Here is a 57534-nt window from a genome sequence, read left to right on the forward strand (position 1 = left end):
CGCGGTGAACATCATCGAGTGCTAGGGGGACGGGCCCTGGCCGGCGCGTGCGTTTCCCTCCCGGCCACAGCCGGTCCCGCAGTACCTGTGTGACCTGCGGCGGCCTGTCCACCAGGCCCCGCAGGTCACAGGCATCGGCACGCACCGCAGCTGTCCCGCCGGTTAGGATGCTTTTGTGCTGTTTTCTCCCCGTACGACTCGTTCTGGGGCCGCAGGGGGCAAGGCACTTCTCACGTGAAGATGCCCGGGGCGGCGCGGGCCGCGACGCCGGCGGCCGTCCCGGATCAGTGCACGAGCGCGTACCTGGCGTGATCCGTGGCCGTTGGGCGGCGCAGCGGCACGCGAGTGCCGCCACGGTTCACCGTTGGCTCGATCCGTGCAGGTGGCCGCTGGTGCGTACCCGTGCTCCGCAGTGAGCGGAAGGGTGAACGCACATGCATACGACAAGGTCGACTCGCCGTCGGACGCGGACACGGACGCGGGTGCAGGTGCTGGGCGCGCTGGCAGCGGCCGCGGCCCTGGTCGCCGTTGGCAGCGGAGCCGACGCCACGGCAGCCGCGCGGGGGGCGAACACCGCCGACGGGGGGCACGGCACCGTACAGGTGCTGTACTGCGGTTCGCTCCAGAACTTCATGGAGCATGATCTCGGCCCGAAGTTCAGCGCTGCCACGGGCTACCAGTACCGGGGAGTCGGCGGGGGCTCCACCGAACTCGCCCACCAGATCAAGAGCAAGGTGCGCCAGGCCGATGTCTTCGTCAGCGCCGACCCCAAGGTCAACAACTCCCTGGAGGGCACGGCAGGCGGTGACTGGGTGTCGTGGTACGCCACGTTCGGCAGTGCACCGGTGAAGATCGCCTACAACCCGCACAGCGCGTTCGCCGACGCGCTGAAGACGAAACCCTGGTACCAGGTGATCACCGAGCCGGGCTTCCGGCTGGGCCGGACCGATCCCAAGCTCGACCCCAAGGGAGAGCTGTCCGTACAGGCCCTCCAGCAGGCGTCCCGTATCCACAAGGAGCCCGGCCTGGTCTCCTCGGTCGAGAAGTCCTCCCAGGTCTTCCCGGAACAGGAACTCGACGGGCGGCTGCAATCGGGACAGCTGGACGCCGCCTTCTACTACAGCAACGAAGCGACCGAGCAGCACCTGCCCACCGTCGACCTCGGCGCGGTGAAGGTCGCCGCCCACTTCACGGTCACGGTCCTCAACCGCGCGGCCAACCCGGCGGGAGCCACCGCCTTCGTGCACTACCTGCTGGGTGACCAGGGCAGGGCCGGTCTCACCGCGCACAGCGTGACCCTCTCCGCGCCCACCGTCTCCGGCAACGCCGCGGCCGTCCCCGCGGAACTGCGTTCCGACCTGCCGGCGAAGACGGCCGGCTGACGGCGAACGCCCGAGGAAGCCCGAGGAAGCCCGAGGAAGCCCGAGGAAGCCCGAGGAAGGAGGAGCCGACCACGAACGGCTGAGGCGCCCGAGGAAGGAGACGGGGTGAGTCCGCGACCGGTGGAGCAGGGTCGCGGTCGTGTCCGCTTCCTGGGCACGCCGCTGCCCTGGCTCGCCGCTCTCCTCCTGCTGTATCTGCTGGCCCCGCTGGGCGCCTTCGTCACGTGGGCGGCGGGCGCTCCGCGTGGTGCGCTGACCGCGCCCGGTGTCGGGGACGCGTTGATCGTCTCCTTGGAGACGGCGACGATCGCCACCGCGGTCATCACCGTCCTCGGTGTGCCCCTGGCCTATCTCCTCGCCCAGGCCCACGGCCGTACCGCCGCCCTGCTGGGGATGGCGGTGCAGCTCCCCTTGGCCCTGCCACCGCTGATGAGCGGCATCCTGATGCTGTACATCGTCGGTCCGTACGCCCCGCTCGGACGGCTGTTCGGCGGTCGGCTCACCGATCACGCGGCGGGGATCGTGCTGGCCCAGGTCTTCGTGGCGGCCCCCTTCCTCATCATCGCCGCCCGTTCGGCCTTCGCCGCCCTCGACCCCGATCTGGCCGACGTCTCCGCCACCCTGGGCCACGGACGGCTGTCCCGCTTCGTCCGCGTCGCCCTGCCCGGTGCCGCCCCCGGCATCCAGGCCGGCCTGCTCCTGGCATGGCTGCGTGCCTTCGGCGAGTTCGGCGCCACCGTCGTCCTCGCGTACCACCCCTACTCGCTGCCGGTCTACACCTACGTCCAGTTCGGCAGTACCGGGCTGGCCGCCACGTTGCTGCCCGTCGCCGTGAGCCTCGCCGCCGCCGTGGCCGTCCTCGCCGTCAATCACTGCACCGCACACCTGCGGCTGCCCCACCGCCGCCGCACCGCACCACCCGCGCCCCGCGCCCCGCGCGCCCGGACCAGCCCCCGCCTCGCCTTCGACCTGCGCGCCCGGTCGGGCAGCTTCCACCTGCGGGTCGCCCACACGGCCCGCGGGCGCCACCTGGCCATCCTCGGTCCCTCCGGCGCCGGCAAGTCGCTGACCCTGCGTCTGGTGGCCGGTCTCATCCGCCCCGACGAGGGATACGTCCGACTCGACGACGACGACCTCACCGCACTGCCTCCGGAGCACCGGGGCGTCGGCTACGTCCCCCAGGACGTCAGCCTCATCCCGCACCTCGCGGTCTGGCAGCAGATCACCTTCGGTGTCGACACCGACCCCGCCCTGGCCGCCTACTGGCTGCGCAGGCTCGACCTCGACGGTCTCCAGCACCGCCTGCCCCACCAGCTCTCCGGGGGCCAGCGCCGACGCGTCGCCCTGGCCCGCGCCCTCGCCCGCGACCCCCGCCTTCTCCTGCTCGACGAGCCGTTCACCGGCCTGGACACCCTCGTCCGCGACGAACTGCGCTGGGAACTGCGCCGCCTCCAGCAAGGCATCGCCCCCACCACCGTGATCATCACCCACGACCCCCAGGACGCGGCCCTCCTCGCCGAGGACATACTCATCCTCGCCCACGGCCGGCTCCTCCAGGCCGGAGACCAGCGCGAGGTCTTCGCCCACCCCGCCACCCCGGAGGCCGCACGCCTGCTCGGTATCCGCAACCTCCACACGGGCCGCCTCACCGGCCCTCACACCCTCGAAATCGACGGCGCCCACCTCACCGTGCCCGCCACCGGCCTCCCCGCCGGCACGCCCGTCGCCTGGTGCATCCGCCCCGAGGACATCCAACTCACCGACACCGGCGGCCACCCCGCGACCATCATCGACACCGTGCACCTGGGCCCCGTCACCGAGATCCGCGCCCTGCTGGCCGACGGACACGAAATGAGCATCACCGTCACTCCACAGGACAACTCCGCGACCACCGACGGCTGCCGGATCCACCTGCCCCCCGAGGCCATCACCGTCTGGCCCGCGCCCGCCGACTCCGTCCAGCACCCACTCGCCTCCCGCACCGGCCGGCGACAGCCGGCCGAAGGCGCCACCGGCACGGCCCCGCGGTGCGGTCCGGGCAGCCCACCCTGAGCGCGCTGAGCCCGCTGATCCGTCGGCAACGGGGCTGACTCAGCGCGGCCGACGGACGGACCGGTGACTCGGACGAGCCGCGACAGGCGGCCCCGGTCGCCGAAGGCCCGGTCCCGAGGTTCAAGTCCCTCAAGCTGAAGTCGCCGCGGCCGGGGCGGTGTTCCGGGCCCCGATCCGGGGCGGTGTTCCGGGCCCCGATCCGGGGCGGTGTTCCGGGCCCCGATCCGGGGCGGTGTTCCGGGCCGCTGCCCTCGCCGAACCGCGCGGAAGCCGCAGCGCGGTCACCGCGGTTCACGGATACGGAGAGAGAGAGGGGACAGTGCCGGGCGGCCGTCGGTGAACATCGTCGAATGCCGACGGGACCGGCCTGATCGGCCGGTCCCGTCGAGTCGCGACGTGCGGCCCCGCTGACGGAGCCGCACATCGCACTATGTGTGTGTCCGGTGTCTGCGTCCGGTCAGCGTCCGCCACCACCGTGGCCGCCACCACCGTGGCCGCCGCCGCCATGACCGCCACCACCGTGGCCTCCGCCACCGTGACCGCCACCACCGTGACCGCCACCACCGTGGCCTCCGCCACCGTGACCGCCGCCGCCACCGTGACCGCCGCCGCCGCCACCGCCGTGGTCACCGAATCCGCTCAGCGAGTGCGAGTATCCGGAACCGACGTGTGACGGGGCCGCCGAGGCGGTGCCCGCCGCGCCGAACGCGGCGCCACCGGCCATCAGAACACCGGCAGCGGAGACCGCGAGGAGACGCCTCGCGCGTTGTGCTCGCATGGGAATGCCTTTCTCTCCATCGTCTCGCCCTCCCGTGCGGGGGGGCGAGTGGATGGCCGCCACCGCAGAACGAAGAACGTACGGGGCGGTCTCTGGCTTCACCGCATTGAATGTGACAAAGCACGTCTCAGAACCGACGCCGCCAGGTCGGGCCACTCGGTTGCACATGGCCCGGGTCTACGGCCGGAATTCCTCGTCATGGGAACTTCAACGGCCCGGGGCGTGCCCTGTTTTGCGGCTCGCTCCCCAGCCTAGCCCGGCCCTGCGGGACCGGCACCTCGGGCGGCTCTGCGGGCCGCGCACGGCCGGCCTCCGCCGCCGGGTGCCGCGCCGATCGCCCGAGGTCGGACGGCTCGCCGACCGGCCGGAAGGTCCGCGTGCGACGGCGCCGGCCCGGTCCCCGTAGGGTGGCTGCGTCGGGCGGGCAGAGCGGGAGGTGCACGGTGGTGTCGACGGCTTCGGCGCAGGAAGGGGAACCCGTCGGCGGCGAAGGGGACGGCCGGCCGCGGCAGTGGCTGACGCTGGTCTACCGGGTGCCGAGCGAGCCGACCCGGCTGCGGGCCGCGGTGTGGCGCCGCATCAAGGGCCTGGGCGCCATCTACCTGCAGAACTCGGTGGCGACCTTCCCCCGGACCGTCGCCGCCGAGCGTGCGCTGCGCGTGCTGCGCAAGGAGATCATCGACATGGGGGGCACGGCCCAGTTGTTCGCGACGGAGGCGCTCGCCGGGGAGAGCGACGTGGTCACCGCGTTCAACGCCGCCCGGGACGACGAGTACGAGGAGATCGTCGACCGGTGCCAGGACTTCCTGCAACAGGTCGAGAAGGAGTACCGGGCCGACCACTTCACCTATGCCGAGCTTGAGGAGAACGACGAGGACCTCACCAAGCTCAGGAACTGGTTCGCCAAGGTACGCAAGCGTGACCTGCTGTCGGCGTCCGGCCGTGCGGAGGTGGAGGCGGCGCTGAAGCGGTGCGAGCAGGTGCTGGAGGACTACGCGGCCCGGGTCTATCTGGAGGAGGGCGAGACCCGCTGACCGCCGCGGCGGGCCGACCGAGCCCGCCTGCCGCCCCGCTCCGGCCGGCCGCTACGCGCGGCGGGCCGCCCGCCGCAGCGACACGCCCAGCAGCGCCACCACCGCGACGGGGACCAGCCACCAGGCGGGGACGTGGCCGGTGACCAGCAGCGCGGTGACGGCGAGCGCCAGGACCACGCCGATCGCGACGGTCCAGTCGTCGCCGACCACGAAGTCGTACCAGAAGCGCAGGAATCGCATGATCGGGTTCATGAGGCCACCCCGGCGTGCTCCGAGCGGGCCGCGGCGCCGGTACGGCGCAGCAGGGCGACGTAGGCGAGGGACACGGCGAGGATGCCGGGCACGAGGACCAGCAACGCCGCGTCGGCGCCCGGCCATTCGGCGCCCGCGCCCTCCACGCCCCAGAAGGTGCCGAAGGCGGTCAGCAGCACCCCCACCGCGAACTTCATGGTGTTCTCGGGCACCCTGGCCAGCGGCGCCCTGACCAGCAGGCCGACCGCGACCACCAGCACCACGGCCGCCGCCGCCCCGAGCGAGGCCAGGCCGATCCGGCCCTGCACGGAGCCGAAGGTGACCACGATGAACGCGACCTCCAGGCCCTCCAGGAGCACGCCCTTGAAGGCCAGGGTGAAGCCGTACCAGTCGGTGACGAAGGCCCGGCTCTCCTGGGAGGCGGTCGCGGCGGCCGTGACCTGCTCCCGGTAGATCCTGTCCTCGTCGTGGAGCGCCTTGAATCCCGACGCCCGCAGGATCGCCTTGCGCAGCCATTGCAGCCCGAAGACGAGCAGCAGCGCGCCGATCACCAACTGCATCGCGCCGAGCGGGATCCGCCCGACGGCCGGCCCGAGCAGCGCCACCACGGCGGCCAGGGCGAGCACCGCCGCACCCACACCCAGCAGGGGCGAGCGCCAGCCGCGGGTGACGCCCGCGGCCAGGACGACGGTGAGCGCCTCGACGGCTTCCACCGCGCAGGCCAGGAAGACGGCGAGGAACAGCGCGGTGCCGCTCATGGGGTCTCGCCGCCGCCGGCCGCCGTCGGCCTGTCGGCCCTGGTCACCGCCGGGCACCCGCGCCGCGCCTTCAGCACCATCAGCACCTCAGACACCTCCGACACCTTCCATTCATAACCATGAGGACTTCACGAATCTAACGATGGTTATGAATACATGGTAACCGAGGATCCGCCGGATCAGTCGGACGCCTCACACGTGCATCCGGGCCGGGCCGCGGGCAGGCCCAGGGCCACCGCCATGGCCAGATCGGACTTGTGCGTGATCGACACCCGGATCTCGGCGACGCCCAGCTCCCGCGCCCGCGCCGCCGCCGTCCCGGTGAGATGGACCTCCGGCGCGCCCAGCGGTGTCCGCAGGATCGCGACCTGCCGGGGTTTCACGCCGGAGGTGAAACCCGTGCCGAGCACCTTCAGCACCGATTCCTTTCCGGCGAAGCGCCCGACCAGGTACTCGCGGGCGCGTTCGGGTCCGAATTCCTCCGCCTGCGCCAACTCGGCCGGGTCGTAGGTGAATTCACGGAACCAGCGCCGACCGAGCAACCGGTCGAGCTCGCCCGCCCGCAGGAGGTCCACCCCGATCCACACGGGTCAGCGCCCCCCGTCCGCGGCGGGCTCCGGCGCGAGCCCGGTGGTGAACACCGCGTGATGGCTGCGGCCCGTGCGGGGATCCGTGTCGCTGAGCACGATCCGCCCGTACCGCTCCCGCCAGTCCACCCAGTTCTCGGCCAGTTCCAGCCAGACACCGGTGCAGTAGCTGCCGGGTGCCGCCCGGTGCACGGCCACGTCCTTCGGCGGGTCCTGGGTCACCCAGGAGCCCAGTACCACGAGCGTGTCCGTGGTGCCCGACGGCCCGGGGTGTCCCGGCCCGGCGGTCAGCAGCGTGTCCAGCGGGACGCCCGCCGCCACCCCGGCCAGCGCCGGGCCGGCCGGACCGGCTCCGTCCGCCGGTCCGGCGCCGAGCACCAGCGCCGCCGCCGAGTCCGCCAGCGGCACGTCCTCCACCAGCGGGAACGACGTCGGCAACGTGGTCTGCTCCAGGATCGCCAGCACCACCTCGCGCACCCGTCCGGCACGTCGGTACGCCGAGGCGATCCGCAGCGCGGTGAACGGCGCGGCCAGACCCTGCTGCCCGATGGCGAAGCAGGTGGCCTCGCCGCCCAGCCGTGACGTGAGGTAGGGCGCGACCGCGGTGAACGGTACGACGTCCGGCAGGGCGTGGGCGACGACGAGCAGCTGCGGGCGGCTCTCGCGTACACCGTCCGCCTCGGCCAGCAGATCGGCCAGGTCCTGGTGGTGGACCTGGGCGCCGCGCTGGAGCAGTTCCTTGTCCGGCTCGGCCCCGAAGGGCCTGAGCAGGTCCTGGAAGTAGCCCAGCACGGCCGGGTCGTCGGCGGGCTCGCGCCCCTTCGGTGCGCGGACCGCCGCGGCGGCCTGGACGACAAGGCCCGTCATGCGTCTGCCTCCCCCCTGTTCAGCAGGGATTCCACGTAGTCGGCGAAGGAGCGCACCGTACGCAGGTGGTCGATGTCGAGATCCTCGGGATCGACGGCGATCTCGGTGGAGTCCTCGACCAGCAGGAGCAGTTCGAGGACGGAGGAGGAGTCGAGGCGCAGGTCGTCGAAGAGCCGGGTGTCCTCGGTCAGTTCGGCGATCTCCCGTTCCAGCACCTCGCCCAGGGCCTTCTCGATGGCCCGTACGACTACCTGACGGTCCGTCATGCAGTCGCCCTCTTCCGGTGGGTGATCACCATGGCCCCGAAGGTGGCCCCGAGACCGACCGAGACCATGACGTAGTGCGCGCCGTCGACCAACCGGTCCTCGTCGCGCAGCGTCGTGTAGTTGACGAAGACGTCCGAGGCGAAGGTGTGGCTGTAGCGGGGCACGTTGTCCAGGAAGACCTTCTCGCGCGGGACGTCGAGCACCTTGATGGTCTGCCGCCACGCCAGCATGTTGACGTTGTGCGGGATGACCAGCTCGATGTCCGCGAACGTCAGACCCGCCTGGTCCACGGCCTCGTGGATGACCTCGGCGATCCGGGCCCCGTAGCGCTCGCCGAACTCGGTGTTCTGCTCCGGCGTGAGCTCCAGCCACTTCGCGTACTCGCCCAGGGTGCGCGTGACGAAGGAACGCACCCGGTCGCCCGCGCCGTCCAGGGTGACGAGACAGGCCGCCGCCGCGTCGGCCATGATCGCGGTGTTGGGCACGTGCTGGACGATCGGCGAGTACGCGCGCTCACCGGTGACCATCAGGGCGTACGCGCCTTCCTCGGCCTCCGCGCGCAGCAGCTCGCCGACCACGTCGATCCCGCCCAGGCTGCTCACACACGCCTGGTGGCTGAGGCCGAACGCCTCCGTGTCCGGCAGCCCGAGGTCGTCCCGGACCACCTGGGCCACGTCCACGTCGGCGGGCGCCACCGCCTGCGTGGTGTGGGCGTAGACCAGGTACGCCACCCGGGCGCCCTCGGGCAGTGCCGAGAGCGCCCGGCGGGCGGCCGACCGCAGCAGGTCGAACAGGTGGGTGTCCGGGTCGAAGCGCAGCGTGTCAAGGCCGTAGAACTTGCGGAAGACCCCCAGCTCCGCGCGGCGCAGCCCCAGGTGGTCGCCCAGTTCCTCGATGCGGATGCTGCGCTCCGGCAGGTACGACTCGATGCGTTCCAGCGTGGTGTGTCCGCCCATCAGCCGGCGACCTCGGCCTGGATCAGCCAGAGGCGGTTGGCCCCCCGCCGGTTCCTCGGCTGGACCTCGTACGGCCAGCGGCCCTCGCCCACGCCCGGCTGGCCGGGTTCCTTGAGGTCCGTGACCTTCCAGCCGTGGGCCTGGACGAACTCCTCCGGCTCGTCGCTGCCGAAGATCCACGGCGTGCCGTCGGCGGCCAGCTTGTCCAGGAACGGCTTCGAGAAGGGGCTGCGCAGCAGGGCCCGGCCGAGGATGTCGAAGGCGAGCCTGCTGCCGGGCGCCGAGGCGGAGGCCAGCAGCCGGAGCAGTGCGGCCGTCTGCTCCTCGGTGAGGAAGAAGGTCAGCGCCTCGGCGATCCACAGGGTGGGCCGCGTGCGGTCGAACCCGGCCCGCTCCAGGTCGGGCAGCCACTCCCCGGTGAGGTCCGCGGAGACCTCGCGCCGGTCGGCTCCCGACCGGGCGCCGAGCCGGTCGAGGCGGCGGCGCTTCTCCTCGATCAGCGGCCCGTGGTCCACCTCGAAGACCGCGGTGTCCTCGGGCCAGTCGAGGCGGAAGGCACGGGTGTCCATTCCCGCGGCGATCAGCACCACCTGCCGGACCTCGGTGTCGGCGAGCACGGAGGTGATGGCGTCGTCCAGGAATCTGGTGCGGATCGAGATGAACGGCAGCAGGCCGCCGCCCTCGTAGCGGTCGATCAGTTCGAAGCCCTTGGGGGCCGCCAGTTCGCGGGCGAGCGGGTCGATGTAGAGCGCGTCCTCCCGCTCGGACTCCAGGGCGCGGGCGGCGGCCATCCACTGGGCCGTGTACGAGACTGCGTGCATGGTTCGGGCCTCTCTCGGCGTCAGGCGAAGAACGCCTTCTCGATGGTCGCCAGCGACTGGAAGTCCTCGATGTCGATGTTGTCGAAGTCGATCTCGGCGCCGCTGGCGTCCTCGATCACATAGACGAGTTCGACGAAGGACAGCGAGTCGACCAGCCGGTTCTCGATGATGTTGACGTCGGCCGCGAGTTCGGTGCGGTCGGCGTGGCGTCCGAGGATCCAGTCCCGGACCTTGTCGATTCCTGTGGAACTCATGGGATTCCCTTCAGGGGTGGCGTGGTGCCTGGGCTGGGTCCGGCAGGCCGGCGACCGCCGCGGCGGCCACGGCGACGGCGAAGCCCCCGCTGTGGCTGATGCTCACGTCGATCGGACCGAGTCCGACCCGCTCGGCGAGCTCGGCGGCCCGGCCGCTGAGCCTGAGGTCCGGACGGCCGCCCGGACCGGGCAGGATCTCGATGCCGAGCCAGGGCAGGGTCTGGCCGGCGGCGGAGAACACCTTGAACACGGCCTCCTTGGCGGCGAGCCGGCCGGCGATGCTCTCCGGGTCGGCCGCGCCGTCCGGAGTGCGGGAGGCCGCCAGCTCGCCGGGCGAGAGCATCCGGTGCAGGGCCGGTCCGGTGTCCGGGTTCAGCAGTTCCGCGACGCGCGCGAGCGGTACGAGGTCGATACCGATCCGGGGCGTCACGGCGCCGCTCGGCAGGGTCATGCCGCGGCTCTCCCGGCCGCGGCGCGGACGGCCGCGAGCGCGGCCACCGGGTCGTCCTCGTAGCGCTCGCTCAGCACGGCGAGCCAGCGCTCCAGGCCGAAGGCGACACAGGAGGTGAAGGCGTGCTCGCCGCTCGCGAGACGGATCCCGCAGCGCTCGCCGAAGAAGTTGCGGTGGGTGTTGACCGAGGCGATGGCCAGGTCGCCCCGTTGGAACTCGTACTTGACCGGGCTGAGCTTCTGCATGAGCGCGCGGGCACCGTCGTTCTGGAAGAACGGGTCGGACGCCGCGGTCTTGTCCAGTCCGAGGTCGAGCGCGTCGGCGAAGACCAGGATGCGGTCGGTGAAGCGGGCGAGCACGTCCTGGGTGTGCTCGTAGGAGCCGAGGGCGACGATCTCACGCATCTGGAAGCTGGCCAGCCGGCGCAGCCCGCCGTAGTGGTCCTCGTTGCGGAAGCAGCGGTTGACCAGGGTGACGAGGGTGTCGTCCGGGACCTGGTCGCCCTCGTGGTACAGGTAGGCGCCGTAGCAGGTGGCGTGCGGCAGGCCGTAGCGGGCCCCGGTGACGTCGGACGGGCCGAACGCGCCGTCCTGTGGTTTGATCTGACCGCCGCTCAGGTCGAGGTTGCCGGCGACCCAGGCGAGGTGCGGGAAGTTCGTGTAGACGTCGAACTTCTCCAGGTCGCTCACCGGGAACAGCGGCGGCGGGCTGATCTCGTCGGCGCCCGCCGCCTGTCCCCAGCCGGCGAAGACGGCGTCGAGTTCCCTGATCAGTCGGGTCTCGTCCGGGCCGAGGATGGCCAGCGCCCGAGCGCCCGCGCTTCCCGTGAGGCGGGTCATCGCAGGAGCCCTACCTTCTTGAGGTACTTGCTGGTCTTGCGGAACGTGCGCTCCTCCGCCAGCGCCCTGGCCGGGGAGTCCAGCAGGGTCCGGCGTATCTCGTGCGGGCGCTCGAAGCCGGCGTCGCGGTACACCTGGGGGTGGTAGAGGGACTCGAAGCTGTGCGTCATGTAGCGGCGCAGGTAGGCGGAGATCTCCGCCAGTTCCTCCTCCGACGCCGTGCGCTTCACGTCCTCGAAGAGGAGGTGCACCAGTTCGCGGCCGAAGGCGATGTGCCGGGACTCGTCCTGGTGGTGGATGCGGTTGATCCCCCGGATCGTCTCGTGCAGCCGCTCGTCCACCGCCATGGTCGAGTTGTAGTGGTCGACCAGCTCCTCGAAGATCATGATGCGGGCGAAGACCAGCAGGCTCTCCACCCTGGAGGAGGGCACGGTCGCACCGGCACCGGCCGGCTGGCGGTAGATCTTCTTCCCGTACCGCAGGCAGAATTCCGCGAAGAACCACATGTGTTCGTTCTCCTCACCGATGAAGTGGTGGAAGAACTCCGAGGGCGCTTCGAAACCCGCGGTGTGAATGCGGCCCACGACCTCGATGAGAAGCTCTCGAATGCCGTGCACATTGAGGCTGTAGAAGTTGACGCTCTCGTACCGGGAGAGCGTGTACAACTGCTCGGGCGGGAGACTCGCGGCCAGTTCGGTGCCGTGGGTGGTGGTGAGTTCGGGGCTCATCCACCACATCTCGTCCGGCAGCCGGTCCGGCCATTCGAAGATCCGGTACGGGTTGTAGTAGTCGTCGATCGACTTGGCGCTGAGGCGTTCAAGTATTCCCTGGAAACGTGCGTCGCGTTCGATTACGTCGCTGACCATGGGATCTCGACCTCCTTTCACCGCGAGGTTCGGTCGATCCAGACGGTAGGCTGGGATCGGAAAGAGCCTCAATGCCCGAAAGCGGCCTGGCCGCGACCGGTCAGTGCGGGAAGTCCGACGGAACGGCCACGCGGCCGGCTGCCCGACGGGGCGGTGGGGCGTGGTTCACAAACGTCCGTGGCTCGGGGAGAGTTCAAGTGAACCACGCCCGCGAAACCCGCCCGACACCGTGCACGTCACCGAAGATGGGGCCCCCACCCTTGGACAGCAACGCAGCGGACAGCGAACCCACGGATCGCGGATCCGACACCGGCCCGGCAGCACTGGGCCAGCGCATACGGTCGTTTCGCAAACGCGCCCACCTGAGCCAGCAGGAGCTCTCAGGAAAGACCGGTATGAGCACCCGCGCGCTGCGCGACATAGAACGGGGCCGGGTCCAGCGGCCCCAGTTACGCACCGTCCAACGGCTCGTCGCGGCGCTGGAACTCTCCGATGCCGAGGCCGGTGAGCTGCACGACGCCGCCCGGGACGCCGCGCCCAGGACCAGCGGCCGGCTCCGCTTCCTGGTCCTCGGACCGCTCGCCGTGCACCGCGGTGACACCCCGGTCCCGGTCACCCGGCCCATGCTCCGCCACCTGCTCGGACTGCTCGTCCTCAAGTGCCCCGCGCCCGCCACCCATCAGGAGATCGTCGAGGCGCTGTGGCCGGCCGGACCGCCCGGTTCGTACCAGAGCCTGATCCACACCTATGTGAGCCAGGTGCGCCGCCTCCTGGAACCCGAGCCGCCGCAGGCGTCCGGCGCGGCGGCCACGGTGGAACGCGTCCCCAGCGGCTACCGGCTCCGGGTGGACGCCGGCCAGACCGACATCGGGCGCTTCGACGAACTCGTGTCCCGCGCGAGGCGTGCGCACGGCACCGGCCACGAGTCGCTGGCCTTCGAGTCGCTGACCGCCGCGCTGGAGTGCTGGCGCGGCCCCCTCCTCGCCGACCTGGACTCGGCGCTGCGGCAGCACCCGATGGCCGTCGCCGGCGGTGAGCGCCGAAGCGAAGCCGCGCTGCTGCACGCCGATCTGGCCCTGCGGATGCGACGGCCCGAGCAGTCGCTGCGCGTCCTGTGGGACCTCGCCCACGAGGACCCGCTGCACGAGGGCATCCACGCGCGCCTCATGCTCGCCCTGGCCGGCTGCGGTGAGCAGGCGGCCGCCCTGAACGTCTTCACCACCCTCCGCGAACGCCTCGACGAGCAGTTGGGCATCGCGCCGAGCGAAGAGATCCGGCACGCCCACATGCGCGTCCTGCGGCAGCAGATCCCGCGGACCGAACGCTCGGGCTTCGACGCGGCCCGCTCCGCCGCACCCATGACGGGCAGACCCGCGCAGCTGCCCGCCGACACCCCCACCTACGTGGGGCGCGAGACGGAGCTGCTGGAGCTGGACCGGCTGCTGTCCTGCGAGGGCGCCGGCGCGGCCCCGGTGGTCACGGTCATCGGCCCGCCGGGGGTGGGGAAGACCGCTCTCGCACTGCGCTGGGCGCACACCCACCGGTCCCGGTTCGCCGACGGGCAGCTGTTCGTGAACCTCCAGGGACACTCGGCGCTGCCGGCGCTGCGCCCCGAGGACGTCCTCGCCCGTTTCCTGCGTGCGCTCGGGGTGCCGCCGGACCAGGTGGCGCCGAGCCGGGAGGAGGCGGCGGCGACGTACCGCACGCTGCTGGCCGACAAGCGCATGCTGATCGTCCTGGACAACGCCGCCGACGTGGACCAGGTGCGGCCCCTCATCCCGGGCGAGGGCAACTGCCGGGTCGTCATCACCAGTCGCGGCAAGCTGGCCGGTCTGGTCGCCACCGAGGGCGCCCACGTCCTCGGGCTCGACGTGCTCAGCCGGCAGGAGGCGTGGTCGCTGCTGGGACGGGTCCTCGGCGACGACCGGGTCCGCGCCGAACCCGAGGCCGTGGCGGAGCTGGCCCGGCTCTGCGGGTGGCTGCCGCTGGCCCTCAGGATCGCCGCGGCCAATCTGATCGCGAACCGGAACACCACCATCGCCGAGTACTGCGCGAAGCTGCGCGGCGGGAACCTGCTCAGCGGCCTCCAGGTGGACGGGGACGAACGCGCCACGATCCGCGTCGCGTTCGACCTCTCCTACCTGGCGCTGCCCGAACCGGCCCGGCGTACGTTCCGGCTGCTCGGCCTGCTGCCCGGCCCGGACACCACCCCGCACGGGGCCGCCGCGCTCACCGGGACCGGCGCGGACGAGGCCGGCCGGGTGCTGCGCCATCTCGCCGACGCCCACCTGGTGCAGGAACCGGTGCCCGGCCGCTTCGCCACGCACGACCTGCTGCGCGCCTACGCCCGGGACCTGGCCGGCGGCGGCGAACTGGACGCGGCGCGTGACAGGCTGCTCGACTGGTACCTGGTCAACGCGGAGACCGCGGCCCGGATGCTGTATCCGGAGGAACTGTCGGGGCAGGACGCGGACGCGCAGACGGATCCCGGGGACCAGCGGGTGGTGGTCGGCGACCACCGCCGGGCCCTGGACTGGCTGGAGAGCGAGCGGGAGAGCCTGGTCGGTGCGGTGCTGGCCGCGGCGGACGCCGGCTGTCACCGGGTCGCCTGGCGGCTCGCCGAGGTGCTGCACGGATTCCTGTCGCTGCGGGCGTACACGGCGGACTGTCTGTCGGTGGCCACCGCGGGTCTGTCCGCGGCGACCGCCGACGGCAATCTGCGGGCCCGGTCCGCCGCGCAGTTGCGGCGCGGCGACTGCTACTGGGTCAAGGGGGACAATCTCCAGGCCCAGGAGCTGTTCAAGGGCGCGCTGGCGCTGGCCAGGGCGGCGGGCTGGCTCAACGGGCAGGCCATGGCGCTGCGCCGGATCGGTGCTGCGCACCAGGAGAACGGCGCCACGCGGCAGGCCGCGCAGTTCCTCTCGCAGGCCTGGGACCTCACCAAGCAGTCCCAGGGCACGGTCGCCCCCGACGACGTGACGAACCTGGGTCTGATCTGCTGGAAGCTGGGCCGGCTCACGGAGGCCGCCGACCACCACGCGCACGCCGCCCGGCTGTTCCGACGCATGGGCTCGGCCAGCGGTGAGGCCATCTCGCAGACCAACCTCGGCATCACCTACCGGGCCCTGGGGCGGCCCCAGGACGTCATCCGGGTGATCGGCGAGGCGTTGCGGGTGCACGAGCAGAACGGCAACAAGACCAGCGTCACGGTGGCGCTGAGCTGTCTGTCGGCCGCGCACTCCGATCTCGGCGACCACACCGAGGGGATGGCCGTCGCCCGGCTCGCCCTGGAGTCGGCGCAGTCCATGCGCAACAGGAGGCTGGAGGCGAACGCGTTCTTCTCCATGGGGGCCGCGTACGAGAGCGCAGGAAGCCTGGGGGAGGCGGCGGAGTGCTACCGGCGTGCGCTGCATCTCGCCGAGTCGATGGACGACCGCTACCCGCAGGTCTACGCGCTCATCAATCTGGCCGCGACGCGGCTGCGCCAGGACCGGCCGGACGAGGCGCTCGCCACGGTGGAACAGGCCATCGGCATGGCCCGGCAGGCGGAGTTCCGGATGCTGGAGGGCAACGCGCTGAACGTGCTCGCCGGGGTCCGGCTGTGTCTGAAGGAGGGCGAGGAGGCGATGCGTACCGCGCGGCAGGCGCTCGCCCTGCACCACGAGACCGGGCACCGCCCCGGGGAGGCGCGCAGCCATCTGGTGCTCGGGAGCGCGTCGGCGATGCTGGGCGAGGACACTCGTGCCTTCGGTCACCGGCGTACGTCGCTGCTGCTGTTCCAGGGGATGGGCATGCCCGGCTTCGGCGCCGTCCGCCCGCGGCCCGGCCGGGCCGGCTGACCGGCCGGGCGCGCGGGCCGGCCGGGCGCGCGGGCCGACCGGGCGCGCGCGGCCGGCCCCGGGTCTGTGGCGACCTGCCGGGGAAAGGTTTGCGATTTCTGCCGCGTCCGGCGGGCCCTGCCGGGACGTGCCGTGACACCGCAGGTCAGCCCGGTGGCGTCGGGGGCGCCCCGCTGACCGGGCGGCAGCCGTCCCTATGGCCCGGCTGTAGTTCCGCGGAGATGCCCCTTCCGTACAGTGATCGCAGAGAGGTACAGACCAAAGGGGTCGGCACCTCAGGTACCCGGAGTTCCAGCCTGCACGCCTCTTTGGAGGAGCGGTGGAGATCACTTGTGCCACACGTCCCGGCGACACCCTGAACGAGGACTTCGTCGCCGCGGCGGGACACTTCGCCGTGGTGCTCGACGGGGCGACGGCCGAGCCGGGGGTGGACAACGGATGCCGGCACGGCGTGCGGTGGCTGGTCACCCAGCTCGGCAGCCGGCTGGTGGCCGGTCTCATCGAGACCCCGACGGCCGCGCTGCCCCAGGTGGCCGCCGAGGCCATCGCCGACGTCATGGCCCGGCACGGCACGGGGTGCGACCTGGCGAACCCCAGAAGCCCGTCCGCCACCGTCGCCGTCCTCAGGCAGCGCGAGGACCAGGTGGACCACCTGGTCCTCGGGGACTCCGCCGTGGTGGCCCGGTTCACCGACGGCGCGGTCGACTGCGTCGTCGACAACCGCATCCACGGATTCCCCGACCGGTCCTGGGCGGACCTCAGGCACCTGCGCAACAGGGAGGGCGGCTTCTGGGTCGCCGGGAACCGCCCCGAGGCCGCCGCGCACGCGCTGACCGGTACGTGGCCCGCCGAACGCGTCGACCGTGTCTGTCTGCTGACCGACGGCGCCTACCGGCTGGTCGAGCGGTACGAGTGGAGCTGGCAGGACCTGCTGGACTGTGTGAGCCGCGAGGGGGCCCACCGGCTCATCGCGCGGACGCGAGCCGCCGAGGCACGCACCCCGGCCGGGGCATTTCCCGGAAAGCACCACGACGACGCGTCCGTCGCCCTGTGTCTGATGGGCGGCGCGACCGGCACGGTCTGAGCCGGACACGTCCCCTGGGCGGACCCGGCGTGCCCCACGGCACACCGGAGGCCGCCCGCCCGGCGCCGTCACTCCGTGCTCCATCCCCGAACCCGCACCCCGGGCCGCAGGACCGGCCCGGCTCCTTCATGAGGTGACCCGTTGCCGCAACTCACAGTGCCCTTCGCCGGCCAGTCGCACCGCTCAGGGCCGCTCTCCTTCGGGCACGCCAACATCGTGCGCTCGATATCCGTCGACGAGGACCCGACCCGCCTCAACCTGGCCATGGTCTTCGACGCCCCGGCGGACGGCGGTCTGGACCGGATCGCGGACCAGCTGCGGACACTGGTCGAGCGTCACGAAGCGCTGCGCACGACCTACCGGCTCGGTCCGCCCGCCACCCAGGTGGTCGCCGCCGAGGGCGAGTTGGCCGTGGCCGTGATCGAGGCCGCGGACGACCCGCTCGCGGTCGCCGAGCGGACCGCCCGCCGGCTGCGTTCCCAGGTGTTCGACCTGGAGCACGACCTGCCGGTCCGGGTGGCCGTGGTGACGGCCGGCGGCGCTCCGCGCCATCTGGTCTGGGTGGTCACCCATGCCGCCATGGACGTCGCCGCCTGCGAGGTGCTGCACACCGAGTGGGCCGCCCTGTGCGCCGACCGCCCGCTGCCGGCCCCGGCCGCCCTGGAGCCCGTCGACGTCGTGGAGCTGGAGCGGTCCGCGACCATCCGGCGGCTCGGCGAGAGCGCGCTGCGCTACTGGGAGTCCCAGCTGCGCCGGGTGCCGCAGGCGATGTTCACGCCCTCGGCCCGTACGACCCCGGCCAAGACCGACTGGCTGCACGCCGGTCTGAACATCCGCTCCACGACCGTACCGGCCCGGCTGGAGTCGATCGCGGAACGGACCGGCGCCAGCCCCTCGGCCGTCGTACTCGCCGCGCTGGCCGTCCTCGTGGGGCACCGGACGGGGCACTCCACGGTGGTGACGACCTCGCTGTCGGACAACCGGGTGGTCCGCAAACTCCGCGGATTCTTCGGTTCGTTGGCCCAGGACGCGCTGCTGCCCGTCGACCTCTCCGACGTCGCGGGCTTCGACGACGCCGTGCGCAAGGTGCGCTCCGCGGGGCTGCCGGCCTACCGGCACGCCTGGTTCGACCCCACCGCCCTGTGGCAGCAGGTCATCAACGAGGTGAGCGGCGAGCGCGGCATCTCGTTCGCCCGTGACCTCGTCTTCAACGACATGAGCACGCTCGCCACCACGGCCGGCTCCCCCGACCAGTCCGCCCTGAGCCGGCTGCCCTCCGTGTGGATACCCGGGCACCAGCCGGCGCCCGACGAGGACCCCGGGATCGGCGGCAGCGTCTCCTGGCTGCCGAAGGAGGACATCCCCTGCCGCTTCTTCGTCTGCCTGTACCGGCTGGACGAGGAGTTCGAACTGACCCTGTGGGTCGACCCGCAGATCCTCCCCAAGGACGAGGCCGAGGAGTTCGGCCGGGCGCTGCTGCGCCTGCTGCGCGCCGCGGGCGACGCCGATCTGCCGCTCGGCGAGCTGAAGTCGCTGACCACGCTGGAACCGGTGGCGCGCGGCGAGGGCTGGTACGTCAGCGACCGCTCGCAGGTCGAACTCGACGCCGTACGGGAGCTGCTGGCCGACGTCCTGGGCGAGGTGCCGCATCTGGTGACGGCCGTGCCGGACGAGGAGCTGGGCCACCGGATCGTCTGCCACCTGGCCGGCCCGGACTCCCCCGCGACGGTGCACGAGCGGACGCTCGCCGCGCTGCCCGGCCGCGTCACCGCCATCGCCCCGCACCACTACGTCGTGCACGACGACGCGCCCGCGGGCCCGGCCGCCGCCGAGGCGGACGCCTGGGCCGCGCTGCCGGTCCGTGCGCAGGCCGACGGCCGCGACGGGGGTGTGCGGGCATGAGCCAGGACGCCGGTCTCCGTACGGACACGCCGTCCGCCGAGGAGCCGACCGCGCGGCCGTCCCTGTGGACGGCCAACTTCCGCCTGTACTTCGGCGCCCGCACCGGCTCCCTGCTCGGGGACGCCATGCTGCCCGTCGCCCTCACGGTCGGTGTCCTCGACGCCGGATACGGCACCTCGGGCGTCGGGTACGCCCTCGGTGCCTGGATGGCCGCGCTCGCCCTGTGCATGCTGTTCGGCGGGGTGCTCGCCGACCGGTTCACGCCGCGGCGCATGATGGTGCTGGCCGACCTGCTGCGGCTGGTGCTGCAAGGCGGCCTCGCGGTCGCCTTCGCGCTCGGCACGCCGCCCCTGTGGATGATCGTGGCGTTGCAGTTCTTCAGCGGTGTCGCCACCGCCCTGTTCCAGCCGGGGGTGGCCAGCATGGTGCCCCAGGTCTCCGCCGACGTGCAGCGGGCCAACGGCGTGCTGCGGGTCTCCGAGTCGGTGGCCGGTGTGCTCGGTCCGGCCCTGGCCGGTGTGCTGATCAGCGTGTCCGGACCGGCCACCGTCTTCGCCATCTACGCGGCCACGTACGCGCTCAGCGCCGGCTGCCTGTTCGGACTGCGGTTGCGGCAGACGAAGAAGGTCGGCGAGACGGAGTCCTTCTGGCAGCAACTGACCGAAGGCTGGCAGGAGTTCCGGTCCCGTACCTGGCTGTGGGGGGTGATCTCCTGCTTCCTGGTCTACGGCTGCTTCGTCGCGGGTCTGTCCCTGCCGGTCGGCGCGGACCTGGTCACCACCCAGCACGGCTCGACGGCGCTGGGCATCGCGCTGGGCGCCTTCGGCGCGGGTGGCGTGATCGGCGGCGCCCTGGCCATCCGGATCCGGCCGAGCCGTCCGCTCGCCACCGGCTCGATCGGCTGGGCGCTGTACGCGCTGTACCCGCTGGTCCCGGCCCTGCGGCCGGGCGTCGTCCCGCTCTGCGCCGGCTGGGCCGTCGCCGGTGCCGGCCTCGCCTTCTGGGCGGTGATCTGGGCGACCACCGTACAGACGCAGATCCCGGCCGACCTGCTCAACCGGGTCTACGCCTACGACGTGACCGGGTCGCTGCTGTCCATGGCCCTGGGCCGGTCCCTGGCCGGACCGCTCGCCTCCGTGGCCGGGGCACGCCCCCTGATGATCGCGGCGACCCTGCTCGGACTGTGTTGCAGTGGTGTGCTGCTGGCCGTGCCCGGAATCCGGCGGCTGCGCGCGGTGACCCCGGACGCCGAAGCGCTCGGGACCTGAACGGAGGAGCTGACATGAAGATCGCGACCTCGACCGGGACGTCGGAGCTGCCTCGCTCCGGGGAGGTGGACGAGTTCGTCGTCCGCGTCTACGAACGCGTGCTCGCCGGCCGTCGCGCCACTGCGTCCGTGATCGCCGCGGGGCTCGGCGTCTCCCTGCGGCAGGTCGTGGAAGCGGTACGGGTGCTGCGGGAGCTGCGGCTGGTCAAGGACGCCGCCCGGAGCCAGGGCGAGCTGGTCGCCGTGAGCCCCGAGGAGGCCCAGATGGAACTCCTGGTGCCGCTGGAGCGGGCCATCTACTCCGAGCGCCGCCGGCTGAACGACGTCAAGGGGCAACTGCTGTCCTTCGAGGACGCGTTCAACAAGACCCAGCAGCCCCAGCGCCGGCCCGAGACCGTGGTGGTGACCAGCGACCCGGCCGAGATCGAGCTGCGTCTGATGGAGGCCGTGCAGCGCTGCACCTCGGAGATCCTGGTGATGCAGCCCTGTGTGGCCCAGCAGACACCGGAGTTGCACCATGCGCGGCCGCTCGTCCTGGAGGCCCTCCAACGGGGCGTCCGCGCCCTGGTGCTGTACCCGCACACCGCCCGCGGCGACGCCGGCACCCGCTCCCACGTGCGCGACCTGACGCGGGCCGACGGGCAGGTCCGGACGTCCCGGGAGATCCACGGACGGTTCATCGTCATCGACCGCCGGGTCGCCTTCGTACCGGCCGACGACAGCGACGACGGACAGCGGCTGGCCGTGGTCTACGACGCGTCCGTCGCCGCGTTCCTGGGCGGCATCCACGACCGGATGTGGGAGTCGGCGCTGGACTACGAGTCCGGTACCTCGGGCTACTCCGCGGCCATGGACGACCTGCGGGCGACCATCCTGGAACTGCTCGCCTCCGGCATCAAGGACGAGGTGATCGCCCGTCGGCTCGGGATGTCCGAACGGTCCTTCCGCCGCCACGTCGCCGCCATCATGCAGGACCTCACGGCCGGCAGCCGCTTCCAGGCCGGGGTGCTGGCCGCGCGGACCGGGCTGCTCGGGTCCGCCGCCGGCCGTCCGCACAGCGCGAGGAGTTCCGCATGAGCCGTTACGCGCGTCTCGCCTACACGCAGAACGTCCGTCAGGTCCAGTACGAGATGGGCAGCGGGGACGCCGCGGCGCGGCGGCTGGCGGCGCCGGCCGACGCGGCCGAACGCCTCACCCCCGTCGAGGCCGCGTTCATCCACGGTCTGGACGGTTTCCTGATGGCCACGGTCGGCGAAACCGGCTGGCCCTACATCCAGTTCCGCGGCGGGCCGCCCGGGTTCCTGCACGTGCTCGACGAGCAGACCCTGGCCTTCGCCGACGTCCGGGGCAACCGGCAGTACATCACCACCGGCAATCTGCGGGGCGACGACCGGGTCGCGCTGTTCCTCCTGGATCACGCGCGGCAGGCGCGGCTGAAGCTGTACGGCCACGCCACGGCGACGCCCGCGCCGGACGATCCCCCGCTCGCCGAGCGGTTGGCCGAGCCCCGGACCGACGGGCGGGTGGAGCGGCTGATCACGGTGCGCGTCGAGGCGTTCGACTGGAACTGCGCCAAGCACATCACGCCGCGCTTCAGCGAGGGCGAACTCGCGGGGGCGCTCGCCCCGATCCGTGACCGTCTCACGCTGCTGGAGCAGGAGAACGCCCGGCTGCGCGCCGAGTTGGAGGCGCTGCGCGGCGGCTGAGCGGGCCGCGTCCGGGAAACGCCAGGGGCCCGCCGAAGCCGGCGGGCCCCTGGCGTCGCTGTCGTCGCCGTCGTACCTGGCGTCCCCCGTCGCCGGTCCGTCTCAGCTGCCGCGGCGCTGCTCCAGGAGCCAGGTGTAGACGTCGGGGTTGTCGTAGGTCTGGGTCCAGGAGTCGTGTCCCACGCCCGGGTAGCGGGTGAACCTGGCGTGGCTGCCCAGGTCCTTGAGCGCCTCGACGACCTGCTCGGTGTGCTTGATGAGGATGTTGAAGTCGTCCTCCCCGTGGAAGGTCCACACCGGCAGGTCGGCGATCCGGGGGGCGGCCTCGGGCATCCAGGCCCCGCAGATGGGCACGATGGCCGCGAACCGTTCCGGGAACCGCGCCGCCAACGCCCAGGTGCCCGCCCCGCCCATGCTGAGACCGGTGCAGTACACCCGGTCCGCGTCGATTCGGTGGCGTGCCTGGATCTCGTCGAGCAGCGCGTACAGACCGTCGAGTTCGCACGCCCAGGTGCTGTAGCCCGGACACTGCGGGGCCACCATCACGAAGGGCAGGTCCGCGCCCAGTGCGGCCTGCTTCACCGGCCCGTGCGCGGTGAGCATCGTCGGGTCGTCCCCGCGCTCGGAGGCGCCGTGCAGAAAGAGCAGCAGGGGCCACCTCTCCGATTCGTCGAGGTGATAGCCGCTCGGCACGTGGAGAGCGTACGGGAGACTATTTCCGGTGTCATCGACGGCGAACGTGTCGAATTGCAGAGATGAGGTCACCGATACCCGCCTCGACTAGAGAATTTACCAATTTTGGAAGCACAGGATCTCGCCGAGATCCGTTCGTGTCAACGCACCCCCGTCGGGCCGGAGGCACCCCGGAAACGGAACTTCCTCAGAACAATTGCAGGAACTGCCGCTCACGGTGGACAGCAGTCGCGCAGGCCGCCGTATCCGCACCTCAACCGCCTTCCGTGGGGGCAGTTCCCATTAACAGAACGCTCAAGCAAGCTCCAGTTTTTTTATGGCGGAATACCAGTGCACAGTCGCTAGTATTTCTTCGCAGCGATTCGAAGGCCGAGCCTGCTGAGGAGCGGTGACGGAATATGGGGAGAACGGACTCGGCACCGACCGGAATCAGTAGCACAAGGCCGAGGATCAGCGGTGCCGTCATGAGTCATCCGCGGCGCAGCCGGACGGCGCAGAACCTCATCGCAAAGGCACCGGAAGGTTTTCTGCGGCTGGTGCTCGACCCCGAGCCCGACGGCCCGCCCACCGCGCTGCGGACCGCGCTGAGCGCCTGGTCCGCCGCCGACCCGGAGGCCACGCACCACCTCGTGCTCCAGGACGACGCGCTGCCCGGCCCGGACTTCTTCGACCGCGTCCACGACGCCGTGCGCGCCGCGCCCGACGCGGCCATCGCCTTCTTCACCTCCTGGAACTCCCGCAACGGTGCCGCGGTCCGGATGGCGGCGCTGCGCGGCGCGCGGTGGGCCGTGGCGGCGCAGGAGTACACGCCGACGGTGGCGCTGGTGCTGCCCACGCCCGTCGCGCTCGGTTTCGCCGACTTCGCCCGGCGGCACGGTGACGGCTGGCCGGACGACGTGATCATGCAGCGCTACCTCCGCGCGCACCGCGTCCCGTCGTATCTCACCGTGCCGAACCTCGTCGAGCACGACGACTTCCCCAGCGTGGCGCGCAACGACCACCACGGACTGCGGCGCGCGGCCTGCCACGGGGCGGTGCCGCCGGGTGCCGACTGGGATCTGGGGGCGGGCCTGTCCGAGGCCGGCGTCATCCCGTTCTTCAAGCACGGGGTGGCCCAGTGCGCGATCCGGCGGGGTGCGGACGGGCCGTGGACGACCGTCGACAGCGAGCGGTACTGCGGCCGGCTCGGGTTTCCCCTGGAGTGGTTCCGCAAGCAGCTGACCGCGGCGGCCATGGAGTCCGCGCCGTTGCTGGACGCCCTCGCCCCGGTCCGCCCCAGGGCGCTGGAGGCACTGTGGATCACGGCGGGGCTGACCGGTTTCCTCAGCCGCCGGGCCGGCGCCGACCTCGGGCCGCGGGACGCGCCGGACGTCACCGGGGGGCTCCGCGGCCCGGCCGTCGCCACCATGGGGCCCGGCGGGCTGTGCGGGGAGATCGGCGCGCGGCGCCTCACCGCCCTCCATGACGACCTCGCCGAACTGGCCCGCAGAGCGGTCGAGTTGGGCGCCGCGGCGGACGACGAGCAGACCGCCGTGGCCCGGCTCGGCCATGCCGGACCGGCCGCGGGCAAGGGCCGGGTCGCGGTCATCGGCGCCTCCCGCGGGCTGGGCCGCTTCATCGGCGACGACCTCGAACACCAGGGCTACGACGCGGTCCTGCTCGGCGACGCGGTCACCGCATCCGCCGTCCACGACCTGGCGGGTACCGACGCGGTCGTGCACGTCGGCCCCCACCGCCGGGCGCGGCCGGTGGTCGCCGCGGCGGAGCGCGCGGGGATCGCCCAGGTGGTGTCGGTCACCACCGAAGGGGCGGCGGCGGAGGATCCGGCGCCGGCTCCCGTGCGGGGCGGCACCGTGCTGACCGTGCTGCGCATCGGCACGCCGTACGGGCCGGGTGTCGTGCCGGACGGCTCGCCGCTGCCGGGCTTCGTCGAGAAGTCGCTGCTGCGCCGGCCCATCAGGCTCACGGAGCCGTTGCCCGGACCCCGCCAGTACGTCCACGCCACCGATGTCTGCCGCGCCGTCGAACGGGCCCTGCTGCTACGGCGTCCCGGCGTGTTCGAGATCTGCAACGACGAGCACGTGAGCGCGCCCGACCTGGCGGACGCGGTCTGCGCCGCCGTACGCCCCGTGCCCGTCGACCGCCCGGACGGGGGCGCGGCGAGGCGGCCCGCGCCGCCGGACGGACACCCGCCGATGACCACCGAGCGGGCCGCCGCCGAACTCGGCTGGCGCCCCACCGTCCCCTTCGCCGAGGGCCTGCGCTCCTTCGCGCAGTGGCTCGCCTACGAGGCGGAACCCCGACGCCCCTGAGAACGCACTCCGCACAGAACGGACCACCGACCACGAGCCCGTGACAGCCCGGCCGCTCCGGAAGGACCGTGCCGGTCCCCCCGCAGAAGGCGAGAAACCGAGCATGGGATCCGCTTCGGACCTGGGTCGACGCGACCTGATCAAGCGCACCGTCGCCGCCGCGCTGGCCGCCTCGCCCGCATCCGCCCTCCTCACCGGCTGTGCCACGGCAGGAGGCAGGCAGAACACCGTCGGAAAGGGAAAGATGAGCGAGAAGAACCCGTTCGGCGCCGATGAGTCGGCGGCCCTGGAGGTCGTCGTCTTCGACGGCGGACTCGGGGTCGAGTACGTGACGGACGCCGAAGCCGTCTACGAGAGGGCCTTCCCGAAGACGAAGGTCGAGCACACCACCACCCAGGACATCCGGACCCTGCTCCAGCCCCGCTTCCTCGGCGGCGACCCGCCCGACCTGGTGGACAACACGGGTGCGGACTCCCTGCCCACCGCCACCCTGGCGGACAACGGCCAGCTCACCGACCTGCGGACCCTGCTGAAGGCCCCGTCCTACGACATCCCGGGCAAGACCGTCGAGGAGACGCTGATACCCGGCGTCGTGTCGAAGGGGCAGTACGGCGGCGCGGAGGTCTGGGCGCTGAACTACGCCTACACGGCCTTCGGGGTGTGGTACTCCAAGTCCCTGCTGGAGAAGTACGGCTGGACCTACCCGCGGACCTGGGACGAGATGCTCACGCTCTGCGCGGCGGCGCGCAAGGAGGGCATCGCGGGCTGGACCTACGCCGGCAAGTTCCCCTACTACCTCCAGTGGACGCTCTACCCGTTCATCGCCAAGATCGGCGGCTGGGACGTCCTGAAGTCGATCGACAACCTGGAGCCGAACGCCTGGAAGCACCCCGCGGTCCGGCAGGCGTTCGAGGCGTACCACGAACTCGTCGCCAAGGGCTACGTCCTCAAGGGCACGCCGGGCCTGGACCACACGCAGTCGCAGGCCGAGTGGATCAAGGGCAAGGCGCTGTTCGTCCCGAACGGCACCTGGGTGGAGAACGAGACCGAGGACATCACACCGGCCGGTTTCGAGATGACCGTCTCGCCGCCGTCGGGTCTGGACTCCTCGGACGTGATGCCCTTCGAGACCATCTGGGCGCAGGCGGGCGAGGCGTTCGTCGTCCCCAAGGACGCCCGGAACCCGCAGGGCGGTCTCGAACTGCTGCGCATCATGCTCGGCAGGAAGTCGGCGCAGAACTTCTCCCGGCTCACCTCGTCGCTGAGCTGTGTGCGGGGCGCCGTTGCGGGGATGGACCTGCCCTCGGGGCTGGCGTCCGCGAGCCGCCTGGTCAGCGAGGCCGGGTCGCACATCATCTCGCCCCGCACGGACTGGTACCAGACGCTGAACCGGGAGGAGATCGCCGGTCTGATCGGCGAGATGATGGCCGACCGGCTCCAGCCCGCCGAGGCGATCGACCGGATCCAGAAGGCGTCCGACGCCGTGGCCAAGGACGACTCGGTCAAGAAGTACAAGCACCCCTGAGCCCCGTCCGCCGACGCGGCGCGGTGGCAGAAGACGGAGCAGGCGGGATGACGGACTACACGGCGGTGCCCGTGGACGGGTCGCGGACGGGCCGTCCGCACGGGAAGGGCGCGGCACCGCGCGAACGCGCGGGTCTCAGGACGTCCAGGCTCTACCAGCGGTACCGCAAGTACCGGGTGATCGTGGGCTTCCTCGCCCCGCCGGTGGCGCTCTACGCGGTCTTCGTCGTCTCGCCTTTCCTCCAGGCGTTCTTCTACTCGGTCACGGATTGGACGGGGGTCAGTCCGGAGACCGAGTTCATCGGAATGCGCAACTACGAACGCCTGGCACGGGATCCGGTCTTCTGGACCGCGCTGCGGCACAACCTGATCGTGCTGCTCACGCTGCCGGTCCTGGTGCTCGGCCTGAGTCTGTTCCTCACCTATCTGCTCGACTTCGCCGGTGGCCGCGGACCGGGCGGCGCGATCGCCCCGGTGCGCGGAGCGCGGTTCTACCGGCTCGTCTTCTTCTTTCCCCAGGTGCTGTCCGTCGCGGCGATCGCGGTGCTGTGGGAGTACGTCTTCGCACCGCGCGGGGGCCTGCTCAACGGTGTCCTGGGCGCGGTCGGCCCGGCCTCCTGGGAGCAGAACTGGCTCGGTGACCCGGATCTCGCCCTGATGTGCGTGATCGCCGTGATGGCCTGGACGAACGTGGGCTTCTTCGTGATCGTCCTCTCCTCGGCGACGGCGTCCATACCGGGCGACATCCTGGCCGCCGCGCAGTTGGACGGGGCCGGTCCGGCACGCACCTTCGTCAAGGTCGTCCTGCCGCTGCTGTGGGACACCGTGCGGACCGGTTGGATCTACCTGGGCATCCTGGCGCTGGACGGTTCGTTCACCGTGGTCAACATCATGACGGTGAACCAGGGCGGCCCGGACCACTCCACCCTGGTCCTGCCCGTCTACCTGTACAACAAGGCGTTCCGGGACGCACAGGCCGGCTACGCCTCGGGGGCCGGGGTCGCCCTGCTGATCGTCACCCTGCTGTTCGCCGCGGTCGTCCTGCGGCTGGGACGGCGTGAGCGGCTGGAGTTCTGAGACCATGACCGCGAGTGCGACGCACCGAACGGGAGAGGACCGCGGCGCCACCGGCACGCGGTCGACGGACCCGGCGCAGGCCGGTCCGGCGGGCACGGGAACGGGGGGTCCGCCGGACCGGTCTGCGCCGGGTCGCCGCCCCGGCCGGGGCAGGCGTACGGACCGAGGCAGGGGCACGGACCGGGGCAGGCGTACCGGCTTCAGCGCGTTCTCGCACGGCTTCCTGATCCTGTGGGCGGTGATGGCGGCGGGCCCGCTGCTGTGGGCCGTGATGACGTCGTTCAAGCCCTCGGGGCAGATCCTGGAGAGCCCCTGGTCGCTGCCGGCTTCGCCGCACTGGCGGAACTTCGCCGACGCCTGGACGACGGCGGACCTGGGCCGGGACCTCCTCAACACGGTGCTGGTCGTGGGGTGTTCGGTCGTCGGGTCGACGGTGCTGGCGTCCATGGCCGCGTACGTGCTCGCCCGGTTCGTCTTCCCGGGCAGCCTGTTCATCCAACTGCTGTTCATGTCCGGGATGAGCGCGCCGGTGGTCCTGGCCCTGGTCCCGCTGTTCTTCGTCCTCAAGGGCATGGCCCTGCTGAACACGTTCCCGGGCCTGGTGCTGGTCTACATCGCGTACTCGCTGCCGTTCTCGGTGTTCTTCCTGACCTCCTTCTTCCGGTCGCTGCCCGCGTCCGCGGCGGAGGCGGCGCTGCTCGACGGGGCGTCACACCTGCGGATCCTCTTCCAGGTGATGGTGCCGATGGCCCGGCCCGGCCTCGTGAGCGTCGCGATGTTCAACCTGCTCGGCCTGTGGAACCAGTACCTGATCCCGCAGATGATCAACCCCGACCCGGACCGGTTCGTCCTGACCCAGGGCCTCGCGTCCCTCGCCGTCCACCAGGGCTACAAGGGCGACTGGGGCGCGCTGTTCGCCGGCCTGACCCTCGCGTCGCTGCCCCAACTCGCGTTCTACGTCCTGTTCCGCAGGCACGTGGAGTCGGGGCTGCTGGCCGGCGCGGTGAAGTGACACCGCACAGGTCAAGATGAGGTGAGGTCTCACAGGTCAAGGGGTCAGGCACGCCCGGATGGGGCATACACCGGTCAAACTTCTGTCACCCCACTGACACTTGAGGGGGTCCCCGTGCTGCACGGCATCGATGTGAGCGCGTACCAGTCCTCGTCCTACGACACGGACGGCTCGTCCTTCGTCTTCATCAAGGCCACGGAGGGGCGTTCGTACGTCAACCCGAAACTCGGCGCCCAGACCGGGCGGGCCCGGGACGCCGGGCTCGTCGTCGGCTTCTACCACTTCCTGTGGCCCGGCAACGTCGGCGCCCAGGCCGAGTACTTCGTCCGGCACGCCCCCGAGCAGGGGGGCGACATCCTCGCCGTCGACTGGGAGACCACGAGCGAGGGGACGCACGCGAGCAACGCCGACAAGGACCTGTTCATCCGGAAGGTGAAGGACCTGCGGCCGCGCCACCAGGTGATGCTGTACACGAACCGCGACTACTGGCTGAACGTCGACACCACCTCGTACGCGGGCGACGGCCTGTGGATCGCCGACTACGTCTCCGCGGGCAAGCCCCGCATCCAGGCGAAGTGGCGCTTCCACCAGTACACCAGCGAACCGCACGACAAGAACGTGGCGGACTTCGCGGACACAGCCGCCCTGCGCGCCTGGGCGCAGGACGGCTGACCGGCACGGGCGCACGGGCCGCCGCGGCGCGGCGCTACGCGCGGAACTCCGCCGGCCGCTCGGGCGACGCCTCGGCCAGCGCCGCGCGCACGCCCTCGACGCCCGCCCGCAGCCCGTACACCGGGGTGGCCGGCTGCTGCCGCCAGGATTCGTCGATGCCGCCGGCGTCGACCGTGTCGAAGCCGAGCTGCTCGATCAGGTCGCGCACGGTCCGCTTGGCGGCCGGGTCGTCACCGGCCACCGGGAGCGCCAGCCGGTCGGGGGCGCCGGCCGGGCGCGGGCGGTCCAGGATGTCCTGGGCGTAGGTGCCGTTGAACGCCTTGATCACGGGGTGCCCGATCTGCTGTTCGGTCCAGCGGCTCTCGGTGCGGCCCTCGTCCTCGATGCCCGCGATCCGGCCGTCGCGCTGGGGGTAGTAGTTCCCGGTGTCGATCACGGCGACGTCCTCGGCCGCCCCGTCGAGCAGTCCGGACGGCAGGTCCGGGACCGCCTTCAGCTGGACGGTGACGACGACGACCTGGGCGCCGCGGGCCGCCTCCGCGGCCGGGACCGGGGTGGCCCCCGTCTCCTTCGCCAGGTCCGTGAGGGTCTGCGGACCGCGGGAATTGGCGACGGACACGTCGTGGCCGAGGGCGGTGAGCCGCCGGGCCAGGTTGCCGCCGATGTTGCCCGCCCCGATGATGCCGATCTTCATACCGAACCTCCGGAAAGATGCACGCGCATACAGTGCAGGGTTCAACCCCGGGGCCCCGGGGACTATTCCGGCCCGTACGGCAACCGGGTGACGCGGGGAACACGGCCGGAGACGCGGCCGGCGACCTGGCCGGCCTCCCCGCCGGTGGAGGGGGCGGAGGCGGCCGGCCTCCCCGCCGGTGGAGGGGGCGGAGGCGGCCGGCCTCCCCGCCGGTGGAGGCGGGTCGGCGGAGGGGGCGAAGGGCCGCCCGTCCGATAACGGCGAGCGCACCGGTACCGTCGATGGGGTGATCCTCGCACCGAACCGCCACACCCACGGAGCCGACCCCATGACCGGCTCCGACGACCTCGACAGCTTCCCCGGTACCCGCCAGGACGCGATCAGCAGGGGCCCGCGCACCCTGCGGACCGGCGCGGACCGCACCGCCGAGCACACCGGCGCCGGGCACCGCACGGCCCGGGGCGCGGGAGAGGCGCCCCCGGCTCCCGCCGCCGTGGTGCCCGCCGTGCCCACCGTGGCCGCCGTACTCGCGGCGCCGTCCCCGGCGGACCGGGCGGTGCGCCGATGATCGTCCTGAGCGCGGCGGACGTGCAGGTCGTGCGCGACGGCAGGCCGATCCTCCAGGAGGTCTCGCTGACCGTGCGGGCGGGCGAGCACTGGGCACTGCTCGGCGCCAACGGAGCGGGGAAGTCCACCCTGCTCAGCCTGCTCGGCGCGCTGACCCACCCCACGCGGGGCACGGTCGAGGTGCTCGGCCGCCGCCTCGGCCGGGTCGACCTGCGGGAGCTGAGGTCGTACGTCGGACATGTCGATCCGCGTCATCCGCTCACCCAGCCGCTGACCGTCCGGACCGTGGTGCTGACCGGGCTGACCAACTCGGTGGCCCCGCTGCCCCGCTGGCGGCCGACGCCCGAGCAGGAGGCGCGGGCCGACCGGCTCATCGAGACGCTCGGCCTCGCCGACCGCCGCGAGGCCCGCTGGCCCACGCTCTCCCAGGGACAGCGCGGCCGGACCCTGATCGCACGGGCGCTGATGCCCGAGCCCCGGCTGCTGCTCCTGGACGAACCGGCCACCGGCCTCGACCTGCCGGGCCGGGAGCAGCTGCTGGGTGCCCTGGACGCGCTGCGCCGGGAGCATCCGCACCTGGCGACGGTGCTGGTCACCCACCACCTGGAGGAGCTGCCGGCCGGCACCACGCACGCCCTGCTGCTGCGCGACGGCCGCAGCCTGGCCCAGGGGCCGGCGGCGGACGTGCTCACCGGTGACCAGGTCGGCAAGTGCTTCGACCTGCCGCTGGTGCTCGAACGCCACGGCGGGCGCTGGAGCGTACGCGTCGACCACCCGGCGTGAAGAACGGGGGCGCCCGCCGGGCGCCCCCGTTCCACCACTCAGCTCACTTGTCCAGGTAGGCCCAGAACTCGTCGAACGACAGCACCTTGTCGCCGTTGAGGTCACGGGTCCTGATGACGGCCTCGGCCACCGCCTCGGTGACGTTCCAGTCGCCCCCCTGGGCCAGGGCGGACTTGAACTCGGCGGCGGTGATGAACCCGTCGCCGTCCGCGTCTATCCGCTCGAAGTCCTTGCGTGCCTCGTCGATGTCCGCCACCGATCCGCCCCTCTTGCTCGTGTCTCTCGTACCGTGTCGGCGTAGTGCCGCAGGTCAGATTAACGGCCCGCACGAACCCGGAGGGCCGCGGCCACCCGGGCGGAGTCCTGCGCGTACGCGGCGCGGAGCTGCCGCGCCGCTCCGTCGCCGTCCGCCGCGCCGACTGGTACATCAGGGTCGTCTCCTGCGCGCTCGAACCGCGTCGCGCCACGGTCGACAGCACCGCGCGGTTCATCGTCAGCGACCTGATCCGGGCGTCGAGGGCCACCACGTGCCCGGCCGCGACCTCCGCCATCGTCCGCTCGCCGGACAGCACCTCGCGCACCTGGGCCAGGCCGAGGCCCAGCTCGCGCAGGGTGCGGATCAGTTCGAGGCGGGCCACGGACCCCGCGTCGTAGAGCCGGTAGCCGCCGGTGGAGCGGCCCGCCGGGGGCAGCACGCCCTCGTCGGACCAGAAGCGGATGGTGCGCACGGTCAGTCCGGTGGACCGGGCCAGCTCGCCGATGGTGAAAAGGCCGGTGCCGTCGTCGGTCATGTCTGCGAGTCTGGGCCTTCCAGTGGGTGGAGACTCAAGGAGCGAGCAGGGCGATGGAGTCCTTGGCGGACATTGTCGACGCGGCGGCCCGGGGGGTCTACCCGCCGGACGACGGCGGTACCACCGTGGTGCCGCAACACCGGCACCGGGACGCCGGGGTGATCGCCTTCACCGCGCACGCCGTGGTGTTCACCGACGAGGACCCGCGGTGGGTGCGCGGGGCGCTCGGCGCGGTCGACTGCGATCCGCTGGCCGCCGCCCTGCATCCGCGGTTCCTCGCGGCCTTCATGGCGCGCACGGGGCGCGCCCACGACACCGTCGACGCGCTGCTGGTCGGCGCTCCCCTGGCGGACGGACCGCCGCCCGCGCTCCGGGAGATCACGGACCCCGGCCATCCCCGGATCGCCTACGCCCGCGGGCGCCGCGACGCGGTGCGCGCCTGGGCGGCGGACGGCGGGGTGGTGACGCTGGGCCGCGGGGTGGCCGGCCGGCTGGAGGTGTCGGTGGAGGTGGACGGGGCGGCCCGGCACCGGGGTCTCGGCCGGGACCTCGTGACGGCGGCCCGGCGGCTCGCGGGCGAGCCGGTGTGGGCGCAGGTGTCGCCGGGGAACGCCCGCAGCCTGCGGGCGTTCCTCGCGGCCGGCTACCGCCCGGTGGGCGCGGAGGCGCTGCTCAGTGCCACGGCACGTAGTGCGGGTTGCTCTCGCAGTCGCTCATGATCTCGGTCTTGGTCGACTTGTCGACCGGACAGACGCCGATGATGTACTGCCGCTGGATACCGCCGGGGAAGGCGACCTCCACCTGATCGGCCCACTTGTGGGTGTCGCCGATGGTCTTGTTGACGTCGACGCCGCCCGGGGCGTCGATGTAGTAGTTGTAGCCGGACTTGTACCAGGTCTTGTACAGGTCGTGGTCGTAGGTGGTGGAGACGTACGGCGAGGGCTGGTTGACGAGGACGTACTTCTCCACGTCGTACTGCCCGTTCACCACGTCCTTGGGCCAGAAGCCCTCCTCGAAGACGACGGACGGTCCCCGGCTGTCGCTGCGGTACAGGGTGCCGCAGGTGGTGCGCCAGGCCGGCTCCGGAGTGATCCGGTCGACGTCGACGCGGCGGTCGGCGGCGGCCTTGACGCGGTCCTCGAACTGGGGGCAGGCCGGGGCCGCCTTGGCGGTGGCGGCGGCGGTGGCGGGCGCCTTCGTCGTGGGGGCCGCGGGGGCGGCGGCCGTGGTGGCGAGGACGGCCACGAGGGAGAGTGCAGCGGCGGTGGCGCGGCGGCGCGGGCGAGTACTGGTCATGGGGAGCACGATCCCGCCTGAGCGGTCCTGGACGCGGGATCGTCACTCCATCGGGGGCGTGTCCGCGGGTCAACTGGCCTTGTTTCAACGGAAGATGCCGGTGTGCCCGAGCGAGTAGCGGCCCGGCTGCGGATAGACGGCGAGACCGTGCGGGCCGCTGCCGACCTTGATCCGGGCGAGCTGGGCGCCGGTGCGGGTGTCGATGGCGTACACCTCCGAGTTGTAGCGGCCGGACAGCCACAGCACCTTGCCGTCGGCGGAGACGCCGCCCATGTCGGGGCTGCCGCCGCCGGGCAGGCTCCACTTCCCGGCCAGCCGGTTCTCGGCGAAGTCGAAGAGGGAGATGGTGCCCTCGCCCCGGTTGGTGATGTACATCGTGCGGGAGTCGCGGCTGACGTAGAGGCCGTGGCAGCCCCGGCCGGTGGCGAGGAACCGGGGCGTGCCGAAGGTGTCGCCGTCCAGGATCCACAGGCCGCCGGCCTGCATGTCGGCGACGTAGAACAGCTTGCCGTCGGGCGACATCTTGACGTCCTGCGGCATGGCGCCCTTGAGTGGCAGTCTCTGCTGCGCGACGACCTCCATCCGCGCGGTGTCGACCTTCAGCAGTTCGCCGCTGAACTCGCAGGAGACGATGAAGTAGCGGCCGTCGAGCGAGAAGTCGGCGTGGTTGACGCCGTAGCAGCTGACCGGGACGGCCTTGGCGGTCTTCATGGTGTGCGCGTCCCGGAAGACCAGCTGGCGGTCGAGGGAGGCCATGACGACCGCGTACTTGCCGTCGGGGGTGAAGTAGAGGTTGTACGGGTCGTGCACGGGGACCGGTTCGCCCGCCTTCCCGGTGCTCGGGTCGATGGGGGTGAGGGAGTGGCCCCGGTCGTTGTTGACCCACAGCGTCTTCAGGTCCCAGGAGGGGACGACGTGCTGGGGCTGGGCGCCGACCGGGATCGTCTCGATGACCTTGTACGTCGCCGGGTCGATCACGGTGACGGTGTTGGAGTTGGTGTTGGGGACGTAGACGCGGGACGGGAAGTCCTTGACCACCGGCGAGAGCCGGCCGGGGCGGTCGGCGGCGTAGGCGTCCTTCGGGTCGAGCAGGGGCGGCATGCCGGGCAGGGTGTCGTACCGCATCGAACGGGGGGACACGGGTGCCTTGCTGGCCGCCGTGTCGGTGCGGGGCCCGGACCCGCCGCAGGCGGACAGCAGGGTCAGGGCGCACAGGGCGGCGCCGGCGGCCAGGACGCGGGCGGCAGGGGTGAGGTGCATCAGCTCAGCAGCTCCGTGGTGGTGACCGCGCGCAGTCCGCGGCGGCCGAGTTCTTCGAGTACGTCGGGGAGGGCGGTCACCGTGTCCGGGTAGCCGAAGTGCAGGCTGACCACCGATCCGCCGGTGACCTCGGCGAGGACCTTGCGGGTGACGGCGGGGGCACCGGGCCGGGTGTAGTCGAGGGAGTCGACGTCGTACGACAGCACGTGCGGGTAGCCCGCGGCTCGGGCCAGCCGTTCGACCAGCGGGGCGGCCCGCTGGGCCCGGGAGGGGCGGAACCAGCTGCCGATCGAGCCGGTGAGCCGGTGCAGCCGGTCCGCGCAGTCGGTGATCTCGGCGCGGGCCGCCGCCTCGGACAGGGTGTTGACCGAGATGTGGTGCTGGGTGTGGTTGCCGAGGTCGTGGCCGCCGTCGAGGATGCGGCGGGCCATCTCCGGGTGCTCGTCCAGCCAGCTGCCGACGGCGAGCACGGTGACGCGGGCGCCGTGCCGTTCGGCCTCGGTGAGCAGGGCGCGGGCGAGCGCGGGATCGCCCTGGCCGTGGAAGGTGAGGGCCACCCGCGCGCGGTCGCGGGGGCCATGGCTGATCTGGGCGGGCTGCCGGGGGAAGGCCCGCGGGGCGGGGGCGGCGCGGGGCGTGCCCCGTGCGGGGCCGGGGGTGGCGGCTGTCGCGGTGGGGTGCGTGGCGGTGGGGTGCGTGGCGGTGGGCCGCTCGGTCGAGCCCGACGCGGACGCGCACCCGGCGGCGAGGGCGCCGCCGGCGACGAGTCCGGCTCCCGCACGCAGCGCCGCGCGACGATCGGTCGTGGTCACCGCACCATTTAAGAGGCGATGGGTACGAAAAACGCCGATTGCGCTCATTGAGGGACAGTTTTCGGGTCGCGCCGAAAACTGTCCGTACACCCGGGGCGGCGGGCGGCCCGTCGGCGGTACGGTCCGTGTACCCGGGAGCGACGGGCACTCCGTCGGCGGTACCGTCCATGCACCCGGGCGGCGGACGGTCCGTCAGTGGCGTCTTCCGTACGCCCGGGAGGGGCGGGCGTGCCGTCAGCGGCATTTCCCGTACGCCCCGGAGCGGCGGGCGTGCCGTCAGCGGTCGGCGACCCGCATCTCGAACCAGGTCGTCTTGCCCCGCGGCAGCAGGTCCACGCCCCACCGGTCGGACAGCCGGTCCACGAGGAACAGCCCCCGGCCGCTGATGTCGAGTTCCTGGACCGGCATCAGGCAGGGCAGCCCGCGGGAGGGATCGCGGATCTCGACCCGGATCCAGCCGCGGCGGCGGCGCATGCGGAGGCCGAAGACGCGGGCGCCGGTGTGGCGCACCGCGTTGCCGACGAGTTCGGAGACGAGCAGGACGGTGTCCTCGGTCAGCTTCGGGGTGAGCGCCCACTGGCGCAGGACCACGACCTGGACGAGCCGACGGGCGGTGGCCGCCGACTCGGGGCGGGACGGCAGCGGGACCTCGGCCTCGGCGGGATTGCCGTACAAGTCCAGTGCTTTGAGCGCCTGTTCGTCCTCGGCCGCAGGCGACCAGCGCGCCGTGGTCGCACGGCCGTGTCCCCGCGGCTGTTCGATGCCCTCCAGCCCCGCCATGCCCCCATCATGGCCGTCCGGGCCGCCCTCCGTGGCCGTTCCGGGGGAATACTTCCCCGCGGAGCCTCCCGTGAGCGACGCTCTTCCGGCATATGTCAAAGACATTTCAGGGCTGGAGACAGCCCGGTTGACCTGCGAAGACGGTTCACTCCCGGGCAAGAGACAGACCTCCTCGACCAGGCAGGCGCAAGGCTGCCTCAAGGCTGCCACAACTCGCCCCAACGAGGGACCCGGAATGAGACATCGCGTCAATTACAAGCGTTTCCTGGCGGGAAACCCTCAGCGGAACGTGGCCTTGCCGGGCCCCTCCTCCACGAAGCTCCGCATGCCCCGCTCGCGGTCCTCGGTGGCGAACAGCCCGGCGAACCAGGTCCGTTCGACGGCCAGCCCGGTGTCGATGTCCGCCTCCAGACCGGTGTCGACGGCCTCCTTCGCCGCACGCAGCGCGATCGCCGGTCCCTTGGCGAGCTTCGCGGCCCAGGCGTGCGCCTCGGTGTACACGTCGGCCGCCGGGACGACCCGGTCCACCAGGCCGATGGCCAGCGCCTCGTCGGCCCGCACCTGACGGCCCGTGAAGATGAGGTCCTTGGCCCTGCTGGGGCCGACCAGCCGGGGCAGCCGCTGGGTGCCGCCGGCGCCCGGGATCAGGCCGAGCAGGATCTCCGGCTGGCCCAGCTTGGCGTTGTCGGCGGCGATCCGGAAGTCCGCGCACAGCGCCAGCTCGCAGCCCCCGCCGAGGGCGTACCCCGTCACGGCGGCGACCACCGGCTTGGGGATGCGGGCCACGGCGGTGAACGAGTCCTGGAGGTCGCGGGCGCGCAGGACCATTGCGGCGTGGTCCATGGCCCGCATCTCCTTGATGTCCGCGCCCGCGGCGAACACCTTCTCGCCGCCGTAGAGCACCACGGCGCGCACGTCGTCGCGGCGCGTGACCTCCTCGGCGAGTTCCCTGAGCCGGTCCTGTACGGCGACGTCCAGCGCGTTCATCGGCGGGCGGTCGAGGCGCAGCGTGCCGACGCCCTCGGCGACTTCGAGATGTACGGTCATGCAGAGCAGGTTAACGGCGACTAACGGGGCCGGGCCCGGTGCCGTCTGTCACAGCACCGGGCCCGGCCACCGCCCGCGGGCTACGCCGTCCACTTCTCCCAGGACATGTTCCAGCCGTTGAGCCCGTTGTCCGGATCCACCGTGCGGTCGTCGGAGTTCTTGACCACCACCACGTCGCCGATCAGCGAATGGTTGAAGAACCAGGACGCCGGGGTGCTCGTGTCGTGGCCGCCGCGCGCGTCGCGCAGGCCCACGCAGCCGTGGCTGGCGTTGTAGTTGCCGAAGGCGCCGCCGCCCCAGTAGTTGCCGTGGATGAAGGTGCCCGAGTTGGTCAGGCGGATGGCGTGCGGGACGTCCTTGATGTCGTACTCGCCGCCGTAGCCGACGGTCTCGCCGTTCATCCGGGTCACCGTGAGCTTCTCGCTCATGACCATCTGGCCGTTCCAGGTGTCGTAGCCGGGCTTGCCGGTGGTGACCGGGACGGTCCTGATGACCTTGCCGTCCTGGGTGACCTTCATCGTGTGCTTCTTGGCGTCCACCACGGAGACCTGGTTGCGGCCGACGGTGAACTTCACCGTCTTGGTCTGCTTGCCGTAGACACCGGGCCGGCCCTCGACGCCGTCGAGGTCGAGGCGGACGGTGACCTTCGTGCCGGCCTTCCAGTACTTCTCCGGGCGGAAGTCCAGGCGGTCGTTGCCGAACCAGTGGCCCTCGACGTCGACGGCCGGTTCGGTCGTGATGCCGATGGCCTTCTCCACGTCCTCGGGGTGCGTGATGCCCCGGGTGAAGCGGAGGGAGAACGGCATTCCGACGCCGACCGTGGAGCCGTCCTCGGGGGTGAAGTAGCCGATGAACGTGTTCTTCGGCGTCAGCGTGGTGAAACTGGAGTCCTCGGCGGCCTCGCGGCCCGCGGCGTCCTTGGCGACCGCGTGCACCGTGTACTTGGTGGCCAGGGCCAGATGGGTCGAGGGCGTCCAGCCCGTGCCCCCGCCGGTGATCTCGCCGTCGACCCGTGCGCCCTTGGCGTCCTTGACCACGACCTCGGTCAGCTTGCCCTTGGCCGCACCGATCTTGAGCGCGCCGCTCGTGCCGACCGACCTGGCGCCGTCCTCGGGTGCGATGGTGACGGCGGCTTCCGACTGCTTGCTCTGCTGTGTCGAGGAGTCCTTCCCCTTGCCGTCGGTGGAGCCGGGCTCCGATCCCGACCCGCCGCACGCGGTGACGGCCATGAGCAGGACGCCGGCTATGAGCACCGGCAGTCCCCTGCGCCCGGTGGCCGTGGTGCCCGTTCGCCGCCGCGCGTCAACCGACGCCCCCGATATCGGCCGCACGTTCAATTCTTCTCCCCTCCGCGGGCCTGGTCAGGCCCCCGCCCCGGTGCGTCCCGCGCGCACACTGGCGCATATTAACCGCAGAATTTCGACCTTCGTGCCGGTCACCGTGTCACCGTTCCGTCGCAACTTCCGCCGACAGCCGCGTCCCTGACGAAACCCCCCTCCTTCTTATTTGACCGCGCCGCCCGCCTTCCACTCCTTCCAGCCCATGTTCCATCCGCTCAGGCCGTTGTCGGGAGAGACGGTGCTGTCGTTGCTGTTGACGACCTCGACGACGTCACCGATGAGGCTGCGGTCGAAGAACCACCTGGCGGGCGTGTTCGAACCGCCGCCCTGCACGTCCCGCAGGCCCACGCAGCCATGGCTGACGTTCTCCACCCCGGGCGAGTTGGGCGACCAGTAGTTGCCGTGCAGATAGGTGCCGGAGTCGGTGAGCTTCATGGCGTGCGGCACGTCGGGGATGTCGTACTCGCCGCCGAACCCGACCGTCTGGCCGTTCATGCGGGTGACCTCGTACATCTCCATGACCACCATCTTCCCGTTGTACGTGGTGGTCTCCGGGGCCCCGGCGGTGATGGGCACGGTGGCCAGCAGACTGCCGTCGCGCTGCACCTCCATGGTGTGCGCCTCCGCGTCGACCAGCGAGACCTGGCTGCGGCCCACCGTGAACTCGACGGTCTTGCGCTGCATCCCGTACACGCCGCGCACGCCCTCGACGTCCCGCAGCCCGATGTCGACGGTGACCTTGGTGCCGGGCTTCCAGTAGTGCTCGGGGCGGAAGTCGAGCCGGTCCTTGCCGAACCAGTGTGGTCGGATCTCGACGGCGGGCTTCGCCGTGACCCGGACGGCGCGTTCGACGGCCGCCCGGTCGGCGATCTCCCGGTTGAAGGCCAGCGAGACGATCATCCCGGTGCCCACGGTGGAGCGGTTCTCCGGAGTGACGTACGCGATGAACCGCTGGGCCGGGACCTGGGTCGTGAACGTGGTGTGCCGGGCCGAGCGGCGTCCGTGCCCGTCCAGGGCCACCGCGTCCACCGTGTACTCGGCGGCGAGCGCCAGTTCCGGCCGGTCCGGCTCCCAGGCCAGGCCGTCGCCGGTGATGTGCCCGGCGACGGGCGTCTCCTGGGCGTCCTGGTGGCGGACCACGCGCACCGACTCCAGGCGTCCGTCGGCCACCCGCACCTTCAGCGGTTCGCCGGGCCGCACGCCCTTGACGCCGTCGTCCGGGGAGACCCGGATGCCTTCCTCGGGGGTCTGCGGCTTGCCGAGCACCCGGTCGATGCCCAGGCCCTCGCCCGAGCAGCCCGCGGCGCCCGCCAGCAGGCCCGCCCATGTCAACACCGCGGCCAATGCGGCCGTCGCGCGCCGTGCGCGCCCTTGTGCATGCCTCACGCGTGACTCAACGACGTCCGCGCCTCGGGGAAACGTGAGTGCGAGCCAAGTGGTGGGCAGAACTGTGGGGAGGACGACGAGATGGGGGGCCGCGCGCCCGCGCGAGCCGTCGCGGTGGTGCCGCGTCAGGTGGTCCGGCACGCCGCGGACCTGCGGTTCCGGGCGGTGCCCGGCCGTAGGGCGCGGGCCGGGCGCGCGCCGCGGCGGGCGAGCCGACGCTAAGGGGCCGACAGAGTGACGAGCGCAGCCGAGCAGCGGGCGGCGGCCGGGGAGGGGGCCGGGCACGGCCGCCGGCCGACCGCCGCGACGAGCGGTGCCCGGCGGCCCCCGCCGCTCACCGCGACCGCCTGGCCGGGCGCGCCCACCCCGCTCGGTGCGTCCTTCCGGCCCGGCCCGGACGGCACCGCCGGGACCAACTTCGCACTCTGGGCGGCCGGGGCCGAGGCGGTCACACTGTGCCTGTTCGACGACGACGGCCGGGAGACCCGGGTACGGCTGACCGAGCTGACGCAGGAGATCTGGCACGGCTTCGTCCCCGGCGTGCGGCCCGGCCGGCGCTACGGCTACCGGGTGGCGGGCCGCTGGGACCCGTGGACCGGCGCCCGCTGGAACCCGGCCAAGCTGCTGCTGGATCCGTACGCACGCGCGGTCGACGGGGAATTCACCCTGCCGGCCGAGGTGTACGGGCATGTCCGGGACTGGCCGGAGCAGCAGGTCGCCGACACCGTGCGGGACGAGAGGGACTCGGCGCCGTTCGTCCCCAAGGGCGTCGTCGTCCACGATGACGACGACTGGTCCGACGACCGTCCGCCCGGGACGCCGTGGGCGGACTCGGTCGTCTACGAGCTGCACGTACGGGGCTTCACCAAGCGGCACCCCGGCGTCCCCGAGGAACTGCGCGGCACCTACGCCGGGCTGGCGCACCCGGCGGCTGTCGAGCACCTGGTGACGCTGGGCGTGACGGCCGTGGAGCTGCTGCCCGTGCACCAGTTCGCGCACGAGGACCACCTGCTGAGCCGCGGCCTGCGCAACTACTGGGGCTACAACTCGATCGGGTACTTCGCCCCGCACGCGGCCTACGCCGCCGCGGGCACGGCGGGCGGGCAGGTCGGCGAGTTCAAGCGGATGGTCCGCGTCCTGCACGCGGCCGGCATCGAGGTCATCCTCGACGTGGTCTACAACCACACCGCGGAGGCGGGCGAGCTGGGCCCGACGCTCTCCCTGAAGGGCATCGACAACCGCGGCTACTACCGCCTCCAGGCCGACGCCCGCCGGTACGCCGACTTCACCGGCTGCGGCAACACCCTGCACGTCGTCCAGCCGCAGGTGCTGCGGCTGATCACCGACTCGCTGCGGTACTGGGTGACGGAGATGGGCGTGGACGGCTTCCGGTTCGACCTGGCGGCGGCGCTGGCCCGCTCGGCGCACGACGTCGACATGCTCGCCCCGTTCCTCGCCGTGCTCGCCCAGGACCCGGTGCTGCGCCGGGTGAAGCTCGTCGCCGAACCCTGGGACGTCGGGCCCGGCGGCTACCAGGTGGGCGCCTTCCCGCCGCAGTGGACGGAGTGGAACGACCGCTACCGGGAGGCGGTGCGCGACTTCTGGCGCGGCGCGCTGCCCGACCCGCGCGACCTCGGCTACCGGCTGTCCGGCTCCAGCGACCTGTACGCCCGCGGCGGCCGCCGTCCCTACGCCTCCGTCAACTTCGTCACCGCGCACGACGGCTTCACCCTGCGCGACCTGGTGTCCTACGAGCGCAAGCACAACGAGGCGAACGGCGAGCAGGGCCGCGACGGCTCCGACGACAACCGCTCGTGGAACTGCGGGGCCGAGGGCGAGACGGACGACGAGCGGATCCGGGCGCTGCGGCGCCGGCAACTGCGCAACCTGCTCAGCACGCTGCTGCTGTCCACCGGCGTGCCGATGCTGGTCGCGGGTGACGAACTCGGCCGTACCCAGCGCGGCAACAACAACGCCTACTGCCAGGACAACGAGACCGGCTGGCTGGACTGGTCCCTTCTGGCGGAGCCCGGCTGGCGGGCGCTGTTCGACCTGGCCGCCCGGCTCATCGCCCTGCGCCGACGCCATCCGGTGCTGCGGCGCGACACGTTCTTCTCCGGGCACGCCCAGCCGCCGGACGGGCTGCCCGATCTGGCCTGGTTCACCGCGCGGGGCGAGGAGATGACCGAGGCCGACTGGTACGCACCCGCCGCCTCGCTCGGCATGTACGTCTCCGGACACGGCATCCCGGGCCGGGACGAGCGGGGTGCGCCGGTCGTCGACGACAGTTTCCTCGCCGTGCTGCACGCCGGGGAGAGCCCGGTGCCGTTCGTCCTGCCGGGGCCGCCGTGGGCGCAGCGGTACGAGGTGGTCGTGGACACGTCCCGTGAGGACCAGGCGGCGGCGCCGGGCACGGTGCACCGGGCGGGCACGGCGATCACGCTGCCGGAACGGGTGGTGCTGCTGCTGCGGGTGCGGTGACGCGGCGGCGCGGGCGCGGTACGGACGCGGTGCGGTGCAGTGGTGGTGCATCGCGGGCTTCCGGGGCCACGCCGAGTCGGACGTTCGGGGGTGGCGGGACCCCCGGAGCGTTCGGCGTGGGTGCTGCCGGTCATGCGCCGGACCGCCGTACCCACCCCCGACTGCCCAACGGAGCTGCGCGTGTGGGCCACCGACCCCGGCGAACAGCGCGCCGCGCACGAGCACACCAGGGGCGGGCGCGCATGCCCCGTCGGACCCGGGCCGAAGTACAGGCGGCGCAGGACGAGTTCATCCGCAGCCGTACCGACGTGATCACCCGCTACCGGGACGGCGAGTCCACCGCGTCCCCCGCCCGCGCCTTCCCGGTCGGCCACGTCTGGATCGCGGAACGGCTCGACGAGTGGGGCGTCTCCCGCCGCTGACCCGTACAGCTCCGCGCACGGTGAGGTCGTCCGGCAGGGGGTCTGTGGCCGCTCCCGCGAACCCAGCATGCAGAGCCCTGGGCCAGGAACCCCTGCCCCACCTCACCCCTACCGGGATCGGCTGGCCGAAGGCCCCGCCGCGGGATACCCCGGAGGCCCCACCGGAGGATTCGCGGAAGCCGCACCCGCCGGCCCGCCCGTCCCCCATGACAACGCGTCCGCACCCTCCCCCGCGTAGCGCGCAACCGAAGGCCCCGCCACGGAATACCCCGAGAACCCCACCAGGGGATACCCGGAAGCCGCACCCGCCGGCCCGCCCGTCCCCCACGGCACCGCGGCCACCCCGGAATTCGAGAACCCGGCCAAGTAGGGCGCGACGGAATTGACCGGAGCAGCAGACCAGGAGCCATACCATTCCGGCCCATCAGGCCCGGAATTCGGCTCCGTCTGAATGGCCGCAGAGCCCGGACCCTCACCGAAGGTATCGAGGGGGCCGTCCCAGTCGACAGAAAGCGAATGAATCAGATCCTCGTCAATGTCCACGTCGCCGAACGAGCCGCCGTCGACCATGGAGTTCGCAATCTTGACCACGTCCATGCCATGGAACATCTCCACGCCGTCGGGCATCGACAACTCGGGCACCATCCGCCCGGCCTGCATGGCGTGGACATCCGCGCCCTCACCCGCAGACCACGACGAAGGTCCGGCACCTGCCCCAAACCCCCCGACAGGGACCACACTCCGTCCAGGGCCCCGCCCCTCCTCAACGCCAACACCGGCGGCCGGTTCCGCCGCCGCGCCCGGCGCGTCCACCAGAAACCACCTACTCTTTCCGTCCTCCAGTGTTATTATCTCCATTTTCAGATCGTGCCGTGCCAGCGAATCAGCCCATTTTTTAGTCGGACCAGTCTTTATCCCCTTGCACCGCAGTTGACTCAGGTACTTGACGAGGTTGGAATCGAGAGGTTCCTTTCCCTCCCTATGCGTCCCTCTCCCACCACGATATTCAGACAACTTGTCCGGTAGGTCATCCAACATTTGCGCATATTTGTCATTATTCGCACGGATAGCGCCGTACGCCATTCGCATGTACTGACCGGTCACATCCGGGACAAATCGCAATTTATATTGTTGCAGTACCTCAGTCAGATCCCCCCATGCAGTCGCCTCAAGCAGAGACGCCGGAATCCACTCCCGCGGCAGGTTTGCTGGGAAGACGGTGGAATGCCCCTCTGCCTCCTCCGGACCCTCTTCCCTCTTGGGCACCTCGCCTTTTTTCCAGTCGTTCAACACGGCTACATGTCTGGCGATTTCACCCTCTGTCGGCATAAAAACCCCTCCTCGAACCGGCGACTGCACCTGTCGGAAACGGTTCCCTGCCCCCCACGGTTCACCCGGATCCACCCTGCCCGTTCCCACCGAGAGCACCTCGCACCACTTCCACCGTTATGCCCGGCCGACTGCTCGGCCGGTGGCCAGGACGGCGCCGCCCCGCTCGGGCGCGGGCGTACGACCGCCGGACGCCTCCGTGCGACCTCGCGTGCGACCGGCGGCGCGGACCGCGAATGCGCTGGTCGTAGGTCCTACGGCGGATCCGGGGCCGGTCGAAACTCACTGGGCGTTGTCGGTGCCGAACCGTAGGCTCCCTGTGATGCCCACGACACATGCACCCACCAAGGACCGCCCCGACCGCTCCGCCATACGCACCCTGCTGCGACTGTGGCCCTATGTACGCCCCGTGCGGGCACGGCTGTTCACGGCCGCGTTCATCGCGATCGTCGCCTCCTGCGTGGGGCTGGTGATCCCGCTCGTCCTGAAGTGGATGGTGGACGGCCCGGTGGCCGACCGGGATCCGGCGGGTGTGTGGCTGGGCGCGCTGTACCTGCTGCTGCTCGGGATCGCGGAGGCTGCGCTGTTCGGGCTGCGGCGCTGGCTGGTGGCCCGGCCGCTGTCGCACGTCGAGGCCGAGATGCGGGCGGAGTTGTACCGGCATCTGCAACGGCTGCCGGTGGCCTTCCACGATCGCTGGGCCTCGGGCCAGTTGCTCTCCCGCGGCACCACGGACCTGATGCTGCTACGCCTGTTCCTCGCCTTCCCGTTGACGTTCCTGCTGGTCAACGGGGTCACCATCCTGGTCGGTGTGGCGATCATGCTGTCCCAGGACTGGATCCTCGGACTGGTCGTCCTCGGGCCCGCGGTGCCGGTGGTGTGGGCCTGCGTCCTCTTCGAGAAGCGGTACGCCGAGGTGGCGCGGCTCGCCCAGGACCAGGTCGGCGACCTGACGACGGTCGTCGAGGAGAGCGTGCTCGGCATCCGCATCATCAAGGGGTTCGGCAGGCACCGCAGTCAGGCCCGCGCGTTCCGGGAGCTGTCGGGGACCCTGCGCGGCACGGAGTTGCGCAAGGCGCGGCTGCTGGCGACGATCTGGGCCGTCATCGTGACGCTGCCGGAGGTCGCGATCGGGGCGGCGCTGGTGCTGGGGGCCGTCCGGGTGGCGGACGGGGAGCTGTCCGCGGGAACGCTGGTCGCGTTTCTGAGCACGGCACTGGCGCTGCGCTGGCCGGTGGACTCGATCGGCTTCATGCTCGCGATGACACAGGAGGCGGCGACCGCGACGGAACGATACTTCGAGGTGCGGGACGCCGAGGTGGAGGACGCGGGGGGCACCGACGGGCCGCAGGCGCCGACGGCACCGGCCGAGGGCGGACTGCGCTTCGACGGCGTGCGGTTCCGGTATCCCGACGCCCCGCCCGGCTCCCCGCCCACCCTCGACGGCATCGACCTCCACATCCGCCCCGGCGAGTCCATGGCCCTGGTCGGGGCGACCGGCAGCGGGAAGACCACGGTCACCGCGCTCGTCCCCCGGCTGCACGAGGTGACCTCCGGGCGGATCACGCTGGACGGCCGGGACATCACCTCGATGTCCCGCGAGGATCTGCGCACTCAGGTGGCCGTCGCGTTCGAGGAACCGACGCTGTTCTCCGCGTCCGTCGCCGAGAACGTCCTCATGGGCGCGGACACGACCGCGGGGCCCGAGGAGTTGGCGCGGGCGCTGGCCGTCGCGCAGGCCGAGTTCGCGCGGGAGCTGCCGCAGGGCACGGACACCCAGGTCGGCGAGCAGGGGCTGAGCCTGTCCGGCGGGCAGCGCCAGCGGCTCGCGCTCGCCCGCGCGGTGGTGGGCCGGCCGCGCTTCCTCGTGCTGGACGACCCGCTGTCCGCCCTCGACGTGCACACCGAGGCCGCCGTGGAGGCCGCGCTGCGCCGGGTCCTCGTGGACACCACCGCGCTCATCGTGGCCCACCGCCCCTCGACGGTGCTGCTCGCCGACCGGGTCGCCCTGCTCTCCCAGGGACGGATCACCGCGGTCGGCACCCATCACGAACTGCTCCGCACCCATCCGGAGTACGCCCATCTGATGTCCGGCGAGCACGACGGCGCACCCGACGGCGCACCCGACGAGCACCGCGTCGGCCAGCCGCGGCCCGCCGCCGTGCCGGCCGGGGAAGTGGAGGACGCACGATGACCGCCCCCGCCTCGTCGGCACCCCTGCCCGCCGCCTCCGGATCCGTGTCCGCGCCGGCCGAGGACGATCCGCCGCCCCGTCCGCCGGGCTCCGCGGACCCCTTCGACCAGGACGTGCTGCCGACGCCGCCCGGTGCCACGGCGGCCCTGCTGCGTTCGCTGCTCGCCCCGATGAAGGCCCGCGTCGCCGTCACCACCCTCCTGCTCCTGCTCCAGCAGGCCGCCGTGCAGGCCAGCCCGCTGCTGGTGGCGTACGCCATCGACAGCGCCGTACCGGCGTTCCGCCAAGACGACCACGGACCGCTGATCGCGGTCGCCGTCGGCTGTCTGCTGTGCGCGCTGGCCTCCGGCGGTCTCCAGTTCGCGTTCATCGAGGCGTCCGCGCGGGTCAACCAGGACGTGCTGCTCGACCTGCGCGGCCGGATCTTCCGGCACGCGCAGGCGCTGAGTGTCGACTTCCACGAGCGCTACACCTCGGGCCGGCTCATCTCGCGCTCCACCACGGACGTGGAGTCGCTGCGCGAACTGCTCAGCGAGGGGCTCCAGGAACTGGTCACCGTGATCCTGTCGTTCGTCTACATCTGCGCGCTGCTGCTCTGGCTCGACCTGGGCCTCGGCGCGGTCGCGGCGGTCTCCTTCGTGCCGCTCTGCCTGCTCATACGGCTCTACCAGCGGCGCGCGGGGCACGTCTTCCAGCTGCGGTCCACGGCCATCGCCGCGGTGATCGTGAAGTTCGTGGAGACGATGAACGGCATCCGGCCGGTGCGCGCCTTCCGCCGGGAGAGGGCGAACGAGGCCGGATTCGGCGTCCTGAACCGGCGGCACGAGCGGACCAACGGCGACGCCCTGCTGGAGATGGCCCGCTACGTGGTCGGTTCGCGGCTGGTCGCCAACACGGCGGTCGCGGTGATCGTGCTGTGGGGCGCCTACCGGGTGGCGTCCGGCTCCCTGGCCCTGGGTGTGCTGGCCGCGGCGGTGCTGTACCTGCGCCGCCTGTACGACCCGATCGACCGGCTCGGCATGTTCCTCAACTCCTACCAGTCGGCCGGCGCCTCGCTGGAGAAGATCGCGGGCCTGCTCGCGCAGACCCCTTCGGTGCCGGAGCCGAGCGCGCCCCGGGAACTGCCGGCGCCCGCCGCGCAGGGCCGGCCCGGCCGTGCGGTCGTCTTCGACGGGGTCCGGTTCGCCTACCGCACCGGCGGCGAGGTGCTGCCCCGCTTCGACCTCACCGTCCCGGCCGGTCAGACGGTCGCGGTCGTCGGTTCCACGGGCGCGGGCAAGTCGACCCTGGCCAAGCTGCTCGCCCGGTTCTACGACCCCTCCGAGGGCCGGGTCCTGCTGGACGGAGTGGACCTGCGCGAGCTGTCGTCGCGGGAGCTGCGCCGCGGGGTGGTGATGGTGACCCAGGAGGCGTTCCTGTTCTCCGGGTCGGTGGCCGAGAACATCGCCATCGGCCGGACCGACGCCACCCGCGAGGAGATCGAGCGGGCGGCGAAGGCGATCGGGGCGCACGAGTTCATCGACGCGCTGCCGGACGGCTACGACACGGACGTACGCAAGCGGGGCGGTCGCATCTCGGCCGGCCAGCGTCAACTGGTCGGCTTCGCACGGGCGTTGCTCGCCGACCCGGCGGTGCTGATCCTGGACGAGGCGACCAGTTCGCTGGACGTGCCCGGGGAGCGGGCCGTGCAGCGGGCCATGACCACGGTGCTCCGCGGCCGTACCGCCGTGGTGATCGCGCACCGGCTGTCCACCGTGGAGATCGCCGACCGGGTGCTGGTCATGGAGCACGGCCGGATCGTCGAGGACGGCGAGCCCGGCGAACTGATCGCCGGGACGGGCCGGTTCGCGGAGCTGCACCGGGCCTGGCGGGACAGTCTCGCCTAGCACTCAGGAAAGCGGGACGGCCTCGCGCAGCACTCCGGGAACGGGACGGGAGCACCCATGATCGACGCGTACGAGGATCCAGGGACGCCCGACTGCCGGGGCGGCTGGCGGTTCCTGTGGTGGCTGGTGGCCCGCCAGCCGGGCCGGTCGCTGGCCGGGGCGCTGCTCGGCAGCGTCTGGCTGGTGCTGATGGCGGCGGCGCCGTATCTGCTGGCCCGTGCGGTCGACGACGGTCTGGTGGCCGGTGATCCGGGCCGGCTGGCCTGGTGGACGGTGGTGCTGTTCCTGGTCGGCGCGGCGGGCTCGTGGGTGAGCATCCTGCGTCACCGCACCATGACCCGGGTGCGGATGGACGCCAACTTCCGCACCGTCAAGGTGGTCGTCGGGCATGCGGTGCGGCTGGGGGCCGCGCTGGAGCGGCGGGCCGGGGCCGGGGAGATCGTCACGGTCGGCGTGGGCGACGTGCAGACGATCGCCTACGCGCTGACCGTGGTGGGGCCCGGGGTGGGCTCGGTGGTGGTCTACGTCGTCGTGGCCGTGGTGCTGCTGTCCATCTCGCCGCTGCCGGCCGCGGTGGTGCTGCTCGGGATGCCGGTGATCGCGCTGGTCGCCGGTCCGCTGACGGTGCGGTTGCAGAAGGAGGAGACCGAGTACCGGGAGCGGCAGGGCGTGCTGACCGCGCGCATCGGCGATCTGGCGGGCGGGCTGCGGGTCCTGGGCGGGCTCGGCGGCAAGGGCCTGTTCGCGGACGCCTTCCGGGACGACTCGCGGCGGCTGCGGGCGCAGGGCTACCGGGTGGGCGCGGTGGCCAGTTGGGTGCAGGCGCTCGGGGTGGGCCTGCCGACGCTGTTCCTGGCGGTGGTGACCTGGCTCGCGGCCCGGATGGCCGCCCAGGGGGAGCTGACCGTCGGCGAGTTGGTGGCGGTGTACGGCTATGTCGCCGTCCTGGTCGGCCCGGTGGCCTTCTTCCTGGAGATGGGCTACCAGCTCAGCCGGGGCGTGGTGGCCGCGCGGCGGGTGGTGGCGCTGCTGCGCCTGGAACCGGAGCCGGACGCGGGCACCCGGCCCGCACCGGCCGAGCCGTCCGCGCTGGTCGACCCCGGCTCGGGGGTGCGGGTGGCACCGGGGCGGCTGACCGCGCTGGCCGGTGCCCTGCCCGCGGACGCCACGGCCGTGATCGACCGGCTCGGCCGCTTCACGCCGTCCGCCGCCACCTGGGGCGGGGTACGGCTCGACGCGGTGCCGCTGGCCGAGGTCCGGGCCCGGATCCTGGTCTGCGACAACGAGGCGGATCTGTTCGCCGGCACGCTGCGGGAGACGGTGGCCGGGCACCGGGAGAGCGACGACGCCGCGCTGGAGCGGGCGGTGCGCACGGCCGCCGCGGAGGACGTCGTACAGGGCCTGCCGGACGGGCCTGACTCGGCGGTGTCCGCGCAGGGCCGCAGCCTCTCCGGCGGCCAGCGCCAGCGGGTGCGGCTGGTCCGGGCGCTGCTGGCGGACCCGGAGGTGCTGCTCGCGGTGGAGCCGACCTCGGCGCTGGACGCGCACACGGAGGCCGCGGTGGCGCACCGGTTGCGGGCGGCGCGGGCCGGCCGTACGACCGTGGTGACGACGACCTCGCCGCTGGTGCTGGACCATGCCGACACGGTGTACTACCTGGTGGACGGCAAGGTCGCGGCCAGCGGCAGCCACCGCGGACTGCTGGCGTACGAGCCCGGCTACCGGGCCCTGGTGGCACGCGACAACGATGCCGAGGGCGCCCGGGAGACCCGAGACGCCCGAGACGCGGGAGGCGCCCGAGACGCGGGAGGCGCCCGAGACGCGGAAGGCGCCCGAGACGCGGGAGGCGCCGAAGACGCCGAAGACGCCGAGGAGGTCGTGCGATGACGCCGGCCGCGGGTCAGCTGCCGGTCGCCGGGCGGGCCGAGGTACGCCGGGCGACGGTACGGCTGGTGCGGGCGGACGGCCGGGCCTTCGTCGCCGCGCTGCTGCTGAACGCGCTGGCCGCCACGGCGGGCCTGGCCGGGCCGTGGCTGGTCGGCCGGATCGTGGACGAGGTGCGGGCCGGGGCCGGGGTGCGGACGGTGGACCGGCTGGCGTTCGTCATCCTGGTGTGCGCGCTGGTCCAGTTGCTGCTGGCGCGCTCGGCCCGGTACGTGGGCTACCGGTTCGGGGAGCGCACGCTCGCCCGGGTCCGCGAGGAGTTCGTCGACCGGGCGCTGGCGCTGCCCGCCTCCGTGGTGGAGCGGGCCGGCACCGGTGACCTCACCGCGCGCGGCACCGCGGACGTGGCCGCGGTCGGCGGCACGCTCCGGGACGTGGGCCCCGAACTGCTGGTCGGCTCCGTCCAGGCGCTGTTCGTGCTCGGCGCGGTCTTCGCGCTGGATCCGCTGCTGGGCGCGTTCGGGGTGCTCGGGATGATCCCGATCTGGTTCGCGCTGCGCTGGTACCTGCGCCGGGCCCGGGACGGCTATCTCGCCGAGGGCTCGGCCACCTCGCAGGTCGCCGAGATCGTCGCGTCGACGGCGGCCGGGGCCCGGACGGTGGAGGCGTTCCGGCTCCAGCAGCGGCGGATCACGGCGAGCCGGCACGCGCTGGAGACGTTGCGGCGGGCCCGGCTGTACACCCTGTTCCTGCGCACGGTGTTCTTCCCGGCCGTCGAGGTGTCGTACACGATCCCGGTGGCGGGGGTCCTGCTGGTCGGCGGGGTGCTGCACGCGCACGGGGCGGTGGGTCTCGGCGCGGTGGTCTCGGCGGCACTGTACCTGCGGCAGCTCACCGAGCCGCTGGACCAGATCCTGACGCGGATCGAGCAGTTGCAGAGCAGCGGTGCCTCGTTCGCCCGGGTGGAGGGGCTGGCCGGGGCGCCGCGGTCCGTGCCGGGCGGCGGCTCGCCCGCCCCGGCGGACGACCGGATCGACGTGACCGGGGTGCGTTACGCCTACGAGCGGGGCGGCGAGGTGCTGCGCGGGGTCGATCTGACGGTGCGCCCCGGGGAGCGGCTGGCGCTGGTCGGGCCGTCCGGCGCGGGCAAGACCACGCTGAGCCGGCTGCTCGCGGGCGTCGACGCGCCGGTCGCGGGCGCGGTGACGGTCGGCGGGGTGCCGATCGCGGGTCTTGAGCCGGAGCGGCTGCGCCGCCAGGTGGTGCTGGTCACCCAGGAGCACCACGTCTTCCTGGGCACCGTCCGCGACAATCTGCTGATCGCCGAACCGGCCGCCACCGAGGAGGAGTTGTGGGCGGCGCTGGCCGCGGTCGGCGCCGACGCCTGGGTAGGGGAGCTGCCCGGCGGTCTCGACGCCCGGCTGGGCCCGGGCGGCCGGCCCACCGACGGCTCCCAGGCCCAGCAGCTCGCGCTGGCCCGGGTGGTGCTGGCCGACCCGCACACGCTGATCCTGGACGAGGCCACGGCCCTGCTGGACCCGGCGGCCGCACGGCACGCCGAGCGGGCGCTGGCCGCGGTCCTGACGGGCCGTACCGTCATCGCCGTCGCGCACCGTCTGCACACCGCCCACGACGCCGACCGGGTGGCCGTGATGGAGGACGGGCTGCTGACCGAACTGGGCACGCACGACGAACTGGTACGCGCCGACGGAGCGTACGCCGCACTGTGGCGGACCTGGCACGGGGACGACACGGCGACCTGAGCCCCGAGCCGCACGACCCCACCGCGGTGGGCCGCACGCCCGCACCGCGGTGGGCCACCGGAACCTCGCGACAGGCCCACGGGACAGGCCCACGGGACAGTACCGAACCGACGGCGGCCTCGGCCGTACGCCCCTCTCCGGGCGAACCCGGCGAGCCGGACGAGCCGGGCGAGCCGGCCGCCCGCCGGGGTCGTCGATCCGGCCGGTCCGGGAGGGCCTGCCCCTCCGGCCAATTGTCCGCATACCGGACATGAACATCCGGTCAACGAACCGATTCCGGCCAAACTCTTGACGCAGCCCTGACAGGAGAATCGATCCCTCGTCACCCTTCCCCGCGACCGGCCCACCACACCCCGCGGCGACACCGGGACACCCGGACCGGCCGACGCACTAGCAACCGCACCCGGTTCCGCGCCACGCCCCGCCTGCCCGGACGGCCCACCCCGGCCGCGTCCCGGGGCCCGGCGGCAGACGGCCGACGTTCGCGCAAACGCACCCGGCGACGACCCGAACGGCACGCCGCACCAGGGACCCGACCCCCGCAACGGCGCGAGTTCACACCCCCGCAACACGTGCCGGACAACCGGGATTCAGCCAACATCACCCCAAGGCCCTGACATGTACGCGCCCTTGGTGGCACCCTTCCTTCACCCGCCGCAGCAAAGCAACTTCACCTATTCCTCCGGCCGGTGGCCCCAGCGCCGCCCGGACTCCCCCACATGAAGGAGCTTGAGTGAGCCCCCGCTACGCGCGCCGTAAGAGCACCACTCTGGCCATCGCCACCGCTGTCGCCGCCGGCGCCCTGCTCGCCACCGGCCTGACCACCAACGCCTCCGCGCAGACCCCGGCCGACGCCGCTGCCGCGAAGCCGCTCGCCGCCGCCCCGACCGTGCTGTCGGCCGCGGCCCGCACCGAGCTGATCAAGCAGGCGCAGAGCGACGCCACCGACACCGCCCGGACCATAGGTCTCGGCGCCCAGGAGAAGCTGGTCGTCAAGGACGTCGTGAAGGACGTCGACGGCACCGTCCACACCCGCTACGAGCGCACCTACGCGGGCCTCCCGGTGCTCGGCGGCGACCTGATCGTGCACACCTCCGAGGCCGGGAAGACCGAGGGCGTCACCAAGGCCAACAGCAACACCATCAAGGTGTCCTCGCTCACGCCCAAGATCGCCGCCGCCAAGGCCGAGACGCAGGCGCTGACCGCGGCCAAGGCCGACGGCTCCGCCAAGACCGAGGCCGACGGCGCCCGCAAGGTGATCTGGGCCGGCTCCGGCAAGCCCGTCCTCGCCTACGAGACGGTCGTCGGCGGCTTCCAGGAGGACGGCACCCCGAACGAGCTGCACGTCATCACCGACGCGGCCACCGGCAAGAAGCTCTACGAGTACCAGGGCATCGAGACCGGCACGGGCAAGACCCTCTACTCGGGCACGGTCACCCTGACCACCACGCTGTCGGGCTCGACCTACCAGCTGACCGACGGCACGCGCGGCGGCCACAAGACGAACAACCTGGCGCGCGGCACCTCCGGCACCGGCACCCTGTTCACCGACGCCGACGACGTCTGGGGCACCGGCGCCGCCTCCAGCTCCTCCACGGACCAGACGGCCGCCGCCGACGCCGCGTACGGCGCCCAGGAGACGTGGGACTTCTACAAGAACACCTTCGGCCGCAACGGCATCAAGAACAACGGCGTGGGTGCCTACTCCCGCGTCCACTACAGCTCGAACTACGTCAACGCCTTCTGGGACGACAGCTGCTTCTGCATGACCTACGGCGACGGCTCCGGCAACACCCACCCGCTGACCGCGCTGGACGTGGCCGGGCACGAGATGAGCCACGGTGTCACCTCCAACACCGCGGGCCTCAACTACTCCGGTGAGTCCGGCGGCCTGAACGAGGCCACCTCCGACATCTTCGGCACGGGCGTGGAGTTCTACGCCAACAACCCGAACGACATCGGCGACTACCTCATCGGCGAGGAAATCAACATCAACGGCAACGGCACCCCGCTGCGCTACATGGACAAGCCCAGCAAGGACGGCGCCTCCGCCGACTACTGGTCCTCCACCGTGGGCAACAAGGACGTGCACTACTCGTCCGGTGTCGCCAACCACTTCTTCTACCTGCTGTCGGAGGGCAGCGGCGCGAAGACGATCAACGGGGTGTCCTACAACTCCCCGACGTCCAACGGCTCCACCGTCACCGGCATCGGCCGGGCCAAGGCCCTCCAGATCTGGTACAAGGCGCTGACGACGTACATGACGTCCACGACCAACTACAAGGCCGCCCGCACGGCGACCCTGAACGCGGCGACCGCCCTGTACGGCTCGGGCAGCGCCGAGTACAACGCGGTGGCCGCCGCCTGGTCGGCGGTCAGCGTCTCCTGATCCCAGCGTCTCCTGATCTCAGGCAGGTGACAGGGCGGCCCCCCGGGAGGAACGCGTTCCGGGGGGTCGCCCTACCCTTGGGTGTCATGTCTTCGCCGCACTTCACCTACGAGCCGGTCGGTGCGACCCGCGAGAACCTCACCGCGTGCCCGCCCGGCTTCCACTCCCTGCATGTGCGTTCGCGCATCGGCGAGGGCGAGGAGGTGTTCCGGAGCGCCGTCGAGACCCTCTTCACCTGGCGGATGCACCGCGCGATGGGCGTGGGCATCGAGACCGACGCCGACCGGGCAGCCCCCGGCGTCGATGTCACGGTCTCCCTGGCCGGTCTGCTCAAGGCGCCCTGCCGTGTCGTGTGGACCCTCTCCGAACCCCGCAGGGCCGGCTGGGCCTACGGCACCCTGGAGGGCCACCCCGAGAGCGGTGAGGAAGCCTTCGTGGTCGACCGCACCGGCGACGGCACCGTCTGGCTGACGGTCGCCGCCTTCAGCCGCCCCCACAAGTGGTACACCCGAGCGGGCGGCCCGGCCACCCGCGCCCTCCAACATGCCTACGCCCACCGCTGCGGAACCACCCTCCGCAAACTCAGCGGCCAGAACACCTGACCCGACCCACCCCGACAGGGGCGCGGGGAACTGCGCAACCACCCCCACCCGCCCCGACAGGGGCGCGGGGAACTGCGCGACCACCCCCACCCCACCCGCACCCACCAAACAACCCCATAGGGGCGCGGGGAACTGCGCAACCACCCCCACCCCACCCGCACCCACCAAACAACCCCCTCCCCCCACCCCCTCCCCAACCCAGCGGTCAGCGCAACGGCAGCGCCACCAACCCCATCTCCGCACCAGAGGCGAGCAACCGGTGCGCGGGCAGCACACGGACCGTGTAACCGTAGGGACCGGTGCGGTCCAGGGACAGCGGCCCCTCGTACACCCAGCAGCCCTCCAGATCCGCCCCACCCGTCGGCTTCAGCGGCACCGCCGTCGCGTCGTCGATGCGGTCCTCCGGATCGACCCGGCCGGAGACGGCCTGCACCTCGACGTCGTCGGGACCCAGTTCGCCGAGGGCGACCAGCACCCTCAGCCCCAGGGTGGCCCCCAGCTCGGCGGTGGCGGTCGCGGCGGCCGTCGCCACGTGGTCGACGTGGTCGACGCTCACCCCGTGCCAGGCCGCGCGCACCCGGGCCTTCCAGGCGGCCAGTTCACGGGCCGCGTCCGGGGTCAGCGCGCGGTGCGCGTGGGCGGCGGGGGTGTACAGCCGCTCGACGTACTCCCGGACCATGCGGCCGGCCAGCACCTTCGGCCCGAGCAGGGTCAGGGTCTGGCGGACCATCTCGATCCACCGGTCGGGCAGCCCGCTGCGGCCCCGTTCGTAGAAGCGCGGGGTCACCCGTTGTTCGAGCAGGTCGTAGAGGGCGGCGGCCTCGATGTCGTCGCGGCGTTCCGGGTCGGTGCCCACGCCGTCCGCGGTCGGGACGGCCCAGCCGAAGTCGGGCTGGAACCACTCGTCCCACCAGCCGTCGAGCACGGACAGGTTGAGGCAGCCGTTGAGGGCCGCCTTCATCCCGGACGTACCGCACGCCTCCAGCGGACGCAGCGGGTTGTTCAGCCAGATGTCGCAGCCCGGATAGAGCTTCTGCGCCATCGCCATGCCGTAGTCCGGCAGGAAGACGATGCGGTGGCGCACGCGGGGGTCGTCGGCGAACCGGACCAGTTCCTGCACCAGGCGTTTGCCGCTGTCGTCCGCGGGGTGCGCCTTGCCCGCGACCACGATCTGGACCGGGCGCTCGGGGTGCAGCAGGAGATCCGTCAGCCGGTCGCGGTCGCGCAGCATCAGGGTGAGGCGCTTGTACGACGGGACGCGCCGCGCGAACCCGATGGTGAGGACGCCGGGGTCCAGCACGCCGTCGATCCAGCCCAGCTCGGCGGTGCCGGCGCCGCGCTGCCGCCAGGAGGCGCGCAGCCGCTCGCGCACCTCCGCCACCAGGTGCTCGCGCAGTTCCCGGCGCAGCTCCCAGATGTCCTCGTCCGGGATGCCCGCGAACCGGTCCCAGCGCTCCGCGTCGCCGACGGTGAGCGCGTCCTCGGCGCGGTGCGCCCCGACCTCCCCGGCGCCGAGCCGCAGCACCTCGGGGGCGACCCAGGTGGGGGCGTGCACCCCGTTGGTGACGGAGGTGATGGGCACCTCGTCGGGGTCGAATCCCGGCCACAGCCCGGAGAACATCTCGCGGCTGACCCGGCCGTGCAGCAGGGAGACCCCGTTGGCGCGCTGGGCCAGCCGCAGGCCCATCACGGCCATGTTGAACAGGTTGGGCTCACCGCCCGGGTAGGTCTCCGTCCCCAGCCGCAGGACGCGTGCGACGTCGATGCCGGGGAGTTCGGCGTCGGGACCGAAGTGGCGGGCGACCAGTTCCCGGTCGAAGCGGTCGATGCCGGCCGGGACCGGGGTGTGGGTGGTGAAGACCGTCCCGGCCCGCACCGCCTCCAGCGCCGCGTCGAAGTCCTGTCCCTGCGCGCCGAGTTCGGCGATCCGCTCCAGGCCGAGGAAGCCCGCGTGCCCCTCGTTGGTGTGGAAGACCTCGGGCTCCGGGTGGCCGGTCAGCCGGCAGTACGTCCGCACGGCCCGCACCCCTCCTATGCCGAGGAGCATCTCCTGGAGCAGCCGGTGTTCGCTGCCGCCGCCGTACAACCGGTCGGTGACGCCGCGTTCGCCGAGGTCGTTCTCCTCGACGTCCGAGTCCAGCATCAGCAGCGGCACCCGGCCGACCTGCGCCAGCCAGATGCGGGCGTGCAACCGCCGGCCGCCGGGCAGCGCGAGCGTGAGCTGGGCGGGGGTGCCGTCCGCCGCCTTGAGCAGCCGCACCGGAAGCTCGTTGGGGTCGAGGACGGGGTAGTGCTCCTGCTGCCAGCCGTCCCGGGACAGGGTCTGCCGGAAGTAGCCGTGCCGGTAGAGCAGGCCGACCCCGATGAGCGGGACGCCGAGGTCGCTGGCCGCCTTCAGATGGTCCCCGGCGAGGATGCCGAGGCCGCCGGAGTACTGGGGCAGGGCGGCGGTGACACCGAACTCGGGCGAGAAGTAGGCGACGGCGGCCGGCAGCCCGGCGGGCTGCGCCTGGTACCAGCGCTCCCCGCCGAGGTAGTCGTCGAGGTCGTCGGCGGCCGCGGTGAGCCGGCGCAGGA

General features: G+C 72.3%; 50 protein-coding genes and 1 pseudogene (2 of these 51 running past the window's edge). 27 read left to right on the plus strand and 24 right to left on the minus strand.

Annotation, left to right across the window (positions count from 1 at the left end; genetic code table 11):
* The 5 genes from ACFC09_RS26790 to ACFC09_RS26810 form a co-directional block, all read left to right on the plus strand.
* A protein-coding gene (locus ACFC09_RS26790; protein ID WP_376532843.1) for an L-serine ammonia-lyase crosses the window boundary here: on the plus strand, window positions 1–25 show its final stretch. It extends 1343 nt beyond the left edge of the window; only the last 25 of its 1368 coding nucleotides appear in the window; its start codon lies beyond the left edge, outside the window; the stop codon is at window positions 23–25.
* A 457-nt stretch (window positions 26–482) separates the two neighbouring features.
* Window positions 483–1382, plus strand: coding sequence for an extracellular solute-binding protein (locus ACFC09_RS26795; RefSeq protein WP_376532845.1), 900 nt, complete (start codon window positions 483–485; stop codon window positions 1380–1382).
* 105 nt (window positions 1383–1487) lie between these two features.
* Window positions 1488–3434: an ATP-binding cassette domain-containing protein gene (locus tag ACFC09_RS26800; RefSeq protein ID WP_376532847.1), complete on the plus strand. Its 1947-nt coding sequence runs from the start codon at window positions 1488–1490 to the stop codon at window positions 3432–3434.
* A gap of 475 nt (window positions 3435–3909) precedes the next feature.
* Window positions 3910–4107 carry a hypothetical protein gene (locus tag ACFC09_RS26805; protein WP_376532849.1) on the plus strand — a complete coding sequence of 66 codons (198 nt, stop codon included), beginning with the start codon at window positions 3910–3912 and terminating at the stop codon, window positions 4105–4107.
* A gap of 551 nt (window positions 4108–4658) precedes the next feature.
* Window positions 4659–5246 (plus strand): Chromate resistance protein ChrB, encoded by a 588-nt coding sequence (locus ACFC09_RS26810; RefSeq protein WP_376532851.1) that lies wholly within the window; start codon window positions 4659–4661, stop codon window positions 5244–5246.
* 51 nt (window positions 5247–5297) lie between these two features.
* On the opposite strand, the gene ACFC09_RS26815 is transcribed toward ACFC09_RS26810, so the two are convergent.
* The 11 genes from ACFC09_RS26815 to ACFC09_RS26865 all read right to left on the minus strand — a co-directional run bounded on the left by ACFC09_RS26815 (window position 5298) and on the right by ACFC09_RS26865 (window position 12163).
* Window positions 5298–5498, minus strand: a complete 201-nt coding sequence (locus tag ACFC09_RS26815) for a hypothetical protein (protein ID WP_376532853.1) — start codon at window positions 5496–5498, stop codon at window positions 5298–5300.
* The gene (locus tag ACFC09_RS26820) at window positions 5495–6256 is read right to left on the minus strand and encodes a COG4280 domain-containing protein (protein WP_376532855.1); all 762 of its coding nucleotides are present in this window, start codon (window positions 6254–6256) and stop codon (window positions 5495–5497) included. The genes ACFC09_RS26815 and ACFC09_RS26820 overlap by 4 nt, the downstream gene beginning before the upstream one ends.
* Window positions 6257–6435: 179 nt before the next feature.
* Entirely contained in the window at window positions 6436–6843 is a 408-nt protein-coding gene (locus ACFC09_RS26825; RefSeq protein WP_376532857.1) for a holo-ACP synthase, read from the minus strand.
* 3 nt (window positions 6844–6846) lie between these two features.
* Window positions 6847–7710: a hypothetical protein gene (locus tag ACFC09_RS26830; RefSeq protein WP_376532859.1), complete on the minus strand. Its 864-nt coding sequence runs from the start codon at window positions 7708–7710 to the stop codon at window positions 6847–6849.
* Window positions 7707–7976, minus strand: a complete 270-nt coding sequence (locus ACFC09_RS26835; protein WP_376532861.1) for a phosphopantetheine-binding protein — start codon at window positions 7974–7976, stop codon at window positions 7707–7709. Before ACFC09_RS26835 ends, ACFC09_RS26830 begins: the two co-directional genes overlap by 4 nt.
* Complete coding sequence (locus tag ACFC09_RS26840; protein WP_376532863.1) at window positions 7973–8932, minus strand: 3-oxoacyl-[acyl-carrier-protein] synthase III C-terminal domain-containing protein; 960 nt, start codon at window positions 8930–8932, stop codon at window positions 7973–7975. Before ACFC09_RS26840 ends, ACFC09_RS26835 begins: the two co-directional genes overlap by 4 nt.
* Entirely contained in the window at window positions 8932–9753 is an 822-nt protein-coding gene (locus ACFC09_RS26845; protein ID WP_376532865.1) for an SAM-dependent methyltransferase, read from the minus strand. Before ACFC09_RS26845 ends, ACFC09_RS26840 begins: the two co-directional genes overlap by 1 nt.
* A gap of 20 nt (window positions 9754–9773) precedes the next feature.
* Window positions 9774–10007: an acyl carrier protein gene (locus ACFC09_RS26850; protein ID WP_376532867.1), complete on the minus strand. Its 234-nt coding sequence runs from the start codon at window positions 10005–10007 to the stop codon at window positions 9774–9776.
* A 10-nt stretch (window positions 10008–10017) separates the two neighbouring features.
* Complete coding sequence (locus tag ACFC09_RS26855; RefSeq protein ID WP_376532869.1) at window positions 10018–10458, minus strand: holo-ACP synthase; 441 nt, start codon at window positions 10456–10458, stop codon at window positions 10018–10020.
* Window positions 10455–11297 carry a hypothetical protein gene (locus ACFC09_RS26860; RefSeq protein ID WP_376532871.1) on the minus strand — a complete coding sequence of 281 codons (843 nt, stop codon included), beginning with the start codon at window positions 11295–11297 and terminating at the stop codon, window positions 10455–10457. The genes ACFC09_RS26855 and ACFC09_RS26860 overlap by 4 nt, the downstream gene beginning before the upstream one ends.
* Complete coding sequence (locus tag ACFC09_RS26865; RefSeq protein WP_376532873.1) at window positions 11294–12163, minus strand: diiron oxygenase; 870 nt, start codon at window positions 12161–12163, stop codon at window positions 11294–11296. The genes ACFC09_RS26860 and ACFC09_RS26865 overlap by 4 nt, the downstream gene beginning before the upstream one ends.
* Window positions 12164–12408: 245 nt before the next feature.
* Here ACFC09_RS26865 and ACFC09_RS26870 point away from each other — a divergent pair, with 245 nt between their 5' ends.
* From ACFC09_RS26870 to ACFC09_RS26895, 6 genes are all read left to right on the plus strand, one after another.
* A complete protein-coding gene (locus tag ACFC09_RS26870; RefSeq protein ID WP_376532875.1) occupies window positions 12409–16002 on the plus strand; it encodes a BTAD domain-containing putative transcriptional regulator in 3594 nt (1197 codons plus the stop codon).
* 319 nt (window positions 16003–16321) lie between these two features.
* A complete protein-coding gene (locus tag ACFC09_RS26875; RefSeq protein ID WP_376532877.1) occupies window positions 16322–17086 on the plus strand; it encodes a protein phosphatase 2C domain-containing protein in 765 nt (254 codons plus the stop codon).
* Window positions 17087–17227: 141 nt separating this feature from the next.
* The gene (locus tag ACFC09_RS26880; protein ID WP_376532879.1) at window positions 17228–18988 is read left to right on the plus strand and encodes a condensation domain-containing protein; all 1761 of its coding nucleotides are present in this window, start codon (window positions 17228–17230) and stop codon (window positions 18986–18988) included.
* Window positions 18985–20256, plus strand: coding sequence for an MFS transporter (locus ACFC09_RS26885; RefSeq protein ID WP_376532881.1), 1272 nt, complete (start codon window positions 18985–18987; stop codon window positions 20254–20256). The genes ACFC09_RS26880 and ACFC09_RS26885 overlap by 4 nt, the downstream gene beginning before the upstream one ends.
* A gap of 14 nt (window positions 20257–20270) precedes the next feature.
* Window positions 20271–21332 carry a LuxR C-terminal-related transcriptional regulator gene (locus ACFC09_RS26890; RefSeq protein WP_376532883.1) on the plus strand — a complete coding sequence of 354 codons (1062 nt, stop codon included), beginning with the start codon at window positions 20271–20273 and terminating at the stop codon, window positions 21330–21332.
* Window positions 21329–21961 carry a pyridoxamine 5'-phosphate oxidase family protein gene (locus ACFC09_RS26895; protein WP_376532885.1) on the plus strand — a complete coding sequence of 211 codons (633 nt, stop codon included), beginning with the start codon at window positions 21329–21331 and terminating at the stop codon, window positions 21959–21961. The genes ACFC09_RS26890 and ACFC09_RS26895 overlap by 4 nt, the downstream gene beginning before the upstream one ends.
* A 102-nt stretch (window positions 21962–22063) precedes the next feature.
* On the opposite strand, the gene ACFC09_RS26900 is transcribed toward ACFC09_RS26895, so the two are convergent.
* The gene (locus ACFC09_RS26900; RefSeq protein WP_376532887.1) at window positions 22064–22654 is read right to left on the minus strand and encodes an alpha/beta fold hydrolase; all 591 of its coding nucleotides are present in this window, start codon (window positions 22652–22654) and stop codon (window positions 22064–22066) included.
* Between the two features lie 464 nt (window positions 22655–23118).
* Here ACFC09_RS26900 and ACFC09_RS26905 point away from each other — a divergent pair, with 464 nt between their 5' ends.
* The 5 genes from ACFC09_RS26905 (at window position 23119) to ACFC09_RS26925 (ending at window position 29251) form a co-directional block, all read left to right on the plus strand.
* Window positions 23119–24966 (plus strand): hypothetical protein, encoded by a 1848-nt coding sequence (locus ACFC09_RS26905; RefSeq protein WP_376532889.1) that lies wholly within the window; start codon window positions 23119–23121, stop codon window positions 24964–24966.
* A 103-nt stretch (window positions 24967–25069) separates the two neighbouring features.
* Entirely contained in the window at window positions 25070–26491 is a 1422-nt protein-coding gene (gene ngcE / locus ACFC09_RS26910; protein ID WP_376532891.1) for an N-acetylglucosamine/diacetylchitobiose ABC transporter substrate-binding protein, read from the plus strand.
* 47 nt (window positions 26492–26538) lie between these two features.
* A complete protein-coding gene (locus ACFC09_RS26915; protein WP_376532893.1) occupies window positions 26539–27567 on the plus strand; it encodes a carbohydrate ABC transporter permease in 1029 nt (342 codons plus the stop codon).
* A gap of 4 nt (window positions 27568–27571) precedes the next feature.
* The gene (locus ACFC09_RS26920; RefSeq protein WP_376532895.1) at window positions 27572–28579 is read left to right on the plus strand and encodes a carbohydrate ABC transporter permease; all 1008 of its coding nucleotides are present in this window, start codon (window positions 27572–27574) and stop codon (window positions 28577–28579) included.
* Between the two features lie 114 nt (window positions 28580–28693).
* Complete coding sequence (locus tag ACFC09_RS26925; protein ID WP_376532897.1) at window positions 28694–29251, plus strand: glycoside hydrolase family 25 protein; 558 nt, start codon at window positions 28694–28696, stop codon at window positions 29249–29251.
* A gap of 34 nt (window positions 29252–29285) precedes the next feature.
* On the opposite strand, the gene ACFC09_RS26930 is transcribed toward ACFC09_RS26925, so the two are convergent.
* Window positions 29286–29945 (minus strand): NADPH-dependent F420 reductase, encoded by a 660-nt coding sequence (locus tag ACFC09_RS26930; protein WP_376532899.1) that lies wholly within the window; start codon window positions 29943–29945, stop codon window positions 29286–29288.
* Window positions 29946–30231: 286 nt separating this feature from the next.
* On the opposite strand from ACFC09_RS26930, the gene ACFC09_RS26935 reads away from it, so the two are divergent.
* A complete protein-coding gene (locus ACFC09_RS26935; protein WP_376532901.1) occupies window positions 30232–30513 on the plus strand; it encodes a hypothetical protein in 282 nt (93 codons plus the stop codon).
* Entirely contained in the window at window positions 30510–31295 is a 786-nt protein-coding gene (locus ACFC09_RS26940) for an ABC transporter ATP-binding protein (RefSeq protein ID WP_376532903.1), read from the plus strand. The genes ACFC09_RS26935 and ACFC09_RS26940 overlap by 4 nt, the downstream gene beginning before the upstream one ends.
* Window positions 31296–31338: 43 nt before the next feature.
* Here ACFC09_RS26940 and ACFC09_RS26945 read toward each other — a convergent pair whose 3' ends face one another.
* Complete coding sequence (locus tag ACFC09_RS26945) at window positions 31339–31551, minus strand: EF-hand domain-containing protein (RefSeq protein ID WP_376532905.1); 213 nt, start codon at window positions 31549–31551, stop codon at window positions 31339–31341.
* A gap of 133 nt (window positions 31552–31684) precedes the next feature.
* Window positions 31685–32086 (minus strand): annotated as a pseudogene (locus ACFC09_RS26950) (MerR family transcriptional regulator); the annotation flags it as partial.
* Between the two features lie 53 nt (window positions 32087–32139).
* On the opposite strand from ACFC09_RS26950, the gene ACFC09_RS26955 reads away from it, so the two are divergent.
* Entirely contained in the window at window positions 32140–32805 is a 666-nt protein-coding gene (locus tag ACFC09_RS26955) for a GNAT family N-acetyltransferase (protein WP_376532907.1), read from the plus strand.
* Here ACFC09_RS26955 and ACFC09_RS26960 read toward each other — a convergent pair.
* From ACFC09_RS26960 to ACFC09_RS26990, 7 genes are all read right to left on the minus strand, one after another.
* On the minus strand, window positions 32759–33382 hold the full coding sequence (locus ACFC09_RS26960) for an ADP-ribosyltransferase (protein ID WP_376532909.1): 624 nt from the start codon (window positions 33380–33382) through the stop codon (window positions 32759–32761). The genes ACFC09_RS26955 and ACFC09_RS26960 overlap by 47 nt on opposite strands.
* Before the next feature lie 84 nt (window positions 33383–33466).
* Entirely contained in the window at window positions 33467–34642 is a 1176-nt protein-coding gene (locus ACFC09_RS26965; RefSeq protein WP_376532910.1) for a hypothetical protein, read from the minus strand.
* Window positions 34642–35454, minus strand: a complete 813-nt coding sequence (locus ACFC09_RS26970; protein ID WP_376532911.1) for a polysaccharide deacetylase family protein — start codon at window positions 35452–35454, stop codon at window positions 34642–34644. Before ACFC09_RS26970 ends, ACFC09_RS26965 begins: the two co-directional genes overlap by 1 nt.
* A 276-nt stretch (window positions 35455–35730) precedes the next feature.
* A complete protein-coding gene (locus ACFC09_RS26975; protein ID WP_376532912.1) occupies window positions 35731–36234 on the minus strand; it encodes an ATP-binding protein in 504 nt (167 codons plus the stop codon).
* A gap of 279 nt (window positions 36235–36513) precedes the next feature.
* Window positions 36514–37281 (minus strand): enoyl-CoA hydratase/isomerase family protein, encoded by a 768-nt coding sequence (locus tag ACFC09_RS26980; protein WP_376532913.1) that lies wholly within the window; start codon window positions 37279–37281, stop codon window positions 36514–36516.
* A gap of 80 nt (window positions 37282–37361) precedes the next feature.
* A complete protein-coding gene (locus ACFC09_RS26985) occupies window positions 37362–38618 on the minus strand; it encodes an Ig-like domain-containing protein (RefSeq protein ID WP_376532914.1) in 1257 nt (418 codons plus the stop codon).
* 165 nt (window positions 38619–38783) lie between these two features.
* The gene (locus ACFC09_RS26990) at window positions 38784–40007 is read right to left on the minus strand and encodes an Ig-like domain-containing protein (RefSeq protein ID WP_376532915.1); all 1224 of its coding nucleotides are present in this window, start codon (window positions 40005–40007) and stop codon (window positions 38784–38786) included.
* A gap of 234 nt (window positions 40008–40241) precedes the next feature.
* Here ACFC09_RS26990 and glgX point away from each other — a divergent pair, with 234 nt between their 5' ends.
* Window positions 40242–42488: a glycogen debranching protein GlgX gene (gene glgX, locus ACFC09_RS26995; RefSeq protein ID WP_376532916.1), complete on the plus strand. Its 2247-nt coding sequence runs from the start codon at window positions 40242–40244 to the stop codon at window positions 42486–42488.
* 242 nt (window positions 42489–42730) lie between these two features.
* Window positions 42731–42910, plus strand: a complete 180-nt coding sequence (locus tag ACFC09_RS27000; protein WP_376532917.1) for a hypothetical protein — start codon at window positions 42731–42733, stop codon at window positions 42908–42910.
* 108 nt (window positions 42911–43018) lie between these two features.
* Here ACFC09_RS27000 and ACFC09_RS27005 read toward each other — a convergent pair whose 3' ends face one another.
* A complete protein-coding gene (locus tag ACFC09_RS27005; protein WP_376532918.1) occupies window positions 43019–44239 on the minus strand; it encodes a hypothetical protein in 1221 nt (406 codons plus the stop codon).
* 322 nt (window positions 44240–44561) lie between these two features.
* On the opposite strand from ACFC09_RS27005, the gene ACFC09_RS27010 reads away from it, so the two are divergent.
* The 6 genes from ACFC09_RS27010 to ACFC09_RS27035 all read left to right on the plus strand — a co-directional run bounded on the left by ACFC09_RS27010 (window position 44562) and on the right by ACFC09_RS27035 (window position 54957).
* The gene (locus ACFC09_RS27010) at window positions 44562–46433 is read left to right on the plus strand and encodes an ABC transporter ATP-binding protein (protein WP_376532919.1); all 1872 of its coding nucleotides are present in this window, start codon (window positions 44562–44564) and stop codon (window positions 46431–46433) included.
* On the plus strand, window positions 46430–48319 hold the full coding sequence (locus tag ACFC09_RS27015) for an ABC transporter ATP-binding protein (protein WP_376532920.1): 1890 nt from the start codon (window positions 46430–46432) through the stop codon (window positions 48317–48319). Before ACFC09_RS27010 ends, ACFC09_RS27015 begins: the two co-directional genes overlap by 4 nt.
* A 57-nt stretch (window positions 48320–48376) precedes the next feature.
* The gene (locus ACFC09_RS27020) at window positions 48377–50206 is read left to right on the plus strand and encodes an ABC transporter ATP-binding protein (RefSeq protein WP_376532921.1); all 1830 of its coding nucleotides are present in this window, start codon (window positions 48377–48379) and stop codon (window positions 50204–50206) included.
* Window positions 50203–51966, plus strand: a complete 1764-nt coding sequence (locus ACFC09_RS27025; protein WP_376532922.1) for an ABC transporter ATP-binding protein — start codon at window positions 50203–50205, stop codon at window positions 51964–51966. The genes ACFC09_RS27020 and ACFC09_RS27025 overlap by 4 nt, the downstream gene beginning before the upstream one ends.
* A 733-nt stretch (window positions 51967–52699) precedes the next feature.
* On the plus strand, window positions 52700–54355 hold the full coding sequence (locus tag ACFC09_RS27030; RefSeq protein WP_376532923.1) for a M4 family metallopeptidase: 1656 nt from the start codon (window positions 52700–52702) through the stop codon (window positions 54353–54355).
* An 86-nt stretch (window positions 54356–54441) separates the two neighbouring features.
* A complete protein-coding gene (locus ACFC09_RS27035) occupies window positions 54442–54957 on the plus strand; it encodes a DUF1990 domain-containing protein (protein ID WP_376532924.1) in 516 nt (171 codons plus the stop codon).
* Between the two features lie 205 nt (window positions 54958–55162).
* On the opposite strand, the gene glgP is transcribed toward ACFC09_RS27035, so the two are convergent.
* Window positions 55163–57534 carry the 3' portion of an alpha-glucan family phosphorylase gene (gene glgP / locus ACFC09_RS27040; protein WP_376532925.1) on the minus strand. 223 nt of this gene lie beyond the right edge of the window, so 2372 of the gene's 2595 nt are visible here — the last part of the coding sequence; its start codon lies off the right edge, out of view — the gene reads right to left on this strand; its stop codon occupies window positions 55163–55165.

This window comes from Streptomyces sp. NPDC056161 (genome assembly GCF_042268025.1).
Classification (GTDB): domain Bacteria; phylum Actinomycetota; class Actinomycetes; order Streptomycetales; family Streptomycetaceae; genus Streptomyces.

Bases quoted from the DNA above. Each gene is read 5' to 3' on its own strand.
- ACFC09_RS26850 (WP_376532867.1), bottom strand. From the start codon at position 10,007: ATGAGTTCCACAGGAATCGACAAGGTCCGGGACTGGATCCTCGGACGC.
- ACFC09_RS26860 (WP_376532871.1), bottom strand. From the start codon at position 11,297: ATGACCCGCCTCACGGGAAGCGCGGGCGCTCGGGCGCTGGCCATCCTC.
- ACFC09_RS26940 (WP_376532903.1), top strand. From the start codon at position 30,510: ATGATCGTCCTGAGCGCGGCGGACGTGCAGGTCGTGCGCGACGGCAGG.
- ACFC09_RS26845 (WP_376532865.1), bottom strand. From the start codon at position 9,753: ATGCACGCAGTCTCGTACACGGCCCAGTGGATGGCCGCCGCCCGCGCC.
- ACFC09_RS26815 (WP_376532853.1), bottom strand. From the start codon at position 5,498: ATGAACCCGATCATGCGATTCCTGCGCTTCTGGTACGACTTCGTGGTC.
- ACFC09_RS26980 (WP_376532913.1), bottom strand. From the start codon at position 37,281: ATGACCGTACATCTCGAAGTCGCCGAGGGCGTCGGCACGCTGCGCCTC.
- ACFC09_RS26820 (WP_376532855.1), bottom strand. From the start codon at position 6,256: ATGAGCGGCACCGCGCTGTTCCTCGCCGTCTTCCTGGCCTGCGCGGTG.
- ACFC09_RS26955 (WP_376532907.1), top strand. From the start codon at position 32,140: ATGGAGTCCTTGGCGGACATTGTCGACGCGGCGGCCCGGGGGGTCTAC.
- ACFC09_RS26830 (WP_376532859.1), bottom strand. From the start codon at position 7,710: ATGACGGGCCTTGTCGTCCAGGCCGCCGCGGCGGTCCGCGCACCGAAG.
- ngcE (WP_376532891.1), top strand. From the start codon at position 25,070: ATGGGATCCGCTTCGGACCTGGGTCGACGCGACCTGATCAAGCGCACC.
- ACFC09_RS26840 (WP_376532863.1), bottom strand. From the start codon at position 8,932: ATGGGCGGACACACCACGCTGGAACGCATCGAGTCGTACCTGCCGGAG.
- ACFC09_RS26835 (WP_376532861.1), bottom strand. From the start codon at position 7,976: ATGACGGACCGTCAGGTAGTCGTACGGGCCATCGAGAAGGCCCTGGGC.
- ACFC09_RS27005 (WP_376532918.1), bottom strand. From the start codon at position 44,239: ATGCCGACAGAGGGTGAAATCGCCAGACATGTAGCCGTGTTGAACGAC.
- ACFC09_RS27000 (WP_376532917.1), top strand. From the start codon at position 42,731: ATGCCCCGTCGGACCCGGGCCGAAGTACAGGCGGCGCAGGACGAGTTC.
- ACFC09_RS26885 (WP_376532881.1), top strand. From the start codon at position 18,985: ATGAGCCAGGACGCCGGTCTCCGTACGGACACGCCGTCCGCCGAGGAG.
- ACFC09_RS27010 (WP_376532919.1), top strand. From the start codon at position 44,562: ATGCCCACGACACATGCACCCACCAAGGACCGCCCCGACCGCTCCGCC.
- ACFC09_RS26915 (WP_376532893.1), top strand. From the start codon at position 26,539: ATGACGGACTACACGGCGGTGCCCGTGGACGGGTCGCGGACGGGCCGT.
- ACFC09_RS26895 (WP_376532885.1), top strand. From the start codon at position 21,329: ATGAGCCGTTACGCGCGTCTCGCCTACACGCAGAACGTCCGTCAGGTC.
- ACFC09_RS26965 (WP_376532910.1), bottom strand. From the start codon at position 34,642: ATGCACCTCACCCCTGCCGCCCGCGTCCTGGCCGCCGGCGCCGCCCTG.
- ACFC09_RS26905 (WP_376532889.1), top strand. From the start codon at position 23,119: ATGAGTCATCCGCGGCGCAGCCGGACGGCGCAGAACCTCATCGCAAAG.
- ACFC09_RS27025 (WP_376532922.1), top strand. From the start codon at position 50,203: ATGACGCCGGCCGCGGGTCAGCTGCCGGTCGCCGGGCGGGCCGAGGTA.
- ACFC09_RS26855 (WP_376532869.1), bottom strand. From the start codon at position 10,458: ATGACCCTGCCGAGCGGCGCCGTGACGCCCCGGATCGGTATCGACCTC.
- ACFC09_RS26865 (WP_376532873.1), bottom strand. From the start codon at position 12,163: ATGGTCAGCGACGTAATCGAACGCGACGCACGTTTCCAGGGAATACTT.
- ACFC09_RS26930 (WP_376532899.1), bottom strand. From the start codon at position 29,945: ATGAAGATCGGCATCATCGGGGCGGGCAACATCGGCGGCAACCTGGCC.
- ACFC09_RS26960 (WP_376532909.1), bottom strand. From the start codon at position 33,382: ATGACCAGTACTCGCCCGCGCCGCCGCGCCACCGCCGCTGCACTCTCC.
- ACFC09_RS26890 (WP_376532883.1), top strand. From the start codon at position 20,271: ATGAAGATCGCGACCTCGACCGGGACGTCGGAGCTGCCTCGCTCCGGG.
- ACFC09_RS26870 (WP_376532875.1), top strand. From the start codon at position 12,409: ATGGGGCCCCCACCCTTGGACAGCAACGCAGCGGACAGCGAACCCACG.
- ACFC09_RS26975 (WP_376532912.1), bottom strand. From the start codon at position 36,234: ATGGCGGGGCTGGAGGGCATCGAACAGCCGCGGGGACACGGCCGTGCG.
- ACFC09_RS26920 (WP_376532895.1), top strand. From the start codon at position 27,572: ATGACCGCGAGTGCGACGCACCGAACGGGAGAGGACCGCGGCGCCACC.
- ACFC09_RS27020 (WP_376532921.1), top strand. From the start codon at position 48,377: ATGATCGACGCGTACGAGGATCCAGGGACGCCCGACTGCCGGGGCGGC.
- ACFC09_RS27015 (WP_376532920.1), top strand. From the start codon at position 46,430: ATGACCGCCCCCGCCTCGTCGGCACCCCTGCCCGCCGCCTCCGGATCC.
- ACFC09_RS27035 (WP_376532924.1), top strand. From the start codon at position 54,442: ATGTCTTCGCCGCACTTCACCTACGAGCCGGTCGGTGCGACCCGCGAG.